At 63.7% G+C, this 44,377-nt stretch carries 37 protein-coding genes, 1 tRNA gene and 1 rRNA gene; 21 read left to right on the forward strand and 18 right to left on the reverse strand.

Features of this window, described 5'->3' with window-relative positions; all coding sequences use genetic code 11:
• Window positions 1-5 precede the first annotated feature (5 nt).
• Window positions 6-120: ribosomal RNA gene (gene rrf / locus MUW49_RS20595) — 5S ribosomal RNA — on the forward strand.
• 98 nt (window positions 121-218) lie between these two features.
• Window positions 219-295: transfer RNA gene (locus MUW49_RS20600), tRNA-Asp, on the forward strand.
• Window positions 296-572: 277 nt separating this feature from the next.
• Here the strand turns inward: MUW49_RS20600 and MUW49_RS20605 are convergent.
• A complete protein-coding gene (locus MUW49_RS20605) occupies window positions 573-905 on the reverse strand; it encodes a cupin domain-containing protein (protein ID WP_010675945.1) in 333 nt (110 codons plus the stop codon).
• Window positions 906-1,111: 206 nt separating this feature from the next.
• Here MUW49_RS20605 and MUW49_RS20610 point away from each other — a divergent pair, with 206 nt between their 5' ends.
• From MUW49_RS20610 to MUW49_RS20630, 5 genes are all read left to right on the forward strand, one after another.
• Window positions 1,112-2,470, forward strand: coding sequence for an NCS2 family permease (locus MUW49_RS20610; RefSeq protein WP_010675944.1), 1,359 nt, complete (start codon window positions 1,112-1,114; stop codon window positions 2,468-2,470).
• Between the two features lie 229 nt (window positions 2,471-2,699).
• Entirely contained in the window at window positions 2,700-3,770 is a 1,071-nt protein-coding gene (dhaK, locus tag MUW49_RS20615) for a dihydroxyacetone kinase subunit DhaK (RefSeq protein ID WP_113978714.1), read from the forward strand.
• Window positions 3,771-3,779: 9 nt separating this feature from the next.
• Window positions 3,780-4,409, forward strand: a complete 630-nt coding sequence (dhaL, locus tag MUW49_RS20620) for a dihydroxyacetone kinase subunit DhaL (protein WP_005306235.1) — start codon at window positions 3,780-3,782, stop codon at window positions 4,407-4,409.
• 2 nt (window positions 4,410-4,411) lie between these two features.
• Window positions 4,412-5,128, forward strand: coding sequence for a dihydroxyacetone kinase phosphoryl donor subunit DhaM (gene dhaM, locus MUW49_RS20625; protein ID WP_113978713.1), 717 nt, complete (start codon window positions 4,412-4,414; stop codon window positions 5,126-5,128).
• Between the two features lie 120 nt (window positions 5,129-5,248).
• Entirely contained in the window at window positions 5,249-6,331 is a 1,083-nt protein-coding gene (locus MUW49_RS20630) for a glycerol dehydrogenase (protein ID WP_113978711.1), read from the forward strand.
• A 96-nt stretch (window positions 6,332-6,427) separates the two neighbouring features.
• Here the strand turns inward: MUW49_RS20630 and dhaR are convergent, their stop codons facing one another.
• Window positions 6,428-8,338 carry a dihydroxyacetone kinase operon transcriptional regulator DhaR gene (dhaR, locus tag MUW49_RS20635; protein WP_193550745.1) on the reverse strand — a complete coding sequence of 637 codons (1,911 nt, stop codon included), beginning with the start codon at window positions 8,336-8,338 and terminating at the stop codon, window positions 6,428-6,430.
• 67 nt (window positions 8,339-8,405) lie between these two features.
• The gene (locus MUW49_RS20640; RefSeq protein WP_244813142.1) at window positions 8,406-9,299 is read right to left on the reverse strand and encodes a LysR family transcriptional regulator; all 894 of its coding nucleotides are present in this window, start codon (window positions 9,297-9,299) and stop codon (window positions 8,406-8,408) included.
• A 160-nt stretch (window positions 9,300-9,459) separates the two neighbouring features.
• Between MUW49_RS20640 and MUW49_RS20645 the strand changes: the two genes are divergently transcribed.
• Window positions 9,460-10,440 carry an IS5-like element IS5 family transposase gene (locus MUW49_RS20645; RefSeq protein ID WP_223956491.1) on the forward strand — a complete coding sequence of 327 codons (981 nt, stop codon included), beginning with the start codon at window positions 9,460-9,462 and terminating at the stop codon, window positions 10,438-10,440.
• 461 nt (window positions 10,441-10,901) lie between these two features.
• Here the strand turns inward: MUW49_RS20645 and ydiK are convergent, their stop codons facing one another.
• Both ydiK and MUW49_RS20655 read right to left on the reverse strand, forming a co-directional pair.
• Complete coding sequence (gene ydiK, locus MUW49_RS20650; RefSeq protein WP_161957735.1) at window positions 10,902-11,987, reverse strand: AI-2E family transporter YdiK; 1,086 nt, start codon at window positions 11,985-11,987, stop codon at window positions 10,902-10,904.
• Window positions 11,984-13,363 (reverse strand): bifunctional NUDIX hydrolase/phosphatase PAP2 family protein, encoded by a 1,380-nt coding sequence (locus MUW49_RS20655; protein ID WP_113978862.1) that lies wholly within the window; start codon window positions 13,361-13,363, stop codon window positions 11,984-11,986. The genes ydiK and MUW49_RS20655 overlap by 4 nt, the downstream gene beginning before the upstream one ends.
• A gap of 196 nt (window positions 13,364-13,559) precedes the next feature.
• Here MUW49_RS20655 and MUW49_RS20660 point away from each other — a divergent pair, with 196 nt between their 5' ends.
• Window positions 13,560-13,940, forward strand: coding sequence for a hypothetical protein (locus tag MUW49_RS20660; RefSeq protein WP_161957736.1), 381 nt, complete (start codon window positions 13,560-13,562; stop codon window positions 13,938-13,940).
• A gap of 54 nt (window positions 13,941-13,994) precedes the next feature.
• Here the strand turns inward: MUW49_RS20660 and MUW49_RS20665 are convergent, their stop codons facing one another.
• Together MUW49_RS20665 and MUW49_RS20670 are read right to left on the reverse strand one after the other, a co-directional pair.
• Window positions 13,995-14,768 (reverse strand): transporter substrate-binding domain-containing protein, encoded by a 774-nt coding sequence (locus MUW49_RS20665; RefSeq protein WP_017787909.1) that lies wholly within the window; start codon window positions 14,766-14,768, stop codon window positions 13,995-13,997.
• Window positions 14,769-14,896: 128 nt separating this feature from the next.
• Window positions 14,897-16,126 (reverse strand): hypothetical protein, encoded by a 1,230-nt coding sequence (locus tag MUW49_RS20670; RefSeq protein ID WP_113978865.1) that lies wholly within the window; start codon window positions 16,124-16,126, stop codon window positions 14,897-14,899.
• Between the two features lie 214 nt (window positions 16,127-16,340).
• On the opposite strand from MUW49_RS20670, the gene MUW49_RS20675 reads away from it, so the two are divergent.
• Window positions 16,341-16,667 carry a YnjH family protein gene (locus MUW49_RS20675; protein WP_065017560.1) on the forward strand — a complete coding sequence of 109 codons (327 nt, stop codon included), beginning with the start codon at window positions 16,341-16,343 and terminating at the stop codon, window positions 16,665-16,667.
• A 903-nt stretch (window positions 16,668-17,570) separates the two neighbouring features.
• Here the strand turns inward: MUW49_RS20675 and MUW49_RS20680 are convergent.
• Complete coding sequence (locus tag MUW49_RS20680; protein ID WP_109112078.1) at window positions 17,571-19,019, reverse strand: catalase; 1,449 nt, start codon at window positions 19,017-19,019, stop codon at window positions 17,571-17,573.
• Window positions 19,020-19,171: 152 nt separating this feature from the next.
• Here MUW49_RS20680 and MUW49_RS20685 point away from each other — a divergent pair, with 152 nt between their 5' ends.
• Window positions 19,172-19,660, forward strand: coding sequence for a GNAT family N-acetyltransferase (locus tag MUW49_RS20685; protein WP_010675925.1), 489 nt, complete (start codon window positions 19,172-19,174; stop codon window positions 19,658-19,660).
• Window positions 19,657-20,514 carry a helix-turn-helix domain-containing protein gene (locus tag MUW49_RS20690; RefSeq protein WP_244813144.1) on the forward strand — a complete coding sequence of 286 codons (858 nt, stop codon included), beginning with the start codon at window positions 19,657-19,659 and terminating at the stop codon, window positions 20,512-20,514. The genes MUW49_RS20685 and MUW49_RS20690 overlap by 4 nt, the downstream gene beginning before the upstream one ends.
• A 69-nt stretch (window positions 20,515-20,583) precedes the next feature.
• On the opposite strand, the gene MUW49_RS20695 is transcribed toward MUW49_RS20690, so the two are convergent.
• The gene (locus MUW49_RS20695; protein WP_041214059.1) at window positions 20,584-21,483 is read right to left on the reverse strand and encodes a DMT family transporter; all 900 of its coding nucleotides are present in this window, start codon (window positions 21,481-21,483) and stop codon (window positions 20,584-20,586) included.
• 109 nt (window positions 21,484-21,592) lie between these two features.
• On the reverse strand, window positions 21,593-22,033 hold the full coding sequence (locus tag MUW49_RS20700; RefSeq protein WP_244813146.1) for a DUF2214 family protein: 441 nt from the start codon (window positions 22,031-22,033) through the stop codon (window positions 21,593-21,595).
• A gap of 110 nt (window positions 22,034-22,143) precedes the next feature.
• Here MUW49_RS20700 and MUW49_RS20705 point away from each other — a divergent pair, with 110 nt between their 5' ends.
• Entirely contained in the window at window positions 22,144-23,748 is a 1,605-nt protein-coding gene (locus MUW49_RS20705; RefSeq protein WP_010675921.1) for a sensor domain-containing diguanylate cyclase, read from the forward strand.
• A 23-nt stretch (window positions 23,749-23,771) separates the two neighbouring features.
• Here MUW49_RS20705 and MUW49_RS20710 read toward each other — a convergent pair whose 3' ends face one another.
• From MUW49_RS20710 to MUW49_RS20735, 6 genes are all read right to left on the reverse strand, one after another.
• Window positions 23,772-24,431 carry an HAD family hydrolase gene (locus MUW49_RS20710; RefSeq protein ID WP_010675920.1) on the reverse strand — a complete coding sequence of 220 codons (660 nt, stop codon included), beginning with the start codon at window positions 24,429-24,431 and terminating at the stop codon, window positions 23,772-23,774.
• 65 nt (window positions 24,432-24,496) lie between these two features.
• On the reverse strand, window positions 24,497-25,504 hold the full coding sequence (locus MUW49_RS20715; RefSeq protein WP_244813148.1) for an ABC transporter ATP-binding protein: 1,008 nt from the start codon (window positions 25,502-25,504) through the stop codon (window positions 24,497-24,499).
• Window positions 25,505-25,510: 6 nt separating this feature from the next.
• Window positions 25,511-26,287 (reverse strand): ABC transporter permease subunit, encoded by a 777-nt coding sequence (locus MUW49_RS20720; RefSeq protein WP_244813150.1) that lies wholly within the window; start codon window positions 26,285-26,287, stop codon window positions 25,511-25,513.
• Window positions 26,280-27,176 (reverse strand): ABC transporter permease subunit, encoded by an 897-nt coding sequence (locus MUW49_RS20725; RefSeq protein WP_201927691.1) that lies wholly within the window; start codon window positions 27,174-27,176, stop codon window positions 26,280-26,282. The genes MUW49_RS20720 and MUW49_RS20725 overlap by 8 nt, the downstream gene beginning before the upstream one ends.
• The gene (locus MUW49_RS20730; RefSeq protein ID WP_244813151.1) at window positions 27,176-28,009 is read right to left on the reverse strand and encodes an alkaline phosphatase family protein; all 834 of its coding nucleotides are present in this window, start codon (window positions 28,007-28,009) and stop codon (window positions 27,176-27,178) included. The genes MUW49_RS20725 and MUW49_RS20730 overlap by 1 nt, the downstream gene beginning before the upstream one ends.
• A gap of 10 nt (window positions 28,010-28,019) precedes the next feature.
• Window positions 28,020-29,066, reverse strand: coding sequence for an ABC transporter substrate-binding protein (locus tag MUW49_RS20735; protein ID WP_010675915.1), 1,047 nt, complete (start codon window positions 29,064-29,066; stop codon window positions 28,020-28,022).
• A gap of 183 nt (window positions 29,067-29,249) precedes the next feature.
• Here MUW49_RS20735 and MUW49_RS20740 point away from each other — a divergent pair, with 183 nt between their 5' ends.
• Entirely contained in the window at window positions 29,250-30,062 is an 813-nt protein-coding gene (locus MUW49_RS20740; RefSeq protein ID WP_042016482.1) for a UTRA domain-containing protein, read from the forward strand.
• A gap of 48 nt (window positions 30,063-30,110) precedes the next feature.
• Here MUW49_RS20740 and MUW49_RS20745 read toward each other — a convergent pair whose 3' ends face one another.
• Complete coding sequence (locus tag MUW49_RS20745) at window positions 30,111-30,875, reverse strand: helix-turn-helix transcriptional regulator (RefSeq protein ID WP_010675913.1); 765 nt, start codon at window positions 30,873-30,875, stop codon at window positions 30,111-30,113.
• A 443-nt stretch (window positions 30,876-31,318) separates the two neighbouring features.
• On the reverse strand, window positions 31,319-32,233 hold the full coding sequence (locus MUW49_RS20750; protein WP_010675912.1) for a LysR family transcriptional regulator: 915 nt from the start codon (window positions 32,231-32,233) through the stop codon (window positions 31,319-31,321).
• Window positions 32,234-32,490: 257 nt separating this feature from the next.
• Between MUW49_RS20750 and MUW49_RS20755 the strand changes: the two genes are divergently transcribed.
• The 7 genes from MUW49_RS20755 to MUW49_RS20785 form a co-directional block, all read left to right on the forward strand.
• Window positions 32,491-32,823 carry a hypothetical protein gene (locus MUW49_RS20755; RefSeq protein WP_244813153.1) on the forward strand — a complete coding sequence of 111 codons (333 nt, stop codon included), beginning with the start codon at window positions 32,491-32,493 and terminating at the stop codon, window positions 32,821-32,823.
• Between the two features lie 30 nt (window positions 32,824-32,853).
• Complete coding sequence (locus MUW49_RS20760) at window positions 32,854-33,540, forward strand: pirin family protein (RefSeq protein WP_010675910.1); 687 nt, start codon at window positions 32,854-32,856, stop codon at window positions 33,538-33,540.
• A gap of 83 nt (window positions 33,541-33,623) precedes the next feature.
• Window positions 33,624-34,016, forward strand: coding sequence for a DoxX family protein (locus tag MUW49_RS20765; RefSeq protein WP_223924645.1), 393 nt, complete (start codon window positions 33,624-33,626; stop codon window positions 34,014-34,016).
• 232 nt (window positions 34,017-34,248) lie between these two features.
• Window positions 34,249-37,605, forward strand: coding sequence for an exodeoxyribonuclease V subunit gamma (recC, locus tag MUW49_RS20770; RefSeq protein ID WP_244813155.1), 3,357 nt, complete (start codon window positions 34,249-34,251; stop codon window positions 37,603-37,605).
• On the forward strand, window positions 37,605-41,219 hold the full coding sequence (recB, locus tag MUW49_RS20775; protein WP_244813157.1) for an exodeoxyribonuclease V subunit beta: 3,615 nt from the start codon (window positions 37,605-37,607) through the stop codon (window positions 41,217-41,219). The genes recC and recB overlap by 1 nt, the downstream gene beginning before the upstream one ends.
• Window positions 41,220-41,227: 8 nt before the next feature.
• Window positions 41,228-43,282, forward strand: a complete 2,055-nt coding sequence (recD, locus tag MUW49_RS20780; RefSeq protein WP_244813159.1) for an exodeoxyribonuclease V subunit alpha — start codon at window positions 41,228-41,230, stop codon at window positions 43,280-43,282.
• A 53-nt stretch (window positions 43,283-43,335) separates the two neighbouring features.
• On the forward strand, window positions 43,336-44,377 hold a 1,042-nt coding region (locus MUW49_RS20785), incomplete at its 3' end, for a hypothetical protein (RefSeq protein ID WP_244813161.1).

Below are 44,377 nucleotides of genomic sequence, written 5' to 3' on the forward strand. Positions count from 1 at the left end.
TTTTGCCTGGCGGCAATAGCGCAGTGGAACCACCTGACCCCATGCCGAACTCAGAAGTGAAACGCTGTAGCGCCGATGGTAGTGTGGCATTCGCCATGCGAGAGTAGGACACTGCCAGGCACCCAATTAAACGGTGATGTGAAGAATCACATGGCTGGCTGCGAGGATGACACCTCACAAACAAGCAGCAAAAGATTTAGCGAAAGCTAACCGAATGCGGAGCGGTAGTTCAGTCGGTTAGAATACCGGCCTGTCACGCCGGGGGTCGCGGGTTCGAGTCCCGTCCGCTCCGCCACTAAATTGAAAGGCCTTCCCTGACGGGAAGGCCTTTTTGCTTTCTGGCGTCTGGATAAGATCTCAGGAAACAAGAGGCAACCACCAAGGCTGTGACTTGCCACTGGCAACTTTGTCCCGGTCTGTTGTTCCTTGTGCTTGAGCCGGATTTTGTCCGTCTCTGCGTCCGTTATGCCACTAACAAGAAGCCCAGTCGACAGACTGGGCTTTTTTTCGTCTCCACGGTCTCCTCTTCGATCTTCGCAGCAGAAGCATTGCCTTCTTGAGCCGTGAGCTTGCTAGTAATAGACGCAGAGCCAGACGGTTGTCTCGGTCGGATGGGTCCACTCCACCCTGTGCTGAAGGTGCGCCGGGATGTTGATGTAATCCCCCGGCCCCAGATGGACGCGTTCCTGTACCCCGGTATCCGGTGTGATGAAGACCAGGATGGCCTCTCCCTGCACCAGCAATACCCATTCGTGTTCATCCTGATCGAACCACTCTCCGGTAGGGGTCTGCTGCCCCTGGGAGAGGATGCGCTCGATACGAACATTGTTGGTACTGACCAGATCCGCGAACACTTCACTGGGCAGGGGGGAGGGGATCTGGCCAAGCAGGTTGCCTGTGTGCATGGGCTTCTCTCCGGTAGATGGGAACGTGGCTAGCTAAGAGTGTAGAAGCTTGGGATGGGCCGCTCTCATGGAAAATGAGGCCTCCAACGAGCCCTTTTATGAAAAACTTCGGGGAAATGGAGGCTTATCCGCTGCAATCTCGCCAAATTCTTGCTATTTTGCGCGCCAGCAAGCAAACGATTTCCTTCACACTTTCAGGATGAACTATGGCAACGCAACAAACGACGGCCCGCGCCGGCAATGGCGGGTTTCTGGATTCCTATTTCTCCATCAGCCAGCGTGGCAGCACGGTGCGACAGGAGCTGCTGGCCGGGTTGACCACCTTCCTGGCGATGGTCTACAGCATCATCGTCGTGCCGAACATGCTGGGCGCAGCCGGTTTTGAGCAGGGCCCGGTGTTTGTGGCGACCTGTCTGATCGCCGCCTTCGGCTCCCTGCTGATGGGGCTCTGGGCCAAGCTGCCGATGGCCATCGGTTGTGCCATCTCTCTCACCGCCTTTACCGCCTTCAGCCTGGTGCTGGGTCAGGGGCTGAGCATTCCGGTCGCGCTGGGCGCCATCTTCCTGATGGGGGTGCTGTTCACCCTGATCAGTGTCACCGGCGTGCGCCAGTGGATCCTGGACAACCTTCCCTCCGGCATCGCCCACGGTACCGGCATCGGTATCGGCCTGTTCCTGCTGCTGATCGCCACCAACGGGGTCGGCATGGTGATCAAGAATGAAGGGGCTGGCCTGCCGGTGCAGCTCGGCGAGATCACTGCCTTCCCGGTCATCATGACGGTGCTGGGTCTGGCTGCCATCTTCGGCCTGGAGCGCCGCAAGGTGCCGGGCGGCATCCTGATGGTGATCATCGCCATCTCTATCCTCGGCCTCATCTTCGATCCGAAAGTGACCTGGCAGGGCTTCTTCGCCATGCCGAGCCTGAGTGGCGAGAATGGCTCCCTGGTGGGCAGCATGGATCTGCTGGGCGCCCTCAATCCGGTGGTGATTCCGACCGTGTTGGCGCTGGTGATGACCGCCGTGTTTGACGCCACCGGCACCATCCGTGCCGTGGCCGGTCAGGCTGGCCTCATCAACGAGCGTGGTCACATCATCAGCGGTGGCAAGGCCCTGACTGCGGACTCCGTCAGCAGCATGGTGGCGGGCGTGGTAGGTGGTGCTCCGGCTGCCGTCTACATCGAATCTGCCGCAGGGACCGCTGCCGGCGGCAAGACAGGTCTGACCGCCACCCTGGTCGGCGTGCTCTTCCTGCTGATGATCTTCCTCTCCCCGCTGAGCTATCTGGTACCGGCCTACGCCACCGCACCGGCCCTGATGTATGTGGGCCTGCTGATGCTGGGCAACGTCACCAAGCTGGACTTCAACGACTCGGTCGATGCCCTCTCCGGCATGCTGTGCGCCGTCTTCATCGTGCTCACCTGCAACATCGTCACCGGCATCATGTTGGGCTTCGTGGCCCTGGTGGTCGGCCGCCTGTTTGCCGCCGAGTGGAAGAAGCTCAACATCGGCACCGTCATCATCGCCGTGGCCCTGGTGATCTTCTACGCCGGTGGCTGGGCCATCTAATCCTCACGCTATCGAGAAGGGCCCTGCGGGGCCCTTTTTCATGGCTGTGAGGCGGCTAACACTTTCCCGGATCTTCCCCATCCGCTCGTTTCAGATTGAAACACCAACCCCTCTTCTGCTGTTTCAAATCCGAACCAAACAGCCCGTCATTTTTATCCTCTTTTCTGCCGTTAGACTGGCTCCATCAACCATTTGCCCACCCGAGCGGTGGCAAGCTAAGGAGTGAGCCATGAAGAAACTGATCAATGCCGTCGATGCCGTGGTCCGTGAACAGCTGATGGGGATGGCCGCCGCCCACCCCGAGCTCAAGGTGCGTATCGAGCCCCACTTCATCACCCGTGCCGATGCTCCCGTGATGGGCAAGGTGGCGCTGGTTTCCGGCGGTGGCAGCGGCCACGAGCCGATGCACGGTGGCCTGGTGGGCAAGGGGATGCTGGATGGTGCCTGCCCCGGCGAGATCTTCACCTCGCCCACGCCGGATCAGATGTACGAGTGTGGTCAGGCCGTCGATGGCGGCGCTGGCGTGCTGTTTCTGGTGAAGAACTACACCGGCGACGTGCTCAATTTCGAGACTGCGGTCGAGCTGCTACACGGTGATGGTGTCAAGGTTGGGTTCGCCCTGATCGATGACGACGTGGCGGTGAAAGACAGCCTCTATACCGCCGGTCGCCGTGGCGTTGCCACGACCGTGCTGTGCGAGAAACTGGTCGGTGCAGCCGCCGAGGCGGGCTACGATCTGGCGCGCTGCGAGGCGCTGGCCCGTCGCGTCAACAACCAGAGCCGCACCATAGGGGTCGCCATGCATGCCTGCACAGTTCCTGCTGCCGGCAAGCCCTCCTTCACCCTGGCGGACAATGAGGTGGAGTTTGGCGTCGGCATCCACGGCGAGCCGGGCATCGAACGCCGCCCCTTCACCGACCTCAACGCCCTGGTGGACGACATGTTCAAGGAGCTGGTCGACAACCGCCCCTATGGCCGCACCCTGCGCCACTGGGACAGAGCCTCCGGCAGCTGGCAGGAGGAGCACACCTTTATCGAGCCGTTCAACAAGGGTGACCGGGTCATCGCGCTGGTCAACAGCCTGGGGGGCACTCCGATCTCCGAGCTCTACGGCGTCTATGGCCGTCTTGCAACCCTGTGCGAAGAGGCGGGCATCCATCTGGTGCGCAACCTGATCGGCCCCTACTGCACCTCCCTCGACATGACCGGCATCTCCATCACCCTGCTCAAGGCGGATGACGAGCTGATGACCCTGTGGGATGCCCCCGTTCACACCCCCGCCCTGCGCCGCGGCTGCTGAGGAATATTCATGTTAAGCAAGCATCAAATCGTCAACTGGCTGCTCGACTGCGAGCACATCTTCACCGAGCAGCGTGACTACCTCACGGCGCTGGATACCGACATCGGCGACGGCGACCACGGCCTCAACATGCAACGCGGCTTCGCCAAGGTGGCCGAGAAGCTGCCGGCGGTGGCGGACAAAGACATCGGCCAGGTGCTGAAAACCACCGGCATGACCCTGCTCTCCTCGGTCGGCGGCGCCAGCGGCCCGCTCTACGGCACCTTCTTCATCCGGGCTGCGGCCAGCAGCGATGCATGCCAGAGCCTGACCCTCGGCCAGCTCGGCAAGATGCTGAGCGACGGGGTGGAGGGGATCGTCTCGCGCGGCCGTGCCGAGCCGGGTGACAAGACCATGTGCGATGCCTGGTGGCCAGCCCTGGCCGCCCTGCAACAGGCGGAGCAACAAGGCTTGCCACTGCCCGAGGCGCTGGACAAGGCGGTAGCGGCCGCCGCGGCTGGCACCGAGGCCACCATCCAGATGCAGGCTCGCAAGGGGCGCGCCAGCTATCTTGGCGAGCGCAGTATCGGCCATCAGGATGCCGGGGCCACCTCGACCCTGCTGCTGCTGACCGCCCTGCGTGACAGAGCGAGGTTGTAGACATGATCGGAATCGTAGTGGTCTCTCACAGCGCCATGCTGGCGGCCGGCTTGAAAGCGCTGGCCGATCAGCTGGGCAGCCCGGCGAAGCTGTTGCTGGCGGCCGGGGTCGATGACCCCGACCACCCCATCGGCACCGACGCCATCGCCGTGATGAGTGCGATTGAAGAAGCGGATGACGGCAGCGGCGTGCTGGTGCTGATGGATCTCGGCAGCGCCCTGCTGAGCGCCGAGACCGCCCTCGAGTTGCTGCCCCCGGAGCTGAGTGCCCGGGTGCGGCTCTGCCCGGCCCCGCTGGTCGAGGGCACCCTGGCCGCCGTGGTGGCGGCCGGTTCTGGCCTGACGCTGGACGAGGTCGCCGCCGAGGCGCTCGGCGCGCTGGGCCCGAAACAGGCGATGCTGCCGGGCAAGGCGGAGCCGCAGGCCGTTGAAGCCGCTCCAGCCCCTGACGACGGCTGGCTGCGCTGCGAGGTGGTGGTAGACAATCCCCACGGCCTGCACGTGCGCCCCGCCGCCCGCCTGGTGGCCGCTCTCAAGCCCTTTGCCGCCGAACTCAAGTTGCAGAAGGGGGAGAAAGAGGCCAACCCCCGCAGTCTGACCCGGCTCACCATGCTCGACGTGCGCCAGGGCGACACGCTCACCCTGTTGGCGCGTGGGGAGGATGCCGAGGCCGCCTTGGCCTGCTTCCAGCAACTGGCAGCGGAGCGCTTCGGCGACTGACCTGCCTGCTTCAAGGCGCTGTCATGCAAGTGAAAGACGAAGGAGTCCCCGGCACTGCCGCCCCTTCGCCTCCTTTAGTTTCAAAAGAAGTCTTACGAAATAAATAGAGAGGGATAAAATATGGACCGCATCATCATCAGCCCCAGCAAATACGTGCAAGGCAACGGGGCCCTCGCCAACATCGGCAACTACGTCAAGGCGCTCGGCGCCAAGCCGCTGATCCTGGCCGACGCCTTCGTCACCAAGCTCGTTGGCGATACCGTGGCCACCAGCTTCCACGGGGCAGGCATCCAGCCCGAGTTCGACTGCTTCAACGGCGAATGCTCCCGCCCCGAGATTGACCGCCTGCTGGCCCGCTGTAAGCAGACGCCGTTTGACGTCATCATTGGCATCGGCGGCGGCAAGACGCTGGATACCGCCAAGTCGGTCGCCTTCTACCAGCAGGTGCCGGTGGTCATAGTGCCGACCATCGCCTCCACCGATGCCCCCACCAGCGCGCTGGCGGTCATCTACACCCCGGAAGGGCAGTTCAGCGAATACCTGATGATCCCGACCAACCCCAACATGGTCATCATGGATACCGGCGTGGTCGCCCGCGCCCCGGTGCGGCTGTTGGTCTCCGGCATGGGGGATGCGCTCTCCACCTACTTCGAGGCGCGCGCCAACAAGGTGTCCGGTTGCCAGACCATGGCCGGTGGCGCCTCCACCCTGGCGGCCCAGGCCATCGCCGAGCTCTGCTACAAGACCCTGCTGGCCGATGGCTACAAGGCCAAGCTGGCGGTGGAGCAGGGGCTCTGCACCAAGGCGGTGGAGAACATCATCGAGGCCAACACCTATCTGAGCGGTATCGGCTTCGAGAGCAGCGGTCTGGCCGCCGCCCACGCGGTTCACAACGGCCTGACCCAGCTTGCCGAGTGTCACCACCTCTACCACGGTGAGAAGGTGGCGTTCGGTACCCTGGTGCAGCTGGTGCTGGAGAACGCTCCCATGGCGGAGATCGAGACGGTGCTGGCCTTCTGCCGCTCGATCGGTTTGCCCACCAACCTGCATATGATGGGGGTCAAGGAGCTGGACATGGCGCGCCTGATGGAGGTGGCCAAGGCCTCTACTGCGGAAGGGGAGACCATCCACAACATGCCGTTCAAGGTCACCGCCGAGGATGTGCTGGCGGCCATCGTCACCGCTCACCAGCTGGGGCTGTAACCGCGCCACGGCTGACCTTGCCATATAAAAACGGCCCCGCATCTGCGGGGCCTTTTTCATGTTCTGCGAACCGATATGCAATGGCTCGGACTGGCGTCAGCCGTGGTAGTTGGCAGGATCGATCTCGAGCAGCTTGAGCCGCCGCCAGAGGGTGGTGCGGCTGATGCCAAGATGCTGGGCCATCTGGCTCACCTGCCCCTTGCAGGCGTGGGCGCAGCGCAAAATGGCCTGACGTTCCAGCTCCGCCAGGGTGAGCAGCGGCTGCCCCACCACCTCGTCCGCCACCCGCTGATAACCGTGCCGAATGGCGGCCGGCAGCGCCTCCGGCGGGATTGGCCCCTGACCGGCGTGAAGCAGGGCATGCTCGATGGCGCTGCGCAGCTCCCCCAGATTGCCGGGCCAGGGATAGGCGAGCAGGCAATCGAGGGCCGCCGGACTGAACTGGCGCACCGGCTCGCGCCCCTGCGCAGCCAGCTGCTGGCTGATGAGACCGGGCAGATCGGCGCTGCGCTCGCGCAGGCCTGGCAGCCACAGCTCGCACGCCTGCAGGGCATAGAGCAGCTGGCGGCCGAAGTGCCCCTCCTGCACCTTCTGCTCCAGCGGGGCGCTGCTGGTGGCGATGATCCGCACCTTGAGCGGCAGGATACGGGCCGAGTCGAAGCGCTGCAGGCGACCTGTCTTGAGCAGTTGCAGCAGCGCCGCCTGCATGGGGGCAGAGAGGCACTCCACCTGCTCCAGCACTAGCGTGCCGCCGTGGGCCAGCTCGAACTTGCCAGCCCGCTCCTGCCCGGCCTCGTCAGAGCCCATCAGCTCCAGCGCCATCCGCTCGCTCGGCAGGGCCTGACAGTTGAGGGTGATGAGCGGCCCGGCGGCCCGTTCGCTGCTAAAATGAATGGCCTCCGCCAGCTGGGCCTTGCCCACCTCCTCCTCGCCGCGCAGCAGTATCGGCCCCTGGCTTTGGGCCGCCTGCCGGGCGTAACGCAGCAGCTTGCGCATGGCGCTCGATTCGCCCACCAGCGCCGACAGCTCGGGTACCGTCTGGCGCAGCTGACTGATGGCCCGCAGCCGATCGACCGGGTGCAGCAGGGCGATAAAACTGACCCCGTCCGGCCCGGGTAGTGGCTTGAGGCTCACCAGCGCATTGATGAACACCCCCTCCTGAGCGCCTAGCTTCTCCAGCGTCACCTCCACATGGCTGAGCGGGGTCTGCCCCTTGATGGCGAGCTGCAACCGCTGGGGCAGCAGCAGGTGCTGCTCCAGTGGCTGGCCGAGACAGAGCGCCGGATCGAGCCGTAGCCGATTGGCCGCCAGCGCGTTGAGGTAGCGCAGCCGGCCCTGCGGATCCCAGGCCAGCACACCATCATCCATGCCGTCCAGCAGGGCGTAGAGCTCGCTCAGGTGGTGCTGGGACTCCTGCATCAGGGTCTCCATCTGCAGCAGGTGGGCCAGCTCGCGCCCGGCGCTGACGGTGAGCGCCAGATCGCCGGCGCTCGCCTCCTCCACCTTGCAGGTCAGCGCCATGATGGCGACCTGACGGCCGTTGCTGTTGTAGACCGGGCTGGCGCAGCAGTGCCAGGGGTGGAGGGTCTGGTTGAAGTGCTGGGGGCCGCTGACGCAGAGCGGCATCCCTTCCAGCGCCGCCAGATTGATGGCATTGGTGCCGATGCGCCCCTCGCTGAAGAAGGCGCCGGGGCCAAACCCCAGCGTCGCCAGCTCACGCAGGGTATCGGGGTGGCCGGTCTGGGCCAGCAGGCAGCCGCTCTCGTCGGTGAGCAGCAGGGCGCAGGGGCGCCCCTCCATAAATTCGTAGAGATCCTCGAGTGCCATCTCGCCGGTGGTGAGCAGGTCGCGCTTGCGCTGGCGCAGGCTCTGCAAGGTCTGCCCCTTGGCGCTGTGGGGCGGATGCCAGAGGGTGGCGCTGGTCTGGTGGGCGCAGCGCAGCCAGGAGGCTTGCAGATAGTCAGGCCAGGCCCGGGCTGGCGGCATGGAGGCGGACAGGATGGTCACGACAAGATCCGGCAAAGAGACGAACGCCCATTTAACCACCCTTGCGGGCCCGATTCAGTGACCTGCCTCAGAGGGATGGCAAACCATTCTCGGCGGGAGCGGGGTCGGCAAACTGCAACTCAAGCCAGCGACAGAAGGCGCGGCACTCCGGCATGGTCTCGCTCTCCTGATGTACCAGCAGATGCCACTGCGGCCCCTTGACCCTGTGGGTGGAGAGCGGCAACAGCTGCCCCTGCTGACGGGCGGGACGGGAGAGCCGCTCGCTCACCAGGGCGATGCCGAGCCCCTGGCAGGCGGCGTCCAGCAAGAGACCGGGATCGGAGAAGTTGAGCCCCCAGGTCTGCAGCTGCAGATCTTCCCCGCCCTTGAGGGTCCAGTGGTGCCAGTCCAGCACCCGCTCCCCGTGCAATGTGGTGCGCTCTGCCGCCGGCAACGCCAGCACGGCGGGGGCGGCCACCGGCAGCAGGCGGTCTGTCAGCAGCAGCTGGTGACGACACTCGGCCTGGGGGGCCAGCTCCCAGCGCAGGGCGAGATCGATGGTCTGCTCGGCCATGTCGGGCTCTTCGTCGCTGGTGAACAGCCAGAGATCGACCTCGGGATGGGCGCGATGAAACGCCCCCAGCCGCGGGAGCAGCCAGTGGCGGGCGATGGCTGTGCTGGTGTTGAGCACCAGCTGGTTCGGCTTGCGGTACTGCTCCAGCCGCTCGATCCCCATCGCCAGCTGCAACAGCACGCTCTGGGTGGTCTCCAGCAGATCCTGCCCCGCATCGGTGAGGGTGACCGAGCGCCCCTGCCGGTGAAACAGCGGCTGGCCCAGCAGCTCCTCCAGCGAGCGGATCTGCTGGCTGATGGCGGACTGGGTCAGGTGCAGCTCCTGCGCCGCCTGATGAAAACTGCCGAGTCTGGCCGCCGCCTCAAAGCCCCGCAGCACGTTGAGCGGGGGCCACTGTTTGAACACCATTGATTAGCTCCACTTATCACTTTTACGGGAAATCGATCATTTGTTCGCCATCCATGCGACAGATAGTCTATTACTCAACGCAATTTGATTAAGGAAGGTGCGAACAAGTCCCTGATATGAGATCATGTTTGTCATCTGGAGCCATGGAACAGGGTTCATCATGAGTCATCAACTTACCTTCGCCGACAGTGAATTCAGCAGTAAGCGCCGTCAGACCAGAAAAGAGATTTTCTTGTCCCGCATGGAGCAGATCCTGCCATGGCAAAACATGGTGGAAGTCATCGAGCCGTTTTACCCCAAGGCTGGTAATGGCCGGCGACCTTATCCGCTGGAAACCATGTTACGCATTCACTGCATGCAGCATTGGTACAACCTGAGCGATGGCGCGATGGAAGATGCTCTGTACGAAATCGCCTCCATGCGTCTGTTTGCCCGGTTATCCCTGGATAGCGCCTTGCCGGACCGCACCACCATCATGAATTTCCGCCACCTGCTGGAGCAGCATCAACTGGCCCGCCAATTGTTCAAGACCATCAATCGCTGGCTGGCCGAAGCAGGCGTCATGATGACCCAAGGCACCTTGGTCGATGCCACCATCATTGAGGCTCCCAGCTCGACCAAGAACAAAGAGCAGCAACGCGATCCGCAGATGCATCAGACCAAGAAAGGCAATCAGTGGCACTTTGGCATGAAGGCCCACATTGGTGTCGATGCCAAGAGTGGCCTGACCCACAGCCTAGTCACCACCGCGGCCAACGAGCATGACCTCAATCAGCTGGGTAATCTGCTGCATGGAGAGGAGCAATTTGTCTCAGCCGATGCCGGCTACCAAGGGGCGCCACAGCGCGAGGAGCTGGCCGAGGTGGATGTGGACTGGCTGATCGCCGAGCGCCCCGGCAAGGTAAGAACCTTGAAACAGCATCCACGCAAGAACAAAACGGCCATCAACATCGAATACATGAAAGCCAGCATCCGGGCCAAGGTGGAGCACCCATTTCGCATCATCAAGCGACAGTTCGGCTTCGTGAAAGCCAGATACAAGGGATTGCTGAAAAACGATAACCAACTGGCGATGTTATTCACGCTGGCCAACCTGTTTCGGGTGGACCAGATGATACGTCAGTGGGAGAGATCTCACTAAAAACTGGGGATAACGCCTTAAATGGCGAAGAAACGGTCTAAATAGGCTGATTCAAGGCATTTACGGGAGAAAAAATCGGCTCAAACATGAAGAAATGAAATGACTGAGTCAGCCGAGAAGAATTTCCCCGCTTATTCGCACCTTCCCTAACAATGCCTTCAAAAACGCTTTACTTCGTTCCGATGGGACAGGCTTACGCTTCGCTCCAGCCCGTAGGTTTGATTAGCCGTAAGGCGTAATCGGACGTTCGCGTAAATCAATTCTCCCGCTATAACGGCTATCCATATTTCTCCTCTGACAGATGCCGCTGACTCACGGAAATACCGGAACAGCGGCATCTCGATCATCCGATCACGCTTCGCCAATCGAAGCTGCATGGGACGGCAATAGCCAAAAGAGCCGCCCTTGTGGGCGGCTCCTGGTATCAGCGATGGAGACTGAATCGTCTTTTTACTGAATCGTTATTGGGCCTTGGGCGTTTCCACCACGGCCGCCGCCGGTTGGTCGCCTTCCTTGATCCAGGCATCCAGCAGGGTGTAGCCCACCGCCAGCACCACGGGACCGATAAAGAGGCCGATGATCCCCATCGCCAGCAAGCCGCCGATAACCCCCACCAGGATCAGGATGAGCGGCAGGTCTGCACCGCGCTTGATCAGGAAGGGACGCAGGAAGTTGTCCATGGTGCCCGCCAGCAGCGACCAGACCAGCAGGAAGGTGCCCCAGGTGGTGTCGCCGCTCCAGTAGAGGTAGCCGACACAGGCCAGCAGCACCGGGAAGGGGCCAATCTGGGCGACGATCAGCAGGAACATCACCACCACCAGGATCATGGTGTAGGGGATGCCGGCAATCAGCAGACCGATACCGGCCACCGAGGATTGCACCAGGGCGGTCACCACGACCCCCATGGCCACGGCGCGGATCGCCTGTGAAGCGAGCACTGTGGCGTTGTCGCCGCGCTCGCCGGCCAGCCGGTGGGCGAAGCGGCGAATGCCGGTCGCCACCACTTCACCGGAGTGGTAGAGCAGGCCGCAGATGCCGACGGTCAGCAGGAAGTGGACGAACAGCAGCCCCAGGTTGCCCGCTTGGGAGGCGAGCCAGCGGGCGGTCTGGCCGAAGTAGGGGGCCAGCTTGGCAAACAGCACCTGACCACCGCTCGCCAGGATCTGCTGCCAGAAGTCGTAAAGCTTGCCGCCCACCAGCGGCACCTGCTGCAGCCAGAGCAGCTCGGGGGGCGGGGAGTGGCTGATGGTGGTGCCCAGCTCGATCAGCATGGGCGCCTTCTCCGCCACGTTGGCCAGCGCCATGAAGAGCGGGATGACGAACATCAGCAGCAGCACCAGGGTCATGAAGAGGGCCGCCAGGGCGCGCTTGCCCCACAGCAGGCGCTGCACCATCAACATCAGTGGCCAGGTGGCGATGGTGATCATGGTGGCCCACACCAGCGCGGGCAGGAAGGGGCGCAGCACCATGAAACAGGAGACGATGAGGAGGCTGATAAACAGCACTCCCAGGGTTATCTTGGCTAAATCCACTTTTTTCATATTCATAGCAATCCCTTGTCAGGGCCTGGGCCCTTGGGTAGCGGGTCATTATTCACGAGAGAGAGTATCCACCAGAGACCGGCGCTCAACCAGAGCCCCAGGCAACAATAAAGCAGCCACTGGCCGAGCAGAATGAGCCAGGAGCTGGTCAGCCAGAGCGGCAGCGCCCACCACAATGCCCCCAGCGGCAGGCCACCGAGCAGGGCCAGCAAGGGGAGGCGCCAGCCGGCCGGCGCCGTGCGCGGCAGCGGCAACATCATGCCGAGGGTCAGCCCCAGGCTGAAGGTGGCCAGGCCTGCCAGCGCCGAGGATTGGCTCCACCCGGCGGCCAGCGCGCAGGCGAGGGTGAGCCCGGCGCAGCCCCGGCGACTGGCTGCCAGGCCGGCGAGGCGGGGATACAGGGCCAGCAGTAAGGCGCCAAGTAGCAAACCGGCCGCCACATCCGACAGGAAGTGCACCCCGAGCCAGACCCGGGCCAATCCGGTCAGGGCGGCCAGCAGCAGGGCCAGGGTGGCACTGCGCCAGGGGCTGGCGGGCCAGCACCCTCTGAGCAACACGCCCCAGAACAGCAACGCAGAGGCGGCGTGGCCGCTCGGCATGCCAAAGCCCTGGACGCTGCCCTGTGCCAGGGCGGGGTCGAGGTGGAAGGGTCTGGGCCAGCCAATCCCCTCCTTGGCCAGCTGCACCAGCAGGGTGAGGGTCAGCATGGCCAGCAGCAGCTGGCGCACCCGGGGCCAGCCCAGCCAGGGCAGCAGCAAGGGTAGCAGGGCAAGCTGAAAGGCGGCTGAACCGAACAGGTTGCTGACCTCGAGCCAGCGCACCTGGGCACCGAGCCAGGTCTGCAGCTGGTGGATCAGCGGGACTTCCATGCGGTGCAGTGCATTGCCCTCGCCACGAAAATCGGGCAGCCAGAGCACGGGGCTGTCGGGCATGGCGGCCAGTTGGGGGGCTAGCCAGTCGAGCTGGGCCGGGAAACGGCGCTGATCATCCGGCAACTGGGCCGGCGCGATCAGCCTGGCGTTGAGGATCTCGCCGCCCAGATTGGGGGCCAGCAGCAGGGAGACGAAGCCAGAGCCGGTCTGTGCGCGGATGGGCTCCAGGGTTTGACAGGCAAACAACAGGGCGCGCTGCCATGGCCCCAGCTCGGCGACGACCCGGCCTCGCAAACCGGTCTCTTCATACAACTCCCGCAGCGCCGCCTGCTGCTGCGTCTCCCCTGCATCTATGTAGCCACCGGTCAGGCTGTAGCGGGAGGAGACCCTGTCTTGCACCAGCAACAGCTGCTGCTGGTGCTTGACCACGCAAACGGCCGCCGTCGGGGCGGCAAGGAGGGGCGGTGACGACAGCAGGAGGCAGAGTAGCAAAAAACAGTGGCGCAACATGAAGGCCTGACCGATAGGGGGTGATGGGCACAAGCGTCACAGAAATCAGATAGTTGGGCAATGGTTTGTGGCCGGACGCCGGGGCCGGGCCGGCGTGGCAAGCGGGCGACCCGGCGCGCAAGGATTGCCGTGGGGTAAGGCAGTCCCTAGTATTGGCAGCTATGTTATTTCCATGCAGCAAACCTTGGGACCTTCCATGAAACAGTTTGGTTTTTTTCTGGGCATCGCCATCGGTGTCATCCTGATCCTGTTCGGCAGCATCGTCATCTTCCAGGCCCTGCCTGCCGCGCTGGACGTGCTGGAGATGCCGAGTCGCATCCCCTTCGTGCGCGAGGTGTACACCTGGCTGATGACCAGTGCCAGTGGCCTGACCGGCCAGCTGGAGCAGAACTTCCTGGAGGCGTTCCAGACAGTGCTCAAGCTGATCCTGCTCATCACCTTCATGTGGGTCTGCGTCAAGCTGGTCAACATGGGGGTCCTGATCATCCGGGCCGGGGTGGACCTCATCCGCACCGCCATCGAGCACAGCGAGGGCGCCCAGACCAAGAAGTCCGAGCACGACCATCACTTCCAGTGAGCGGCTCGCACCATGAAACAGGCCACCTTCGGGTGGCCTGTTTGTATCTGGTACTTACTCTATTCGCGGCAGGTGATCGGCCGGAGGTGGCTGCACCACATCCTGGTAGCGGGCGATGAGCTGCTTGAAGGCTTCCCCCTGTCTGACCTTGTCGAGCGCCTGCTGCAGGCGGGCGACCTGCTGTTTGTCCGCCGCCGGGTTGAAGGCGAAGCAGTTGTCCTGATCCGCCAGGGTGGCGACGGTGACGAAGGTATCGGACGAAAAACCGAGCTGCCTGGCCTGATGAAACAGCATCACCTCATTGCCGGCCACCAGATCGGTGCGGGCCATGATGAGCTGGCGCACCACCTGATCCATGCGCTCCACCGACATCAGGTTGGCGGGGCTGATGCCCCGGTTGAGCAGCAGTTGCTCCCCCACGTCCGCCTGCATCACCCCGATCTGCAGCCTGGTCAGATCGGCCTTGCCGGTCACCTTGGGGGCATCCCGCTTGCGGCCCACCAGCGACACCCGCGAGTGGCTGATGGGGCAGACCCAGAGGAAGTGGGGATCCCGCGCCCGGGTGTGGGCCGTGGTGAACAGCACGGCATCCGGCTGCTGGGTCAGCAGGTACCAGGCCTTGGCCCAGGGCATGAAGTGGATGGGTTGCTCCGGCTCCCCCATCTCTTGCCACATCAGTCTCAACAGCTCTACCGCCAGGCCGGTGCTGTTGCCCTTCTCATCCTGGCCGTTGAACGGCATGTTCTGCTCGGAGTAATAGGTGAACGCCGAGGCGGGCAGGGCGGCCCCCAGACAGCAGCAGACAAACAGACCGAGCAGACGCGACATGGCAGCACTCCTTGCGAAAAGTCGTCTTCATCCAGTTTAGGGAGTTATGCCGAAAAGTTCATGAATTCCGCTGCCAGGGAGCGGGCAGGGAAAACGACCAGGCCATCTTGCGATGGCCTGGGAAGGGGTTACTTGAGTAGAGCTTCCATCTCGGCTTCGGCGGCGGCGCGCGCGGCTTGGGCCTTGGCAGCCGCATCGGCGACCGCCTTGCCGGCGGTGGTGGCATCCGCGCTGCTGACCGCCTGCTTGGCCGGTTCGGTCACGGCCTTGGTGGCCTGCTGCTGCACGGTGGAAGCGGCACTGCTGACTGCCTGCTTGGCAGGCTCTGCCACCGTCTTGGCGGCCTGCTGCTGCGCGGTGGCCGTGGCGTTGCTGACCGCCTGCTTGGCAGGCTCGGTCACGGCCTTGGCGGCCTGCTGTTGCACGGTGGCCGTGGCGTTGCTGACCGCCTGCTTGGCGGGTTCGGTCACCGTCTTGGTGGCCTGCTGCTGCACGGTGGCAGCGGCGCTGCTGACCGCCTGCTTGGCGGGCTCGGTCACTGTCTTGGTGGCCTGTTGCTGCACGGTGGCAGCGGAGCTGCTGACTGCCTGCTTGGCGGGCTCGGTCACTGTCTTGGCGGCCTGTTGCTGTACGGTGGTCGTGGCGCTGCTGACCGCCTGCTTGGCGGGTTCGGTTACGGCCTTGGTGGCCTGCTGTTGTACGGTCGCAGTGGCACTGCTGGCTGCCTTGCCGGCTTGTTGCTGAGCCGAGGTGGTGGCGCCGTTCACGACCTGCTGGGTGGTGTCAGCCATGGTCTTGCTGGCGCCCTGCTGCAGGGAACCCAGCACGCTGCCGAAAAGCGAGCTGCCGGTGGCGGCGCCGCTCAGGCTGTTGGTGGCACCGGAGAGCGCACTGGCTGCCGGATTGCCCTGCGCCTGCCAGTTCTGCATCTCGCTGGGCCAGCTCGGAGTGCTGGCCGCCAGGTTTTCGCCAAAGACCTGGGGCGTGCCGTCGCCCTTGAGCAGCATCACGGACATCTGGTTGGTCTGCGAGTTCCAGACCATGCCTGCCTGCTTGGCCACCTCGGGCATGGGGGCATAGCGGGAGACCACGTAGAACAGCGGCCCCTCCTGCTGCAGCTCGTTGGCGGTCTTGAGCAGCTGCATGGTGCTGTCGTAGTTGGGGCCGAGGATGGCGGTCATCCGGTCCTTGATCAGGGGCTGTTCAAACAGGTTGGCCTGGTTGGGATCGAAGCCGACCAGGGGTTTGAGCAGGGCCCACATCAGCTGGCTGGTGGGGCTCATCATCAGCAGGGGGGCAACGCAGGCGGACAACATCAGGCTCAGGCAGGCCGCCTGGAGCAACGGCATGATACGCATTGGGATAATATCCAAATAACGATTTGATTAATAAGGTTATATTTGTCTGGGGCCGACAAATTCAACGGATTTTCCTGGCCCGGTTCTGAGACGGGCGGGCAGGCGCTGGCAGGCTACCATATTGGCTTGGGAATGCCAGAGAGGGCATCGCTTATTAATCAAGTTTGTGCGGTTGCCGGTCGCTTCCATTCTTCATCAAGCGAGGAGTGACATCATGAATTCAGGCAAGAGGGCAGGCAGCTGGCTGCTGCTGGCACTGCTGGGCGGTGCGACCGGTATCGGCGTGGCGGCAGAACCGAAGCGGACGGAAGTGGGCAGCGAGCTGGTGTTGCCGCTGGGATCGCTGCCGGAGCGGGTCTGCTGGTATCAGGATCAGAAGTATTCGGCAGGGGCCCGGATCCGGCAGGGTGATGACTGGCTGGAGTGCGCTGCGCAAAACGAACAGGAGAGCAACGGGCCTCTGGTCTGGCGCGAGCCACAAAGGGCGTCGGATGTGGCTGGCAAGGCGACGCAGAGCGGCACCATCACCGTGGGCCAGTGAGGCTTTTCTTGATCCAGCTAAAGACATGGACGTGACCTCTATCGCATAATGCGGCTCTTTTCCTCTCTTGACTGGGACTTCAGAAATGGCTCGTCGCTCTTCCAACACTCAACGTCGTCGCAACAGCTGGTGGTACAAACGCCTGTTGGTACGGGAACGTGCAGAGCGCGAAGCGCGTTCCGTCCGGGATTGATACTGCATTGAACAACGGAGCCTCGGGCTCCGTTTTTATTGGTGACTAAACGTGTATTACCGCAGGCAGGTTTATTACCACAGGTGGACAATGGTGCCGCTCTGCCAGTGGACAACGTCGTTGCCGTCGTAAGCTGGCGGTACAAACCCTTGTTGGCAAGGGTACGGGAAGCGCGCGAGGGCGCTGCGTCCGGAATGGATACGGCATGGAAGAACGGAGCCTCGGACTCCGTTTTTATTGGTGACTAAAAGAGCATTATTGCAGGCAGGTTTATTACCACAGGTGGATAATGATGCCGCTCTGCCAGTACACAACGTCGTTGCCGTCGTGAGCTGGCGGTACAAACCCTTGTTGGCAAGGTACGGGAAGCGCGCGAGGGCGCAGTGTCCGGAATGGATACGGCATGGAAAAACGGAGCCTCGGGCTCCGTTTTTATTGGTGACTAAAAGTGCATTACCGCAGACAGGTTTATTACCACAGGTGGACAATGGTGCCGCGCTGCCAGTGCACAACGTCGTTGCCGTCGTGAGCTGGCGGTACAAACCCTTGTTGGCAAAGGAGGGAAGCGCGCGAGGGCGCGGCGTCCGGGATGGATACAGCATTGATCAACAGAGCCCTGGGCTGCGTTTTTCATTCATCAAAGACCGTCATGCGAGAACGGGGGCCATCAGGCCCCCGTTTTGCTTTTGCAGAGGTTGGCTGCCTGCGACTCAGCGTTGCAGGGCGGCCAGGGCCAGCTCGACCCGTTTGGCGTACTCGGGGTCGGCCTGCTCGAAGTGCCTGAGCTGGGCCGCGACGATGGCGTCATCCTCCACATTGATGAGGGAGCGGGCCAGGTTGGCGGCGAGGCGGGCGCGCTGTCCCTCGTCCATCAGGCGGAAGAGATCCCCCGGCTGGCTGTAGTAGTCGCTGTCGTAGTCACGAAAATCGTAGTGCAGGGCAGCCCCTTCCAGACTCAGGGCCGGTTCGTGCTGCTCGCTCGGCTGCTGGGTGCCGAAGCGGTTTGGCTGGTAGTTGGGGCTGGCGCCACCGTTGCTGTCCGCCCGCATGGCGCCGTCGCGGTGGGCGCCGTGGTGGAACGGGCAGCGCGGGGCGTTGACCGGCAGCAGGCCGTGGTTGACGCCGAGGCGATAGCGCTGGGTGTCACCGTAGGAGAAGAGCCGCCCCTGCAACATGCGATCCGGCGAGAAGCCGATGCCGGGCACCACGTTGGCCGGGGTGAAGGCGGCCTGCTCCACGTGGGCGAAGTAGTTGTCCGGGTTCTGGTTGAGCTCCAGCACGCCCACCGGGATGAGCGGGTAGTCCTTGTGGGGCCACACCTTGGTGAGGTCGAACGGGTGGATCGAGTAGGTCTGGGCTTCGGCCTCTGGCATCACCTGCACATAGACCTTCCAGCGCGGGAAGTCCCCCCGCTCGATGGCGTTGAACAGATCCGCCTGGCTGGTCTCTCTGTCCTGACCGACGACGGTGGCCGCCTCTTCATCGGTGTAGAAGCGGTGGCCCTGCTCGGTCTTGAAGTGGAACTTGACCCAGAAGCGCTCGTTGGCCGAGTTGATGAAGCTGAAGGTGTGGCTGCCGTAGCCGTTCATCTCCCGCAGGCTCCTGGGGATGCCGCGATCACTGAACAGTATGGTGACCTGGTGCAGGGATTCCGGGTGGCGGGACCAGAAGTCCCAGGCGGCGGTGGCGCTGCGCAGGTTGGTGCGGGGATCCCGCTTCTGGGTGTGGATGAAGTCGGGGAATTTCAGGGGATCGCGAATGAAGAACACCGGGGTGTTGTTGCCCACCAGATCCCAGTTGCCCTGCTCGGTGTAGAACTTCAGGGCGAAGCCGCGCACGTCACGCTCGGCGTCGGCGGCCCCCTTCTCGCCGGCCACGGTGGAGAAGCGCAGGAACACCGGGGTCTGCTTGCCGACGGCGTTGAACAGGTCGGCCTTGCTGAAGGCGCTGATGTCGTGGGTCACGGTGAAGGTGCCGTAGGCGCCCGAGCCTTTGGCGTGCACCACCCGCTCGGGAATGCGCTCGCGGTCGAAGTGGGCGAGTTTCTCCATCAACCAGATGTCCTGCATCAGGACGGGGCCGCGGGGGCCGGCGGTGAGGCTGTTGTTGTTGTCGACGACGGGGGCGCCGTTGGCGCTGCGCAGGGTCTTGTCGGTCATGGCGGGTCTCCTTGTGATGAGTCGCCAGACTAGGGGAAGTGGGGGAGCGGCTCCAATGGAGTGTGCCTAACCCTTTGATTGGTTTCGCTGATGGGGGTGGAAACAGACGCCAGCCTTGCGGCAAGATGGGATTCAGCCAATCAGGAGGTCTCATGTCCATCACCATTCGCCGCGCCGGGCCGGAAGATGCCGCCGCCCTGCGTGATCTTCACGCCATGCCCCATGCCCAGGCGGGCACCCTGCAACTTCCCTTCCCCTCCCTGCAGCAGTGGGAGCAGAAGCTGACCCCGCGGGATGGCATCTACAGCCTGCTGGCGGAGTGGGAGGGGGAGGTGGCGGGTGCGCTGGTCCTGATGGTGGAGCCGGCCCCCCGCCGCCGCCACGTGGCGAGCATCGGCATGGCGGTACACGATGACTGGGCCGGGCGCGGGGTGGGCACCGCCCTGATGCAGGCTGCGCTGGACCTGGCGGACAACTGGCTCGGCTTGACGCGGGTGGAGCTGACGGTCTGGGCCGACAATCAGGCGGCCCTGGCCCTCTATCGCAAGGCGGGCTTCGTGGAGGAGGGCGTCGCCCGGGATTACGGCCTGCGTCATGGGGTGCTGGTGGATGCCCTCTACATGGCCAGGGTGCGCCGATGATCGACTATCGCGAGCGCCTGACGCCGGTGCTGCGGGCACTGGAGCAGGATCCGGATCTCTCCATCGAGGCGCTGGCGAGTCGCGCCTGCCTCTCCCTCTACCACTTCCACCGGGTGTTCACCGCCGTGGTGGGGGAGGCCCCCGGCGAGATGTGCCGCCGCCTGCGGATGCAGCGGGCGGCCTGGCAGCTCTGCTACACCGATGCCAGCGTCACCGCCATCGCCCTGGGGGCGGGGCTTGGCAGCTCCCAGGCTTTCGCCAAGGCGTTTCGTCGTCACTATGGTTGCACTCCGGGGGCGTTTCGCCGCGACAAGGGCAAGAACGGACACCTGGATCGCAAGGCAGGACACGCATGGCAAGGGGCACTCCCTTATGCTGAAGGCCACTCATCAGCAAGGAGCAACACCATGAACACCGTCGAGATGGACGCCCGCACCCTGGCCTATATCCGCGTGACCGGCCCCTATGGCGAAGGGTATGACGCCGTCTGCCATCGCCTTCACCAGTGGGCCGCGCCCCGTGGCCTGGAAGGGGGAGAGTGGATCTTCATCTACCACGACAACCCCGAGGTGACGCCGCCGGCCCAGTGTCGCACCGACATCGGCATCAGCGTACCGGTGGGCACCCTGGGGGCGGGGGAGGTGGAAATTCAGCTCATCCCCGCCGGGCGCTACGCCCAGTCCCGCTATCTCATCACGGATCGCAGCCAGTACGGGGAGCGCTGGCAGGAGCACATCGGCGATATCGTCGCGGCCGGGCTCGCCTTTGGGGACGGCCCCTGCTTCGAGCTCTATCACAGCGTGAGCAATGACCCCCTGCGTGATGACGTGAGCTTCTGCTCCAGCGTGCGCTAGGCAGGCGGCAATAAAACGAGGCGCCCAAGGGCGCCTCGTTTTATTTGGGACCAATGACTACAGCAGATATCAGGACTGGCTGGGCACCTTGTTGCGGCGGGACTTCCACCACCAGCGCAGGCGGATCTGGGAGATGAGCATCCCCGCCAGCATCAGGGCGCAGCCGACCACGGCCCGTTCGTCCAGATGTTCCCCCAGCAGCAGGACACCGCCGATGGCGGCGAACACCGTCTCCAGGCTGAGGATGATGGCGGCGTGGGCCGGATGGGCACCGCGCTGCCCCACCACCTGCAGGGTATAGCCGATGCCGACCGAGACCAGACCGGCGTAGAGCAGCGCCTGCCAGCCCGCCACGGCACCACTCGCCGTCGGGGTCTCGATGACGAAGGCCGTGGCCAGGCTGAGCAGGCCGCACACCACGAACTGCACCCCGGCAAGACGAATGGGGGCGACCCGGTTCGAGTAGTGATCCAGCACCAGCAGGTGCACGGCCCAGAACAGGGCCCCGATCACTTGCAGCAGATCGCCGTAGCCGATGGTGAACTCCTCGGTGACGCTGAGGTAGTAGAGCCCGGCCATGGCGATGAGGGCGCCTACCCAGGTGTTGGCCCCGGTCTTGTGGCGCAGGGCCAGGCCGATGACGGGGACCAGAATGATGTAGAGGCCGGTGATGAAGCCCGCCTTGGCGGCCGTGGTGTAGAGCAGCCCCACCTGTTGCAGGGAGGCGGCGGAGAAGAGCACGGTGCCGGCGATGAGGCCCCCGGTCAGCAGCAGGCGGTGATCACCGGCAGGCTGGGGCGGCTGGCGTGACTTGAGCCACCACAAGAGCGGCAGCAGGGAGAGGGCGCCCAGCAGGAAGCGCAGGCCGTTGAAGGTGAAGGGCCCCATGTGATCCATCCCCAGACGCTGGGCGACGAAGCCCAGCCCCCAGATGGCGGCGGCCATCAATAACATCATGTTTGAACGCATACGGAATCATCCCTGAGAAAGAGTCTCGGCGGCACTCGGGCCCCGCCATTACGATACCTGCGAGAAGGGGCGTTTGTCGTCAGCCATTTGTTGCCGGGCGAGGGCAGGATCAGCGGCTGGCCAGCTTGGCGAGCAGGGGCAGCAGGGCGAGCAGCAGCAGGTTGCCCCTAAGGATCCAGATCACCCAGAACTGCTGCTGGGTGGAGACAAGGGGAGCCCGTCCCTGGCGCAAGGATCGGCGCCAGTGGTGGAACAGCCGGCAGGGGTAGCCAAAGCTGATGGCCATGGCGAAGAACATCAGCAGCTTGGTGCGGTAACCCGGATTGGCAAACAGGATGGCCGGTGGCTGGGGATGGGCGACCACCAGCAGCACGCCCGTGATGAAGATGAGCAGCAGGGCCAGGGCGGCCAGGCTGTCAGCCAGCAGCAGCTTGCGCACCTGCTCGATGGACATGCCGCGCCGGAACAGGAAATACTCCGAGGTGATGGCACCGGTCAGGGTGATCACGGCGCAGTAATGGAGGGCAGTCAGCAGTTCCGGTTTCAACATCCAGGCCAGTTCCTTCTCGTTGGCCACATGATGCGCTTCCCTTTGGACGCCATCAGGTGGGGCTGATATTCTGACACTACACGATGTCAGGGGATAGCATGGAGTCAGGGTTGGATAAGCGAGCAGTCTCCAAAAAGACCTGGTCCCTGGTGGCACGGATGCGCCTGGGCCTGCTTCTGCTCTTCATTCCCGTCCTGATGCTGGGCGCCATCTACTACCTGCACATGGAGCGCAGCCTGCAGCGAGAGCTGCAACAGCGCCTGCTCGCCACCAATCACCAGTTGCGCCACGTCTTCATCGAGCCCTACCTGAACGAGATGGAGCGTCAGTTCTCCCTCATCTACGACCAGGTCAAGGTGGAGGACATCAGCGGCCCCCGTCTGCGCAACACCGACTCCTATCTCAGGGAGTGGCGCCTCTACAAGGGGGTGATGGCGGATCTCATCTACATCTATGTGGGCACCGCCGAGCGCCAGATGCTGATCTACCCCGAATGGCAGGCGGATGCGGACTTCGATCCCAGGGTGCGCCCCTGGTATCAGCTGGCCAGCCAGCATGTGGGCAAGATGGTCTGGACCGAACCCTACTACGACTACACCAACGGCACGCTGGTGATTGCCCTGGCGCGGGCCATCACCGACAAGGAGGGCAAGGTGCGGGGGGTCTTCGCGGTGGATGCCATCCTGGCCCCCTTCTCCGCCCAGCTGAACCGGCAGTGGAACAGCGGTTACCAGATGATCGTCAACCAGTCGGGCAAGGTGCTGGCCCACCCCGATCCCTCACAACTGCTCAAGCCCATGACCCACCCGACCTGGCTCTCCCGCTTCAGCGGGGAGGACGGCATCTTCCTGGATCAGGCGTCTCGCCAGTTCGTGGCCTACAGCCGCCTGCCGGACCACAACTGGGTGCTGATCAGCGTGTTGCCCGCCTCCAGCATCCAGGCGGTGGTGGCGAGCGCTTCCCTCAACGTGCTCGGGATCATCGTGCTGGCCAGCGTGCTCTACATGGTGCTGGCACTGATCTGGTCCCGTTATTTCAGGCGGATGCTGGACGAGATCTCCACCGTGATCCGGGCCAGCCGGACCCAGCCTGACGAGGTGCACCAGGGGGGGATGCGCGAGCTCAGGCACGTCTATGCCGAGCTGGCGGAGGTGAGCAAGGATTATCACGAGGTGCGCCAGCAGGCGAACCTCGACAAGCTGACCGGCCTTTACAACCGGCGCTTTTTCGACGAGCGGTTGAATCGGCTGCTGCTCGATCAGGACCGCTTCTGCCTGGCCATGATCGATCTGGACGGTTTCAAGCGGATCAATGACACCTATGGTCACCAGACCGGGGACGTGGTGCTCAAGCGGGTGGCCAGCTTTGGCGCCAAGCTGCTGGGGGATCATGGCTGGGTATGCCGCTATGGCGGGGAAGAGCTGGTGGTGCTGTTTGCCAATCCCGATATCCACTTCTGCCAGATGCTGCTGGAGCAGTACAGGATTGGGGTGGCCTCCCTGCACTGGCGTGAACCCGGTCTTGGGATCACCTTCAGCGGCGGCCTGGTGGCGAGTGCCCCCGGGCTTGGGGCCAGGAGCCTGCTGACCATGGTCGATGCCGAGGTCTATCGCGCCAAGGGTGACGGCAAGAATCGCATCTACATGGTGGATCCCCTGGCTCCCCGGGACGACTCGCCCTCAGGGGATGGCATGTTGAGCAAAGAAGAGGCCTGAGGGCCTCTTCTTCATTGCGCGGATCAAGGGTGCAACTGCCAGGTCCAGAGGGGCCAGCCCAGCTCCTCGGCGCACTGGCGCAGGGCGGGGGCCGGATTGACCGCATGAGGATGGCTCACCGCCTGCAGCATGGGCAGATCGTTGTGGGAATCGCTGTAGCCGAAGCTCTCCTGCCAGAGGTGTTCCTTTCCGGCAAAGAGTTGGTTGATGCGGGCCACCTTGCCTTCGCGAAAACTCAGGGTGCCGCGGGTCTGGCCGGTCAGCATGCCGGCTTCCTCGTCGAGCAGGATGGCCACGCAGTGATCCATCCCCAGCATCTGCGCCATGGGGGCCACCAGATGCTCGCCGGAGGCGGAGATGAGCACCAGCTCGTCGCCACGCTGGCGGTGCCACTCGATGCGGGCCAGCCCCTCGGGGTAGAGACGCTCCCGCAGCACCTGTTCGGCAAAGCGGGTGCAGAGGGAGTCGAGCCACTGGCGCGTCCTGCCTGCCAGCGGTTGCAGGGTGAAGGCCATGTACTGGTGCATGTCCATCTTGCCCTGATGGTAGAGGGACATCATGGCCTGCTCCTCGGCCACCATGCCCGCCGGGGCCAGCTCCTGGGCCACCATGTACTCCAGCCAGAGGCTGGCGGAATCCCCCGCTATCAGGGTCTCGTCCAGATCAAACAGTGCCAGGGCCATGGCTGCTCCTCGGGTTGGCTGCCAGCATCGGGGTACTGGCTGAAAAATGAATGGGATTCATGGCGTTATGCTACCTCACAGAGTTGATCCCGGGCCACCACCAGGGTCACGGCGCTGCCTACCGGCAGCAGATCGCCGGCACGGCGGTTGAGGCAATCCACCGTCAACAGCCCCGCCTCGCACTCCACCTGATAGCGGATGACGTTGCCGAGCAGCTGCTGCTGGCGAACGATGCCGGGCAGGCTGGGCTCGTGGCTGACCGCCCCTGCGGGCAGCAGGGTGATGGACTCCGGCCGCAGCGCCAGCTTGCCGCGAAAGCGCGGGCCGAACAGGGATTTGGCCTGCTCGCCACCCAGCAGGTTGTAGTTGCCGATAAAGCCCGCCACGAACTCGCTGGCGGGGCGGGTGTAGATCTGCTCCGGTGTGCCGCTCTGGACGATGGACCCCTTGTTCATCAGGAAGATCCGATCCGACAGGGTCAGCGCCTCCTCCTGATCGTGGGTCACGAAGAGGGTGGTGAGCTCGAGGCGCTGCTGGATCTCGCGAATTTGCTGGCGCAAGCTGCGGCGGATGCGGGCATCCAGCGCCGAGAGCGGCTCATCCAGCAAGAGGATCCGGGGTTGCACCACCAGGGCGCGGGCCAGCGCCACTCGCTGGCGCTGGCCGCCGGAGAGTTCGGCTGGATAGCGGCGCTCGAAGCCGGTCAGCTCCACCAGCTCTAGCGCCTCCTGTACGCTGGCGGCGAGATCCCGCCCCGGCTGGGGCTTCATCTTGAGGCCGAAGGCGACGTTGTCCCACACCGTCATGTTGGGGAAGAGCGCATAGCTCTGGAACACCATGCCGATGCCCCGCTTCTGGGGCTCCTGCCAGGTGATGTCCTCACCGGCTACCCGCACCTGACCGCCATCCACCGGGGTGAGCCCGGCCAGCGCCCGCAGCAGGGTGGATTTGCCGCAGCCGGAGGGGCCGAGCAGGGTCACCAGCTCCCCCTTGCGGATGCCGAATTCAATTCCCTCGAACACCTTGGTGTCGCCGTAGGATTTGTGCAGTTGATTCACTTCTAGATGGAACATGTTGATTCACCGATGAAATCTGTTGGCCGCCCAGGTGAGCAGCAGGGTCAGCAGGAAGTAGCTCATCACCAGTGCGCTGGTGAAGTGGCCCGAGGTGGCACGCATGTTGTAGAGGTAGACCTGCAGGGTCTCGTAACGGGTGCCCACCAGCATGTTGGCAAACACGAACTCCCCGAGCAGGAAGGAGAGGGAGAGAAACAGCGCCGCCAGCAGCCCCTTGCGCAGGCAGGGGATCACCACCAGCAGGAAGGCGCGGGCACTGCTCGCCCCCAGCAGGTGGGCGGCATCCATCAGATCCTTCAGCGGCACCCCTTGCAGGCTGTTGGCCAGCGCCCGGTACATGAAGGGGAGCACCACGGTGAACCAGGTCCCGATCAGGATCCACGGCGTGCCGATAATGGGCAGGACGCCGTCGGCGTAGATCTGCAGCAAGCCCACCGAGGAGACCACGGGTGGCACCGCAAAAGGGAGCAGGATCAAGAGGTTCATCCAGGGATCCAGCCTGGGGAAGTAGTAGGCCACCACCAGCACGGTCGGCACCAGCACCAGGGTGCCCAGCAACAGGGTGGCGAAGCAGACCAGGAGGCTGCGGCCAAAGGCCGCCAGAAAGCGCGGGTCGCCCCAGAGCTTGAGATACCAGTCGAGGGTGAAGCCATCCGGCAGCAGGGTCGCCCCCCAGCGAGTGGAGATGGAGTAGAGAAAGGTGGCCAGCAGCGGTAGCAGCAGGGTGGCGACCTGCGCCCCCAGCACCCATCTGGGCCAGCGCGGCGTCAAATCATGCATGGGATTGCCCCTTGTTCACATAGCTCTTTTTCAGCAGCCACTGGTTGGCGGCTGTCACCACCCCCAGCAGCACCATCAGGATCACCGCCAGCGCCGCCGCGAGATTCGGCTCGAGGAAGATGTCACCGGAGACCAGACTGGCCACCCGGATGGTCACCAGATTGAAGTTGCCGGTGGTGAGGGCGTAGGCGGAGGCATAGGCCCCCACCGCGTTGGCAAACAGGATGATCAGGGTGCCGAGCAAGGCGGGCGTCAGCACCGGCAGGGCCACGTGCCACACATACTGCCCCCTGCTCGCACCCAGCAGGGCGGCGGCCTGGGGCCACTCATCCTGCAGGGCGTCGAACGCCGGGTAGAGCAGCAGCAGGGCGAGGGGGATCTGGAAGTAGGTGTAAATCAGGATAAGGCCGCTGCCCGAGTAGAGGTTGAAGCCGTCGATGAGGCCCCAGGATTTGAGTAGCAGGGTCACCGCGCCGTTGATGCCGAGCACGATGATGAAGGCGAACGCCAGCGGCACGCCGCTGAAGTTGCCCGTCATGGTGACGAAGGCCAGCAGCACCCGCTTGACCCGCTCGCCGCTGTGGCGCAGCGCCGCCGCCCCTAGGGTGCCGATGGCGAGCCCCGCCAGGCTGGCGATGCCGGCGATGCGCAGCGAGTTGCCGAAGGATTGCAGATAGAAGGGGGAGCTCAAAATCTCCCGGTAGTGGTCGAGACCCCAGCCATCGGGGGTCTGGACGCTGCCCACCAGCACCCACACCATGGGGGCGAGCTGGAACAGGATCATCAAGAGGACAAAGGGCAGCAGCACCAGGGCCGGCAGCCAGTGGCGGCGCACCCGGCGTGGCTTCACCTGTTGATCCGCGAGGATCTCGGTGGTGGCAGGCATCATCAGTGCACCTCGCGCATAAAGGCCGCCTTGAGCAGCGGGGGGGCTGCCGGCTTGTCGTGGGGAACTCCCAGCAGATCCGCCATCAGGGCGCAGAGCTGGGTCTGGGCGATCGCCACCCCATCCGGCCAGCGCTCGACGAAGGCATCGCCAAAGAGCCAGAGCGGCACGGTGCGCTCCTCGGCCAGGGTGCCGCCATGGCTGAGATCGTTGTTCATGCCGTGATCCGAGGTGATCACCACCTGATACCCCTCTGCCAGCCACTGGGGCAGCAGGTCGGCCAGCAGGCTGTCCATGCGGCGCGCCTGATTGCGGTACTGGCGGGAATCGAGGCCAAACTGGTGGCCCGCATCGTCCACTCCCATGGGGTGGATCAGCAGAAAATCGGGGTCGTACTGGCTGCGCAACCACTCGCCGTCCATCAGCAGGTGGCTGTCGGGGTAGCCGTCATCCCAGTAGAAGCAGCCGTGCTGGATGGGCAGTTGCTCATCGTGAGTGAAGCGATCGCGGGCCGCCAGCCAGGGGCTCTGGTTGTAGAGCTCGCTCACCCAGTGGTAGGCCGCCGCTGCGGTGCGTTTACCCGCGGCCCGGGCCAGATGGAAGATGGAGTCGTGTTGGCTCAGGCGCGTCACCCCGTTGTGGGTGATGCCGCTCGCCACCGGCGGCAGGCCGGTCAGGATGCACTCGTAGAGAGGGCGGGAGAGGGAGGGCAGGGTGGCACTCAGGGTCGTATGCAGGCCGCGCTCTGCCTCCACCATGCCACAGAGGTAGCCCATGCAATGGGCTACCTCTGCTGCCAGGCCATCCACAAGTACCACTATCACCTTGTGTTGCACTGGCCACTCCTTACTGCATGTTGATCATGACGGTTTCCTGCCACTGGCGCGGCAGGGCCTTGGAGCTCTGCTCCCAGGCGGCGTGATCCTGCACCGGCTTGGCGTTGGCATACTGCTCGGCCGGCAGCAGCTTGGCCTTGACGTCATCCGGCAGGGTCACGTTGCTGCGAATGGGGCGGGCGTAGCCACGGGCCAGGTTGATTTGACCGGCATCGGAGAGGATGTATTCCCGCGCCAGCTTGGCGGCGTTGGGGTTCTTGGCCCACTTGTTGATGATGGTGGTGTAGCCGGCGATGACGGAGCCGTCGCTCGGGATCACCACATCAAACTTCTTGGGGTCGATCTGGTCGCGGTAGTTGAGGGCGTTGAAGTCCCACAGCACCCCCACTTCCACTTCGCCTTTCTCGATGTTGGCGATGGTCGGGTCGTTCAGCGACAGACGGCCCTGCTTGGCCAGCTTGCCGAACAGATCCAGGGCGGGTTTCAGATTCTTCTCGCTGCCGCCGGTGGCATAGGCCGCCGCCAGCACGCCGTTGTTGGCCTGGGAGGCGACGCCCACGTCACCCAGGGTCACCTTGTAGTCGCCACCCAGCAGGGATTGCCAGCTGGTGGGGGCGGCCTTGACCAGATCCTTGTTGATCAGGAAGGCGATGGTGCCGGTATAGGCCAGCATCCAGTGGCCGTCCGCATCCTTGGCCCAGTTCGGAATGTCGGCCCAGGTGGAGGGCTTGTAGGGCTGGGTGACCCCCTGCTTGACCGCGACCGGGCCGAAGGCGCCGCCCACGTCGCCGATGTCGGCGGTGGCGTTGGCCTTCTCGGCGGCGAACTTGGCGATCTCCTGGGCGGAGCTCATGTCGGTATCCTGATGCTTGATGCCGTAGATGCTGCCGAGCTGCTGCCAGGTATCCTTCCAGTTGGCCCAGCTGTCCGGCATGCCGACGCTCTGGAGCTGGCCTTCGCCGCGGGCGGCTTTTTCGAGATCCGCGATGTTCTCGGCGGCAAACAGCGGTTGACTGATGGCCACCAGGGCCAGTGCACTTGCGATCACGCTTTTCATCATCCCATCCCTCTGGACTAGGTCAGTTAAGGTTCGAGAGGGATGCTAGAGGGGAAATATGACGGTGGCGGGGCGCTTTGATGGCAGTTTCGTGACAATCGCCCTGTCATGGTGCTGTCATCAGGGGCGGTTACAACTCGGGGTCGACAACCTCTGGTCTACTCCAGTGGTGTGCAAACCCGAATGACCGACAGGGATGTGACAGTGACAGAGCGATTGAGTGAACAGGGGATGACTGATGGCCGCATACCCTCCAAGTGCGAACAGATTTGCCGGACCCTGCGCCGCTATATCGGCAGCGGACACCTGGCGGCGGGGCAGCAGCTGCCCGCCGAACGGGCCCTGAGCGAGCGATTCGCCACCACCCGCATCACCATCAAGGAGGCGCTCTCCAGCCTCGAGGCGGACGGCCTCATCTACCGGGCCGAGCGGCGCGGCTGGTTCGTGGCGCCGCCCCGCCTCACCTACGATCCCGCCATCCACACCCACTTTCACCAGTGGATTGGCGAGCAGCAGCGCACCGCCGAGACCCGGGTGCTGGCCCATGGCAACCAGCTTGCCAGCAGCGAGTTGTGCCGCTGGATGGGTCTGGAACCCTTTACGCCGCTCTACGAGATCCGCCGCCAGCGGCTGATCGACGGTCGCCCGGTGCTGCACGTCAGCCATCACCTGCTGGCGAGCCGCTTCCCCGGCATCGCCAGCGCTCCCCTGGCCAGCTCCCTCACCGAGCTTTACCGGCAGCGCTATGGCATAGGCCAGGGCTGGGCGAGCCTCGAGATCACCCCCTCGGCGGCCCGGGGAGAGATAGCCCGCGCCCTCAACCTGGCCCAGGGGAGCGCCGTGCTGCGGTTGGTGCGGGTCAATCATGACGAGGAGGGGAAGCTGGTGGATTGCGACATCGAGCACTGGCGACCGGACGCCATCCGCATCTGCCTGGATACCCGGGCACTGCAACCGCTCGCCACCGGCGCGCGGCAGGTGCAACTGGCAGAGTAGCGGCGTTCTGGCGCGCTGACATGGAGGATCCCGCAGGATCCACCGGGATCAGTTGTCGATGTTGGGGATCAGATCGTCGAAGCTCTGGTAGCCGCAGTCCGCCAGTTGCAGCGACATGGTGTAGGTCTTGCTGCCCTCCCGCTGGCCGATGGCGGGGCGGTTGAGCTTGAGCTCCTGATGCCAGTACTCCTTCATGCGATCGATCAGCGCCATGGCCTCGCTCTCTCCCAGATGGAGCTGGCACAGCGCCATGTAGTTGTTGGGCCTGTGCATGTTCTCCACCAGATAGTCCCCCAGCACCGACATGGCCTGGCGCGCCTGCTGGCGGGCGAAGCGGCTGTGCTGCTCGAAGCTGATGCGCTCGCTGATGAGGAAGTGGTAGCTGTTGTCGATGCCAAGCTGCAGGATGCCGAGTTTCTCCAGCTTGCGCAGATAGAGGTAGCAGGAGGCATCGGTCAGGCCGTACTCCCGCTTGAGATCGATAAGGGTCTTGTCGCGCCAGAAGATGTTGGCGAGAAAGGCATAGAGCCCCGGCTCCTTGTGAAACGCCTCATCCTGCTCCTGGGTAAAGACGGCCCGGCGGCTCTGGGCATCCTGGGTCCGGTCCAGCAGCTCTTCGAAGGAGAGTCCCACCAGATGGCAGATCTCCAGCAGGGTGTCGAACGGCAGGGAGGGCTTGTTCATCATGCGCTTCACGGTGGCGATGGAAACTCCCATGGCTTCTGCCAGGGTCTGATAGCGGATCCCCTTGTCGGTCAGGGTTTTCTTCAGGGTGTCGAGGATGTGATTGGCCAGTGTCTGGCTGTAGGTCATGCAACTATTCCTTTATCTGCATTTTTAGTCGTGTCAGAAATTGAGTGGTTTGTCTGTATCGGGCTCAAATTTTGACACCTAGAAAAACCAGAGGAGGGTAACCCGGTGATAATGGCGGAAATGGCCTGACCAGTTGTGGTGCAAGGTGGCAGAAAGTGACACTCGGTGGTGCATATCCTTCAACCTTTCAACATTTTGCTGGTGATGCATATTACATCGCACATAATTCAACACGAATCGGATTCAATACCTTCCTGGTTGAGAAAACGATTGTTTGCTTCCAATTTAAGGGTTTTTTTAACCGCAAGGTTTTATTCTTTCCTGGCATTGAGCGGAACTCGCAAGAGGTCCGCTTTTTTTCTTTTCTCCGAATCTGAGCCCGTCGTCAAGAATGGGGCGCAGTTTTGGTACTTCCTGCGCCATCGACCCCGGAAGGCAGTCCTTTATTCCCCCTGACCGGCAAACAGCTTGGGGATCTCCCGCACCAGCCAGCTCTTGGCCTTGCCCATGGTGTCTCGCCGCCAGGCCAGCACGACCTGGATCTGGTGGCGATATTCGGGACTGATCACCTTGAGTCTGCCCGCCTTGATGTCCTCTTCAATCCAGCGTTGCGGCATGGTGCCGATGCCGAGCCCCGCCAGCAGGGCGTCCCGCTTCTCCCCCATGGTGCTGACGGTCAGGCGCGGCTGCTTGTCGAGCAGGCGGTAGGTGAGCACCGGCTTGCGCAGCGCCGTGTCGGCTACCGCGATGGCGCGATAGCGGCGCAGGGTCTCGTCCGCCAGGGGCTCGGGTTCCTGATGCAGGGGGTGATCGGGGTGGGCGACGTAGAGCATCACCTCCTCCCTGAGCACCTGGTGCTTGATGCCGGTCATGGCGATATCGGCATTGAGAGAGGAGATGAGCAGGTCGGCGCGGCCATCTTCCAGGCACTCCCAACTGCCCGCCAGCACCTCGGCGCGAAACCTCAGCCGGGTATCGGTCTGTTCGGCCAGCCGATCCACCAGGGGGTAGAGAGCCTGTACCGGCATCAAGGCATCGACGGCGATGGTGATGTCGGTCTCCCAGCCACGGGAGAGGGCCCTGGTCTCCCCCACCAGGTGTTCGGCCGCCTCCAGCAGCACCCGGCCCCGCTCCAGCAGCATGCGGCCCGCCGGGGTGAACTTGGTCCTGTGGCCGCTGCGGTCGAACAGCATGGCGTCCAGCTCGTCTTCCAGCTTTTGTACCGTGTAGCTCAGCGCCGAAGGCACCTTGCCCAGCTCGTCGGCCGCCGCCGCGAAGCTGCCACGGCGGTCGATGGCGTCCAGCACCCGGATGGCTTCCAGGGTCAGCGCCCGCTCCTTGTTCGATTCCTTGGCCATATCCAACCTTCAATTTTTTTGAATGTGTTTACCAGATTATCTCGCTAACAACTTAGGGGAAGTCACTTTAATATTCAATCAACGCTTAGGCAGGAACGCCTGACAGCCAAATAAAAGGTAGTTCCGGGCTGAGACATCCCCAAACACGATGTCTGATGTCAGCAAAAGAACAACATAGTATTTGAATGATCTCTTGCATGGATGCATTGATTCGGGCCCAAGGGGCCTTGGCAATGACATAAAACCCAAGAGAGTGAATGAACATGAAAAACGTAATCAAGATGCTGGCCGTTGCAGGCCTGATGACCGCAGGTGCCGCCCAGGCTTCCGTTCCCGCTGACTTCAATGCCGCCCCGGGCGTGCTGTTCGTCAACTGGAGCTCCACCGCCGCGATGGACGGCAAGGCCAACCCCATGCTGGAGGTACGCGACGAGTCCGGTGATCTGCTGGCTTCCGTCCACGCCAACCTGATGGGCACCCAGCAGGTCGCCATCCCGAGCCGCACCCAGGGCAAGCTGACGGTGAGCCTGGGCAACGAAAGCAGCAGCTACCGTATCCCCTTCGGTCTGGGTGACGGTCGCCAGCGTTAATGAACCAACTTGGTCAGTGAGGAGCACACCATGATGAAATTGAGAGCCGCAGAAGCACGGGGCAAGGCCAACTTTGGCTGGCTGGATGCCCGTCACAGCTTCTCCTTCGGTCACTACTATGACCCGGAATGGATGGGACACTCTGCCCTGCGGGTCATCAATCAGGATCGGGTGGCGCCGGGTGGCGGTTTCGCGACCCACCCTCACGCCAACATGGAGATCCTCACCTGCGTGCTGCAAGGCACCATAGAGCACAAGGACAGCCTCGGCCACGCCGAGCAGATCCCGGCGGGGGATTTCCAGCTGATGAGCGCAGGGTCCGGTATCCGGCACAGCGAGTACAACCCCTCGCAGACCGAGCCGCTCTCCCTGCTGCAAATCTGGATCGAGCCGAATGAACACGGCACGACCCCGGGTTATCAGCAGAAGAAGATTGAAAACAAGCCCGGGATGACGCTGGTGGCGTCACCGGACGGCGAGGCGGGATCCTTCAGGATCCGCCAGCAGGCCAGAGTGTGGCGTCTGCAGCTTGCCGAAGGGGAGACCCTCGAGTGGGCATTGCAAGGGCGTCATGGTTACCTGCACATGATTTCAGGGGAGCTGACCGGCAACGGTCTGGCTGCCCGACCCGGCGACGGGCTGCTCAGCCGCGACGAGTCGAGCTGGGTGCTCACCGCCTCTAGGGGGAGTGAAGCCCTGCTGTTTGACCTGCCTTGATAGAAAAATCTTGGCGAAATGAATGAGTTAACAATTAGCTTTTACACTGTAAATACCATGATGGTAAGCAAAGGAATATGACGATGGACAAGATGAAAGATGTGGCACTGCTGGTGGGTCGTGTACTGCTGGCGCTGATGTTCGTGATGGCTGGCTGGAGCAAGATCGGCGGTTACGCCGGTACCCAGGGTTACATGGAAGCCATGGGCGTGCCCGGGTTCATGCTGCCCCTGGTGATCCTGCTGGAGCTGGGTGGCGGTCTTGCCATCATGCTGGGCCTGTTTACCCGCAGCCTCTCCGTGCTGCTGGCCGGTTTCACCCTGATGGCCGCCTTCATCTTCCACTATCAGCCTGCCGAGCAGATGCAGATGCTGATGTTCATGAAGAACGTCTCCGTGGCCGGTGGTTTCCTGGCCCTGGCGGCGGCCGGTGCAGGGGCTTTCAGCCTGGATGCCCGCCTCGGCAAGCACTGGTAATACCCTGACGTTTCAAGTTTTCCAACGCCTTTTGGCCGGTGCCCTGCACCGGCTTTTTTGTGCCCGCTTCCCGGGGATGCCATCTGTGTGACGGCGCGCAGTCCGGACGCCACAAGTGCCTTTTGCATCTTATCCCCCGATCCCCGACAATCCCGATTCGCGTGCCGTGACGGGAATGCCAGAGAGTGTCCCCCCGCGCACCCCCTCTTCATGAAATTGGCGGGAGTCGTCCATGTTTACCCTCTACCACTCCAATCAGCTGGATCTGCTCAAGGAGCTGCTGGTGAGCCGCATCCGGCAGGCTCCGCTCTCCCACCCCTTCGATCGGGAGCAGATCCTGGTACAGAGTCCCGGCATGGCCCAGTGGCTCAAGCTGGAGTTGGCCAAGGCGTTCGGCATCGCCGCCAACATCGACTTTCCCCTGCCCGCGAGTTTCATCTGGGAGATGTTCACCCGGGTGCTGGCGGACGTGCCGCGCCAGAGCCCCTACAACAAGGGGGCCATGAGCTGGCACCTGATGACCATTCTGCCCACCCTGCTCGGCAGACCCGCCTTTGCGCCCCTCGCGGCCTATCTGGGGGGCAGTGACGGGGCGGCGCCGGAGCAGGTGCGGCTCTGGCAGCTCTGCCAGAAGGTGGCGGATCTGTTCGACCAGTATCTGGTCTACCGGCCGGACTGGATCGCCCGCTGGGAAGAGGGGGAAGGATTGAGCCAGGAGCTGGCCGGAGTGAGCGGTCAGGATTGGCAGCCCGAGCTCTGGCGCGAGCTGGTGGCCCGCACCCTGGCCCTCAGCCCCAGCGGCTACCACCGCGCCAACCTCTACGAGGCTTTCATCCACGAGCTGGAGCGCACCCGGGATCTGCCGGGCAGGCTGCCGCAACGGGTCTTCGTGTTCGGCATCTCGGCCCTGCCGCCCCGCTATGTGGAGGCCCTGCTGGCCCTCGGCAGCCGCCCCGAGGTGGAGGTGCACCTCTTTGTGACCAACCCCTGCCGCTACTACTGGGGGGACTTGCTCGATCGCAAGACCCTGGCGCGCCTCGAAAACAAGCTCAAGCCCGGCACGGATCTCGAGACCCTGCAGGGCCCCGCCAACCCCTTGCTCGCCTCCATGGGCAAGCTGGGGCGCGACTACCTGCACCAGCTGATGGAGCTGGAGGTGCCGCAGATCGAGGCCTTCGTCGACATCGAGGATCGCGACGATGAGGGCAAGGTCACCTTGCTGCGGGCCATCCAGAAAGACGTGCTGGAGCTGGCGGAGCGGGGGGCTGGCGAGTTCAGTCTCGATGCCAGCTACCACAAGAGCCCTGTCAGCCTGGATGACGGCACTTTGCAGATCCACGCCTGCCACGGCCCCATGCGGGAGCTCGAGGTGCTGCATGACCGGCTGCTGGCCCTGTTCGAGCAGGATCCCACCCTCACCCCCAAAGACGTGGTGGTGATGATGCCGGACGTCAACAGCTACGGCCCCTACATCCAGGCCGTCTTTGGCAAGGAGGGCGGCAAGGGGCGGGGCGGGGCCCGCGGCCAGATCCCCTTTGCGATCTCCGATCGGGCGGCGAGCCAGGAGAGCCCGTTGCTGCAAAGTTTCCTCGCCCTGCTCAGGCTGCCGAACGCCCGCTTCGGGGCGGGGGAGCTGCTCGCCATCCTGGAGGTGCCCGCCGTGCTGCGCCGCTTCGAGCTGGACGACGACGAGTTCAACGTGCTGCGGCGCTGGGTGCAGGAGACCGGCATCCGCTGGGGGCTGGATGACGACTATCCCGAGCGCTTCGCGCTGCCGCGTCTGTCCGGCAACAGCTGGCTGTTCGGCCTGAGGCGCATGCTGCTGGGTTTTGCCATGGGGGACGGGGAGCCGGTGGCGGGGATCCTGCCCTATGCGGACATCGAGGGTCAGCAGGGGCTGATCCTCGGCAAGCTCGCCTGGTTCGTCGACTCCCTGGCGGAGTTTCTGCCCCGGCTGCAACAGGCGCAGCCGCTGGCCGAATGGCACGCCTGCCTGCTGGCGCTGCTGGAGCGCTTCTATCTCGCCGACGAGGATGAAGAGCGCCAGCTCCAGCTCATTCGCAGCCAGCTCATCGACTGGCAGGCCCAGCTCGGCGAGGCCCGCTTCGAGCAGGCCATCAGTGCCGACCTGTTGCAGGACTACCTCGGCAGCGTGCTGGGGGAGTCCCGCTCCAGCCAGCGCTTCCTCGCCGGTCAGGTCAACTTTTGCACCCTGATGCCGATGCGCTCCATCCCCTTCCGCCAGGTCTGCCTGCTCGGCATGAACGACGGCGTCTACCCGCGCACCCTGCCCCCCATGGGCTTCGATCTGATGGCGGTGGCCTCGCGGCGCGGGGACCGATCCCGCCGGGATGACGACCGCTACCTCTTCCTCGAGGCGCTCCTCAGTGCCCAGCAGGGGCTCTACATCAGCTATCAGGGGTTCAGCGCCCAGGACAACAGCGAGAAGGTGCCCTCCGTGCTGCTGGCAGAGCTCATCGACTACGTGCGCCAGGGCTTCGTGCTGGCGGGGGATGAAGATCTCGACGACGACACCTCGGGCCGGCGGCTGCTCGAACACCTGATCGTGGCGCACCCCCTCACCCCCTACAGCCCGGCCTACTTTTACCCCGAACCCGGCTCCGGTCTCTTCACCTATGCCGCCGACTGGCTGCCTGCACTGAGCCCGGTGCGGGGTGCCGCCAACTTCCAGAGCGGCGATCTGCCCCTGCCCGCGGAGTGGGGCAGGGAGCAGGGGCTGGAGCTGGCGGAGCTGCTGCGCTTCTATCGCCAGCCCGCCAGGTACTTCCTCAACCGCCGCCTCAAGGTGTGGTTCGAGCTGGAGGAGGCGACCATCGAAGACAGCGAGCCCTTCGAGCTGGACGGCCTGCAGCATTATCAGCTCAAGGCGCTGCTGCTGGATGCCCATCTGACCGAAGGGGAGAGCGAGGCCCGTCGCCACCGGCTGCAACTCTCCGGCCTGCTGCCGCAAGGGTGGTTCGGCAGCCTGCTGCTGGAGGAGATCGACGGCGAGATGGGCAAGCTGGCGGCGCGGCTGCGTCCCTGGACGGGGGACAAACAGGCGGTGGAGATCGACATCGCCCTGGCCCAGGGGCAGCTTCAGGGCTGGATAGACACCCAGAAGGGACGAGCGCTGGTGGTCAAACCCGGCAGCTTCAACGGCAAGGATCTGCTGCTGGCCTGGATCCAGCACCTTTGCCTCTCATTGAGCAGCGCCCCCGGCGACACCCTGCTGTTCGATGCCAAACAGAGTCTGCGGCTGCCGAGGCTTGCGGCGGACGAGGCGCGGCCCAGGTTGGCGGCCCTGGTGGCCCTCTGGACCCAGGGGATGAAGCGGCCGCTGCCCTTCTTCCCGAGCACCGCCTGGGAGTGGCTCAAGGCGATCGAGAAGGATCCGGCAAAGCCGGAGGAGGCCGACAAAGCGGCGCTTGCCCGCTTCAACGGCGGCTACATGGTGACGGGAGAGGGGCAGGACGTCTATGTCGCCCGCTGCTTCCCGGAACTCGATGACGAGGTGCTGGCCCAGTTGCAGGGGCTGGCCCGTGAACACCTGACCCCGCTCCATCAGGCGCTGGAGGAGTTGCAATAATGGCTAACCCGCTCAATCCCCTGCGTTTTCCCCTCTATGGCGAGCGGCTGATCGAGGCCTCCGCCGGGACCGGCAAGACCTATACCATCGCGGGCCTCTATCTGCGCCTCTTGCTGGGCCACGGCCCGGTTATCGAACAAGCAGGCGAGGAGGGGGGAGACGCCGGTCAGCCCTGTGCCCACGAGCGGCCCCTGTCGGTGACAGAGATCCTGGTGGTGACCTTTACCGAGGCGGCCACCGCCGAACTGAGGGGGCGGATCCGCGCCCGCATCCACGAGGCGCGCCTCGCCTTTATGCGCGGCCACAGCACGGATACCCTGCTGGCCCAACTGCTGGCGGAGGTGGAGGATCACGACCTGGCGGCCCGTCGCCTGCTGGCCGCCGAGCGGCAGATGGACGAGGCGGCGGTCTTCACCATCCACGGCTTCTGCCAGCGGATGCTCAGGCAGAACGCCTTCGAGTCGGGCGCCCTCTTTGAAACCGAATTTTTGACCGACGACAGCCGGCTCCGGCTGCAGGCGGTGAGTGACTACTGGCGCGCCGAGTTCTATCCGGTGGATCAGCCCCTGGCCCGGGCGGTGCGAAGGCTCTGGCCGAGCCCCGCCGCCCTGCTGCGGGAGATGGGGAGCTGGCTCGACAACGACGAGCTGGAGATCCGCCCGGTGGCGGGGGACGAGACCCTGGCGGCGCGGCACAGTGTCGCCATGGCCCGCATCGGGGCGGTGAAAGCCGGGTGGCTGGCGCAGACGGACGAGATCCGCCGCCAGACCGAGGGGCAGATCAGCCGTTACACCGGCAAGAACTATGAGGGCTGGCTTGCCAAGATTGGCGACTGGGCGCAGAACGAGACCAGCGGCTACGTCCTGCCCAAGGAGCTGGAGCGCTTCGGCCAGCAGGCGCTGGAGGAGAACCTCAAGAAGGGGGGAGCGGTGCCCACCCTGCCGCTCTTTGGCGAGATAGACGCCCTGCTGGCGAGCCGACCCGGCATCCGGGATCTCGTCTTGCAGCGGGCGGCCAGGGTGGTGCGCAGCCGAATGCAGGAGAGCAAGCGCCAGGCCCATCAGCTCTCCTTCGACGATCTGCTGCGGGATCTCGACGGGGCGCTCGGCTCGGGCCTGGGGGAGCGGCTGTGCGAGCGCATCCGCGCCACCTACCGGGTCGCCATGATCGATGAATTCCAGGATACCGACCCCCAGCAGTACCGCATCTTCCATCGCCTTTACGGCGGTCACCAGGACACGGCGCTCCTGATGATCGGCGACCCCAAGCAGGCCATCTACGGCTTTCGTGGCGCCGACATCTTTACCTACATCCAGGCGCGGCGAAATGTGAGCGCCCACTACACCCTCGGGCGCAACTGGCGCTCAAGCCGCGCCCTGGTGGCGGCGGTCAACGGCCTGTTCGAGCGGGCGAAGGATCCCTTCATCTACGAGGCGGACATCCCCTTCCTGCCGGTGGAGGCGCAGGGCAAGAGCCGGGCACTGTTGATCGAGGGGCAGACCGCCCCCGTGCTGCACTGCTGGCAGCTCACCGGTCAGCCCACCTTCAACAAGGGGGAGTACCAGAGCAGGATGGCCCGCGCCACGGCGGCGGAGATCCATCGCCTGCTCACGCTGGCCCGGGAGGGCAAGGCGATGCTCGGCAGCGAGCCGGTCAGGGCCGGGGATATCGCCGTGCTGGTGCGCACCGGCGCCGAGGGCAAGCTGGTGCAGCAGGAGCTGGCACGCCTTGCCATCGCCTCCGTCTATCTGTCGAACCGCGAGAGCGTGCTGGCCCAGGTGGAGGCGCGGGAGATCCTGCTGATCCTGCACGCCTGCCAGAACCCGAGCGATGAGCGAAGCCTTAGGGCGGCGCTCGCCACCGGCCTGTTCGATCTCGATGCCAGGGCCCTGGACGCGCTGGCCTCGGACGAGCGGGCCTGGGAGAGCGCGGTGCAGGAGTTCATGGGATACCGCGCGGTCTGGCATCGCCACGGGGTGCTGGCCATGCTGCGGGCCCTGATGCACGGGCGCAACCTCGCCGCCTCCCTGCTGGCGAGCCCCTACGGGGAGCGGCGGCTGACCAACTTCCTCCATCTCGGCGAGCTGCTGCAACAGGCGAGCGGCGAGCTGGACGGGGAGTACGCCCTGCTGCGCTGGCTCGGGGAGGCGGTGAGCCAGCCCAACGGCCAGGACGGGGAGCAGATACTTCGCCTGGAATCCGAGCGCAAGCTGGTGCAGATCGTCACCATCCACAAATCCAAGGGGCTGGAGTACCCGCTGGTCTTCCTGCCGTTCATTTGCAGCCACCGCGCCGCCGACACCCCCCTGTTCCACGAAACGGGGGAGGCGGGCAATCGTACCGTGCTCGATCTCACCGGCGCCGAAGAGTCCCTGGCCGAGGCCGACAAGGAGCGCCTCGCCGAAGACTTGCGCCTGCTCTACGTGGCCCTGACCCGGGGGGTCTATGCCACCTGGCTCGGGCTGGCGCCGGTGCGTTCCGGGGCGGGCAAGTCGGAGAAGACCGACCTGCACCGCACCGCCATCGGCTACCTGCTGCAAAAGGGGGAGGAAGGGGACGCCGGGACACTGGCGACCGCCCTCACCGACCTGGCCCAGGCCCTGCCGGGGGTGGCTGTCGGTGAGCCCTCGCTCACCCGCCCGGCCCCGCTGCCCGCCGAAGCGGAGAAGCCGGGGGAGCCCACCGTGCGTGCGTTCCAGGGGCAGCTTGAGCGGGACTGGTGGATCAGCTCCTACTCCGGGCTCGCGGCCCAGGGCAACGGCCACGGCAAGGGGGTGCTGGCCAACCCCGGCTTCGACGACGAGGTGGCCACCGAGGCCGCCGTCACCGTGCAGGAAGAGGAGGCGCCCGCCCCTTCCATCTTCACCTTCCCGAAAGGGGCGCGTCCCGGCACCCTGCTCCACAGCCTGTTCGAGACCATCGACTTCGAGCACGCGAAGGGCGAGTCGCTGGCACAGCACATCGCCGCCCTGCTGACCCAGGAGGGGTTCGACGAAGGCTGGGCCCCCGTGCTGCAACAGCAGGTGGAGGCGGTGCTGGATACTCCCCTTGAGACCGGCCTTGGGGATCCGGTGCGGCTGCGGGATCTGGCCCCCGAGCGCAAACAGGTGGAGCTGGAGTTCTTCCTGCCCATGGGGCGGGTGACGGCACCGGCGCTGACCGCACTCTGCCAGCAGCACGACCCCCTGTCGCGGGACGGCAAGCCGCTTGGTTTTGCCACCGTGCAGGGGATGCTCAAGGGCTTCATCGACCTGGTGTTCGAGTGGCAGGGGCGCTGGTATCTGCTCGACTACAAATCGAACCACCTTGGCATGAGCCCCGCCGATTACGGCCGCCCGGCCCTGGAGCGGGCCATGCGCGAGCATCGCTACGATCTGCAATACCAGCTCTATTCCCTGGCCCTGCATCGGCTGCTCGCCTTGCGGCTGCCGGGCTACGATTTCGACCGGCATTTTGGCGGGGTCTTCTATCTCTTCCTGCGCGGCATGCCCCAGGGGGGCATTTTCCATGCCCGGCCCAGCCGGGAACTGGTGCTGGGGCTGGACGAGTTGTTTAGTAAAGGTGTGACATCTGACGATCATCGTTTAGAGAAATCGAACAAGGCAGAGGCATGAGGGGCGAGATGAAGGGCGAAACCATGATAGAGCGGCTGAAAGCCTTGGCGCTGGCGGGGCGCATCCGCCAGCTTGACCTGCAATTTGCCAGGCTGGTGGCCGACCTTGGCGGCAGCCCCGAGCTGGTGCTGGGGGCCGCGCTCGCCTGCCATGAGCTGGGGCGCGGCCATGTCTGCCTGCCGCTGGCGATGCTCGCTCAGGGCGGTGACGGGCAGGGATCCTCGCGTCCCTTCGGGCTGGATCCGGATCAGAGCCGGGATCTGCTGGCGGATCTCGCGGATCCTGCGAGCTGGCCCGCCCTCTTTGCGGCCAGCCCCCTGGTGGGGAGCGAACAGGAGGAGGGAGAGAGCCCCCGCTGGCCCCTGCGGCTCTGGGGGGATCGCCTCTACCTCACCCGCTACCACGACTTTGAGCTGGGGGTGGCCCGCCACCTTAGCGCCTTGAGTGAACGGGCCGAATGGCCGGAGATTGCCCCGGCCCTGTCACGCCTCTTTGCCCGCGACTACGGCCTGGTATTCGGGGCCCTGCTCAAGGCCCGCCTCGCGCCGGATTTCTCCGTCCGCCACTTTGTGGAGAAGTACCTGGATCTGGTCTTCCCCCATGAGGTGGAGTGGCCTGCCGTCGAGACCCTGCTAAAAAGCGCCCAGGCGGCCAGCGAGCTGGAGCGGCTGGATACCCTGGTGCCCGAGGCGCTCTGCTGCAACGGCCAGAAGCTGGCGGCGGCCACGGCGGCGGCGCGTCCCTTCGCGGTCATCTCCGGCGGCCCCGGCACCGGCAAGACCACCACGGTGGCCAAGCTCCTCGCCATCCTGGTGGAGACCGGCCTGCAAGGGGGCAAGGCCCCGGCTATCCGGCTGGTGGCCCCCACCGGCAAGGCGGCGGCGCGTCTGACCGAGAGTATCGGCGCTGCCCTGCAGGCGCTGGACTTGCCCCCCGAGTGGGTGGAGGCCATCCCCACGGAGGCGGGCACCCTGCACCGGCTGCTCGGAGTGATCCCCGGGCGCAGCCAGTTCCGCCATCACAGAGGCAACCCGCTGCACCTCGACCTGCTGGTGGTGGACGAGGCCTCCATGGTGGACCTGCCCATGATGGCGCGCCTGCTGGATGCGCTGCCGAGCCATGCCCGCCTCATCCTGCTCGGCGACAAGGATCAGCTCGCCTCGGTGGAGGCGGGGGCCGTGCTCGGGGATATCTGCAGCTTTATCGAACAGGGCATCAGCCCCGCGCAGGCACACTGGCTCTCCCGCCAGACCGGGTATCGCCTGCAAGGCACGCCCGCAGGGGCCAGTGTGCGCGACAGCCTCTGTTTGCTCTCCAAGAGCTGGCGCTTTGACCAGCATTCGGGCATCGGCCAGTTGGCGCGGGCCTGCAACAGCGGCGACGGGGCGGCGGTGGAGGCGGTCTGGGGCGCAGGATTTGGCGACATCCGCCTGCACCCCTGGGCGGGGGAGGCTTACAACGCCTTGATTGCCGAGGGGGTGGTCGGTTACGGCAGCTACCTCAAGGCGGCCCGGGCCGGCGAGGATCCGGCGGCGGTGTTCAAGGCGTTCAACGGCTTCCAGATCCTCTGCGCCCTGCGGGACGGCCCCTTCGGGGTGACGGGGCTCAACGAGCGCCTCGAACTGGCCCTCGCCAAGGCAGGGCTGATCCAGCGTGACGGCGACTGGTATGCGGGCCGCCCGGTGATGGTGGTGCGCAACGACCACGGGGTGGGCCTCTACAACGGCGACATGGGGCTCTGCCTGCCCGATGACAACGGGCGCCTCAAGGTGTGGTTCGAGCAGCCGGACGGCACCCTGCGGGCTTTGCTGCCCAGCCGGTTGCCCCCCCACGAGACCGTCTACGCCATGACCATCCACAAATCCCAGGGGTCGGAGTTTGCCCATACCGTGCTGGTGCTGCCCGACAGCCCCAGCCCGCTCCTGACCCGCGAGCTGGTCTACACCGGCATCACCCGCGCCAAGGCCCGGCTCGATCTCTACGGCGATCGCTCCCTGCTGGCACAGGCCGTGCGGAAAAAGACCGAGCGGTATTCGGGGTTAGCGGAGAGGTTGGGGGAGTGAAGCTGATAAGGTTTATTGATACAATATCATCAAATTAAATGTAGGTTAACAGGATGAAATTAAGTCATTTTTTAGAAAACTATTTTCCTGGGGTATCCACTTTAGCTCCAACAGCTATTAATTTTTATGATGAGCCGACAGTGTTTCATCAATCAGTGGATTTGAATAAAATAGTTTCTTGGCCGCCAAACGTATTTTTAATAATATACTCGATTTTAGAATATACAGATAAGTATCGTTTAATCGTATCTCCACAAGAGCACTTTAGATGGAAAAAAGATGACCTCCGTACTGTAGAGTTGCTTGCATCACAGTGGTTAGAGTTATTAACCCACCAGATAGACTTTCTTGATAACAGACCATTATTTAATGCGCCAGAGCTAAAATCATATATTTCAGTTGTTTTTGCTCATGAAAACTATAATGTGAGTGTTTATGAGTTGTTAGATAGAACTGAATTCGCTCACGCGTTATTTGTATTGTTTCTTTCGGTAGATGAAGCATTTGAACAGCTTAATTTGTGTGATGAAACTGACTTTAATATCATAAATCGTCATATTCTAATTAGAAAGTTGTTCATGAATGAGTATGAGAATTTATCTGATAATCATGGTCAGTTTGGTTTTGTTACATTAAAGTCCAATGTGCCGCAATCTGGACTTACAATTAATAATTTAACACAGCACCTAACAGTAATTAAACCTTCTGTTAAGCCGAAAGTGGTTACTAATGCCATAGAACGAAACGTTTATAATAAAAAAAGTTATAATGTTTTGATCTTGCCATGGCCTATGGACATAAGCCACGAGGCCTTTTTGGCAAAAAATGAAAATAACAATCTTGAAATGGATGATTATTTTGGTTTCTTTGAATATAGGCCTGATCAGGAGCTAAAGTCACAGAGTTTTATATCAGTTATAATATCGGCGATAAAACGTGTCAGGCATATAGATTTAATTGTTCTACCCGAGTGCTCACTAACGGTAAGAGCATTCGAAAGATTTCAAAACATACTTTTTGAGTGCTTTGGTGAAAAGGCCCCATCACTATTAGCCGGTGTCTATGGTGATGACAATAATTACATAAAAAATTCTG

The organism is Aeromonas sp. LsrichE-8G (assembly GCF_022869435.1).
GTDB classification, from domain to species: domain Bacteria; phylum Pseudomonadota; class Gammaproteobacteria; order Enterobacterales; family Aeromonadaceae; genus Aeromonas; species Aeromonas caviae.

Coding starts and splice junctions, on each gene's coding strand:
- MUW49_RS20725 (WP_201927691.1), bottom strand. CDS start 27,176: ATGATGCCTGCCACCACCGAGATCCTCGCGGATCAACAGGTGAAGCCA.
- MUW49_RS20680 (WP_109112078.1), bottom strand. CDS start 19,019: ATGACCGACAAGACCCTGCGCAGCGCCAACGGCGCCCCCGTCGTCGAC.
- recC (WP_244813155.1), top strand. CDS start 34,249: ATGTTTACCCTCTACCACTCCAATCAGCTGGATCTGCTCAAGGAGCTG.
- MUW49_RS20765 (WP_223924645.1), top strand. CDS start 33,624: ATGGACAAGATGAAAGATGTGGCACTGCTGGTGGGTCGTGTACTGCTG.
- MUW49_RS20740 (WP_042016482.1), top strand. CDS start 29,250: ATGACCGACAGGGATGTGACAGTGACAGAGCGATTGAGTGAACAGGGG.
- dhaL (WP_005306235.1), top strand. CDS start 3,780: ATGTTAAGCAAGCATCAAATCGTCAACTGGCTGCTCGACTGCGAGCAC.
- MUW49_RS20630 (WP_113978711.1), top strand. CDS start 5,249: ATGGACCGCATCATCATCAGCCCCAGCAAATACGTGCAAGGCAACGGG.
- MUW49_RS20760 (WP_010675910.1), top strand. CDS start 32,854: ATGATGAAATTGAGAGCCGCAGAAGCACGGGGCAAGGCCAACTTTGGC.
- MUW49_RS20640 (WP_244813142.1), bottom strand. CDS start 9,299: ATGGTGTTCAAACAGTGGCCCCCGCTCAACGTGCTGCGGGGCTTTGAG.
- dhaM (WP_113978713.1), top strand. CDS start 4,412: ATGATCGGAATCGTAGTGGTCTCTCACAGCGCCATGCTGGCGGCCGGC.
- MUW49_RS20675 (WP_065017560.1), top strand. CDS start 16,341: ATGAATTCAGGCAAGAGGGCAGGCAGCTGGCTGCTGCTGGCACTGCTG.
- recD (WP_244813159.1), top strand. CDS start 41,228: ATGAAGGGCGAAACCATGATAGAGCGGCTGAAAGCCTTGGCGCTGGCG.
- MUW49_RS20710 (WP_010675920.1), bottom strand. CDS start 24,431: ATGGCCCTGGCACTGTTTGATCTGGACGAGACCCTGATAGCGGGGGAT.
- MUW49_RS20695 (WP_041214059.1), bottom strand. CDS start 21,483: ATGCGTTCAAACATGATGTTATTGATGGCCGCCGCCATCTGGGGGCTG.
- recB (WP_244813157.1), top strand. CDS start 37,605: ATGGCTAACCCGCTCAATCCCCTGCGTTTTCCCCTCTATGGCGAGCGG.
- MUW49_RS20665 (WP_017787909.1), bottom strand. CDS start 14,768: ATGTCGCGTCTGCTCGGTCTGTTTGTCTGCTGCTGTCTGGGGGCCGCC.
- MUW49_RS20750 (WP_010675912.1), bottom strand. CDS start 32,233: ATGGCCAAGGAATCGAACAAGGAGCGGGCGCTGACCCTGGAAGCCATC.
- MUW49_RS20715 (WP_244813148.1), bottom strand. CDS start 25,504: ATGTTCCATCTAGAAGTGAATCAACTGCACAAATCCTACGGCGACACC.
- MUW49_RS20655 (WP_113978862.1), bottom strand. CDS start 13,363: ATGTTGCGCCACTGTTTTTTGCTACTCTGCCTCCTGCTGTCGTCACCG.
- ydiK (WP_161957735.1), bottom strand. CDS start 11,987: ATGAATATGAAAAAAGTGGATTTAGCCAAGATAACCCTGGGAGTGCTG.
- MUW49_RS20660 (WP_161957736.1), top strand. CDS start 13,560: ATGAAACAGTTTGGTTTTTTTCTGGGCATCGCCATCGGTGTCATCCTG.
- MUW49_RS20610 (WP_010675944.1), top strand. CDS start 1,112: ATGGCAACGCAACAAACGACGGCCCGCGCCGGCAATGGCGGGTTTCTG.
- MUW49_RS20735 (WP_010675915.1), bottom strand. CDS start 29,066: ATGAAAAGCGTGATCGCAAGTGCACTGGCCCTGGTGGCCATCAGTCAA.
- MUW49_RS20700 (WP_244813146.1), bottom strand. CDS start 22,033: ATGTTGAAACCGGAACTGCTGACTGCCCTCCATTACTGCGCCGTGATC.
- MUW49_RS20670 (WP_113978865.1), bottom strand. CDS start 16,126: ATGCGTATCATGCCGTTGCTCCAGGCGGCCTGCCTGAGCCTGATGTTG.
- MUW49_RS20605 (WP_010675945.1), bottom strand. CDS start 905: ATGCACACAGGCAACCTGCTTGGCCAGATCCCCTCCCCCCTGCCCAGT.
- MUW49_RS20745 (WP_010675913.1), bottom strand. CDS start 30,875: ATGACCTACAGCCAGACACTGGCCAATCACATCCTCGACACCCTGAAG.
- MUW49_RS20645 (WP_223956491.1), top strand. CDS start 9,460: ATGAGTCATCAACTTACCTTCGCCGACAGTGAATTCAGCAGTAAGCGC.
- MUW49_RS20685 (WP_010675925.1), top strand. CDS start 19,172: ATGTCCATCACCATTCGCCGCGCCGGGCCGGAAGATGCCGCCGCCCTG.
- MUW49_RS20690 (WP_244813144.1), top strand. CDS start 19,657: ATGATCGACTATCGCGAGCGCCTGACGCCGGTGCTGCGGGCACTGGAG.
- MUW49_RS20720 (WP_244813150.1), bottom strand. CDS start 26,287: ATGCATGATTTGACGCCGCGCTGGCCCAGATGGGTGCTGGGGGCGCAG.
- MUW49_RS20755 (WP_244813153.1), top strand. CDS start 32,491: ATGAACATGAAAAACGTAATCAAGATGCTGGCCGTTGCAGGCCTGATG.
- dhaK (WP_113978714.1), top strand. CDS start 2,700: ATGAAGAAACTGATCAATGCCGTCGATGCCGTGGTCCGTGAACAGCTG.